The organism is Brevibacterium sanguinis (assembly GCF_039528855.1).
Classification (GTDB): Bacteria; Actinomycetota; Actinomycetes; order Actinomycetales; family Brevibacteriaceae; genus Brevibacterium; species Brevibacterium sanguinis.
The window spans coordinates 186,739-238,342 of sequence record NZ_BAAAMB010000002.1; the positions used below are offsets into that span (position 1 = coordinate 186,739).

Genomic DNA, 51,604 nt, shown 5'->3' on the forward strand with positions numbered 1-51,604 from the left:
CGCCCGCTGCCGAGTCAACGGCCGAGTCCGAGTCAACGGCCGAGTCCGAGTCAGCGGACGACGCTGACGAGCCGACGGCGTCCCCGACGGCTGAGCGGCCCGGGGACTCCGCGCAGGCGCGCAGCACTGAGCGGTCGAGCAGCCCCGAGCGGAGCTGACCCGCGCGCACTCGTGCGCTCTCCGATGCTCCCATTTCGAGTGGTGTCCGCCCGCACTCACCCGCTCGCGCTCAGTCGTGGACGGCCAGCCATGCGATCACCTCATCCTCCTCGGGCAGGTCGGAGAAGCTGACGACGTCGTCGCTGCCGACGAAGTAGAACGTCCCGGTCACCTCGGTGACCTCGGGGTGGACCCGCTGGACGGCGAACCGATAGAGCGCCAGCTGCCACTTCATCACCTCGAGCGTCTCCGCGTTCGGCCTCTTCGACGTCTTCCAGTCGACGACCTCGGCATGGTCACCGGTGATGAACACGGCGTCGATCTTCCCGGGCACCCGGAACCGGCCGAGGACGAGCTCGAAGGACATCTCGATCTCCGCCGCCTGCCGACGCGCGAAGTCCGAGGCGAGGAACGTCTCCTGGAGGCGCGTGAGCTGCGCCGTGTCGGCCGGCCGCACGGTCTCGAGCTCATCGATGTCGATGCTCGCCTGTCCGAAGTGCCGCTCGACCCAGGCATGGAAGCTCGTGCCGATCTCCGCCGCCCGGCTCGGGGGTTCGGGCACGGGACGCAGCGTCTGCGTGCGGAACTCCTCCGGGTCCCGCCGCCATGACACGAGGTCCGTCGTCGACAGGCGGTCGGGCAGTCGTCCCTCCGCCGCCGGCTCCTGGGCGCGGAGGATGGCCTGGGCGCGTCTGGCCAGGACGGCCACCGGGGAGTCCCCGCGCGCGACGGTCTCGAGGTCGATGTCACCGGCGGCCTCCACCCAGCGCCCGGCGCGTTCGGCGATGGCGACCCGCTCGGTGCGCGGCACCGGCCACACCGTCGTCTCGATCCGATCCGCCGCGGACTCCTCCGCGGGGTCGGGGATCTCCGGGTTGAGCCCTGCGGCCTCGGCGGCCTCACGAAGGAACGGGGAGAGCTCGTCGGGGGTGGACCGGGATCCCATGAGCTCGGCGCCGAGCCAGAGATGATGCTTGGCGCGGGTGAACGCGACGTAGGCGAGCCGCCGCTCCTCCTGCTCATGCGCCTCGGCCACGGCCGGCTTGATGAACTCGCTGACCCATTCGTCGAGTTCCTTCTTCGTCTCGAACTCGGCGCTGCGCAGGTCGTAGTCGACGAGGTGCAGGCGGTCCCCGCGCAGCGGATAGGGCAGGGCGGTGCGTCCCATCCACCCCTCCTTGTCCCGGGGTTCGGTCGGAAAGTCCTTGACGACGAGCGAGGGCACGGCGACGGCGTCGAACTCGAGTCCCTTCGAGGCGTGGACGGTCATGACGTTGATCGCTCCCGGGGCCACGGTCGGCTCGGCGGCGCTGAGCGCGTCCTTGACCTCCATGAGCGAGAGCCATTCGAGGAAGCCGGGCACACTCGGCCGCTCGGCGGTCGCCGAGTACTGGGCGGCGGCGGAGAGGAACCCGTCGATCGCCTGGCGGTGGACCCGGCGCAGGGCGTCGCCGAGCGCCCAGATGTCGGAGTCGATGCCCGTCTCCGTCAGCGCGGTGCGCACCACCGAGGTGAGTGTGCCGGTGCCCGCCCGCACCGCGCGCAGGGCCCGGGCGAAGCGGACGAGACGCTCGCGGGCGGTGTCGCTGAGCCCGGTGGCCCGCGCGGCAGGAAGGTCGATGAGCTCGTCGAGGCCCTCGACGATCGTCGGCACGTCGATGGCTTCGGCCAGCAGCTCTCCCCCGCCGGCAGCCTGCGACTTCGCTGCGGTCTCCCGGCCCTTCGCCTGGCGTCGGGTGAAGGCCGAGAGCGCGGCGATGTCGGTCGCGCCGAGGCCGAGCAGCCGCCCGCTGAGCAGCCGCATGAGCTCGTCCCCGGCCAGCGGATCGACCGCGGCGCTGAGCACGGCGCGGAGGTCGGCGACGTACGGGTCGCTGAGCAGGCCGGAGGACCCATGGACGTGGACGGCGAAGCCCGCGGTCTCGAGCGCGGCGGTGACGGGGGCGAAGTGCGCGCGCTTGCGGCACAGCACCGCAGTCGAGGCGCCCTCCGGCAGTCCGGCCGCCCATTCGGTGAGCGAGCGCAGCCCCACGGTGAGGAACGACTCGTCGTGTGCGCCGGAGGAGACGTCGACGACGACGTCGCCGACCCCGGCGTCGGGGCGGGTCGTCAGGGGCGTCTCCCGGCTGCCGGTGAGCCCGTCGGCGACCCGGTTGGCGACGTCGAGGATCGTCCGGTCGTTGCGCCAGCTCGTGCTCAGGGTCAGCGGCTCGACGTCGGTGAAGTCCGCGTCGAAGCGGATCATGTTGTCAGCGCTGGCGCCGCGCCACCCGTAGATCGCCTGCCGGGGATCGCCGACGGCGGTGACCGCTGTCCTCGAGAACAGGGTGGAGAGCAGCGTGAGCTGCGCGACGGAGGTGTCCTGGAACTCGTCGAGGAGGACGATCCTCCACCTCGCCTGCTCCGCCGCCAGGGCTTGGGGCACCTCGTCGACGATGCGCTGGGCGAACCGCACCTGATCGGAGAAGTCCATGGCGAGATGACGGCGCTTCGCGCTCATGTACTCCCCGGCCAGGGCCGCCGTGCGGATCTTCTCCTCGAGCTTCCGACGCCGACCGCTCGGGTCGACGGGTTTGCCCTTGCTCGACACGAGCGCCCGCAGGCACGCCTCAAGGTAGTCGGTCACCTCGGCGACATCACGGCCATGGTCGTTCATCGCCCCGGCGAACGCGATGATGTCGGCGATCATCGTGTCCCGCGCATAGCTGCCGGGCACCGCCTCGGCGGACGCGGCATCGATGACCTCGGCGGCGATCGCGTGGGCACCCGCCTCGTCGAGGAGCACGGTCTCGGGTTCGATGCCGATGCTCGCGCCGTGCTCGCCGACGATCGCGGCCGCATACGAGTTGTACGTCGACACCGTCGGATAGTCGAGGCCGGGCAGAGCGAGGTCGCTGCCCTCGCCGAGGTTGTGCCGCAGACGCGAGAGCAGCACCCGGATGCGGCTGCCGAGCTCCCCCACGGCCTTGCGGGTGAAGGTGAGGCCGAGGATCTCCTCGGGGGCGACGTGCCCGTTGGCGACGAGCCAGACGACGCGCTGGGAGATGACGGTGGTCTTGCCCGATCCGGCGCCGGCGGTGACCTTCATCGTCTGGGCGGGGTCGGCTTCGATGATGCGCTGCTGTTCGGGACTCGGACCGAACGCGCGCGTCGGATCGGCGGCGGTGAGCCGAGCGAGGTCGTCGGCGCTGAATCTCATCAGGACTCCTCCAGCATGTGGGGGCCGATCGCCGGGCACGACGATCGCACGGGACAGCTCAGGCACTTCGGCGGGTCGACGCGGGCCGGGAAGTCCGCGGAGCGCATCCTCGTCGAGACCTCACCGATGAGCTCCCGCGCCCAGTCCGGGTCCTCGTCGGCGCTCACCGCACCCTGCAGCCGCTTCGTCGACTTCGTCCGACGCAGGAAGACGAGTTCGGCGCCGACGGCTTCGACGTCGACGACCCGGCCGTCGGGCAGGGTGAGCGTCCCGGAGTCGACGGCCTCCTGGTAGACGCCGAGCTGGGCGTGCCGGGGCATGTCGGCGCCGGCGGGAACATTCCGTCCTGTCTTGAAGTCGACGATGCGCACCCCGTCGGCGGTCGCTTCGACCCGGTCGAGCCGGCCGGTGATCGTCCATTCCTGCCCGAGGTCGTCGACGCCGGAGGCATGAACCTGGGCTTCGACGCCGAGCACCGACCCGGGGGCGTCCTCGATGTACTCGCCGAGGCGGTCGACCATGGCCATCGCGGCCGTGTGCTCCCGTTCGCGCTCCCAGTCGGTGGCGAACTCGAGGGTTGCGAACTCGCGTTCAACGTACTCCCTGATCGTCGAGGTCGGGCCGGTCGGATGGTGTTCGGCGGCGGCGTGGAGGATCGTGCCGATGCTCTGCGCGGTCGTCCCTCCCCGGTCACCGCCGTGGCGGGTGAGGAACCAGCGCAGCGAGCAGTCGGAGAATGTCTCGACCTGCGACGGGGAGATGGTGACGTCGTCGTCGGGCGTGAACAGCGGTGCCGTCGAGGTGACGTCCTCGGCCTCCCGCCACTGTCCGGGTGCGCGCGACCCGGGAACCGCGGCGGTCAGCGCCGCCGACAGTGCCGCCCAGTCCGCGGCGGCTGCCGGCGTCGGATCGTCTCCCTCACCGGCGGAGTCGCGGGCGGCGTCGAGGAGTTGGGAGCGGGCCAGCGCGGCGATCTCGGCGAGGTCGAGGGGCGGCAGCTCATCCTCGTCGGTGAGCGTGTATCCGTCGGTCGAGGCGGTGCCGCGTGACGTGGCTGCGGCGATGACGTCGAAGAACGCCGAGGGCGCGGACTCGGAGTCCGAGAGTGCGGTGACGATGATCTTTTCCCGGCCCCGCGTCAGGGCGGTGTAGAAGAGCTCGGCTTCCTCGCGGAGGTTCGTGCGCTTGGCGTGCGCATGGTAGCCGGGGTCCGCGGTGACGGGGTCGTCGCCGGCGAGGAGCGCGGTGAGGTCGCCGAGTCCGAGGATGCCGCCGCGCAGCTTCGGGTTGGGCCACACCCCCTCGTTGACGTCGGTGATGATGACGCAGGGCACACGGAGGTGGGCAAGCGAGGCCGGGGTGCCGACCTGGACGTGGTCGGCGAACCCGGAGGTGCGGGCGAGCGAGTCCTGGGCGATGTCCTGCTCGGCGACGATGCCGGCGAACGAGCGGGCGGTGAACCCGCCGCGGTCGGTGATCTTCTCCGCCAGGGTGAAGAGGCGCAGCACGGAGTCGAGGTGGGCTCCGGCAGTTCCGTCGGGGTCCCGCAGCGCCTCGGTCTGCCAGCGTTCGGCGACGCCGGCGGCCTCCCAGATGGCCCAGAGCGCGGTGTGCGGGTCCGCATCGGCGTGGTCGGCGGCGGCACTGAGCATCCGGGACAGCGTCGACAGTCCCGGGATCGGTGAGTCCGCTGGGGCGTCGCGGAGCGCGAGGGCGAGCGATGCCGTGCTGTCGGCGGCCGGGTAGGCGCTGCGGACGAGGCGGCGGAAGCGGCGCAGCTGCACGGCGTCGAGGCGGATGTAGACGCTGCCGGCCAGGGACAGTGCGACCCGGGTGAGGGTGTCGTCGTCGCCCAGGCCGGGCGCTTGGGTGAGCAGGTCGAGCAGGGGCGCGGTCGCCGGGTCGACGTTGAGGGGCTGGACGATCGTCGCCGTCGGCGTGCCCGCCGCGCGGAGTTCGCCGGCGGTCACCCGTGCCGTCGACGCGTTGCGGCAGATGACGGCGACATCGGAGTGGGAGTGCCCGGCGGCGACGTACTCGGCGATGCGTCGGGCGAGGTAGCGGTGGGCCGACGCGGCACCGGCGAAGACATGGGTCTCGACGGCCTCGTCCGTCGTGAGCTCCGACCCGGCGGGCGCAGCCGCGTCGTCCCCCACCGCGTCCTCCCCCGCGGCAGACATGAGCGGACGCGGCATGTGCCCGAGTCCCCACCGGGTGGTGATCCGTGCGCCGAATCCGTCGGAGACGGCCGCGAGCTCGGGATCGGTGTCGACGACGCGGTCGAGAACGAGAGTTTCGAACCGGGCATCGGAGGCCGCCCGGTCGAGCACGGAGGCGTCAGCCCCGTGGAAGCGGCCCGTCACCGTCTCCGGGGCGCCGAAGAGCGCAAGCGCAGTCCCGCGTTCGCGCAGCTGCTCGAGGACGCCCCAGCTGGCGGCGGGGAAGTCCTGGACCCCGTCGGCGAGGACGACGGAGGGAACCCGATCGGGAGAGAACGACCACGGCCGCCCGGCGGTCACCTCGGCGGGTTCACGGAGGATCTCGAAGGCCGCGCGGGCGAGCACCGTCGCCGCATCGATGCCCCCGTATCCGGGCATGCTCATGATCCCGAGGTACTCCTCGAGCACCGCTGCGACGGCCTCCCACCGCGGGTCGGGGTGGGTCGCGAGGACCCGTTCCAGGGCGCTGCGTCCGGCGTCGAAGACGTACTCCCCGTGTTCGTCGGCAGGCGGCAGCCGGACCCCGAAGTCGAACTCCATCACCCTGTTGAGGACGTCGCGGATCTCGGTGCGGAACGCCGAGGTGGCGCGCACCTCGGCGGTGATGTCGGTCGGCCAGTGCGGGGTGTGTCCGTGACCGGCCTCGTGGCCGGCGAGGAGATCGGCGAGGAAGACGTCCTGGTCCGCGCCTGAGACGAACTCGAGCTCCTCCCCGGTGCGGGTGGCGTGGGCGGCGCGGGCGATGCCGTAGGCGAACGACGAGATGCTCCGGGCCGGAGCGGCCCGGAGGATCGCCTCGGCGGGGACGGGAAGGGTGTTGCGCAGGACGTCGGCATGGTCGCGGTTGGGGGTGAGGACGAGGATCGACGAGGGATCGACGGACTCGACGAGGCGGCCGTAGACCGCCTCGAGCAGCGTCGTCTTCCCCGTCCCCGGCCGTCCGATGACGGCGGCGGATTCGCGGTTGAGCAGCGCCGCGGACAGCGTCGCCGAGTGATCGGGTGCCTGGTCATCCATACCCGTATTCCATCATGTGCCGCTGACACGGTGTTCGCTCCCGGGTCGCGGGGCGGATTCGCGTAGGATTGGGGGATGCCGAGTCCGCAGCAGAGAATGCCCCGTGAACAGCGCCGTGACCAGTTGGTCGGGGTGGCGCGCGCCGTGTTCGCCAATCGGGGATACCGCACGACGTCGATGGACACGATCGCCGAGGAGGCCGGCGTGTCGAAGCCGGTCCTCTACCAGCACTTCGCGTCGAAGCAGGACCTCTACCTCGCCCTCATCGACCACTCGGCCGCGCACCTGGCCGGACAGGTCGCGCAGGCGCTCAACTCGACCGATGACCCCCGCGAGCGCATCCGCGCGACCTACCGGGCGTACTTCGACTTCGCGATCTCCCATCGCGAGGAGTTCGTCATCCTCTTCAACTCCGATGTCTACGAGCCCGAGGCGCAGCAGCGTGTGCGCACGATGCGCGAGGGCACCGTCGCCCGCATCGTCAGTGCGCTCCAGAGCTTCACCGATCTCGACGACGCGGACGCCGATCTGCTGTGCCGCACGCTCATCGGCACCGCCGAGGTCGTCATCAAGCAGATCGAGGCGACGCACGAACTCGACATCGATGCGACCGTCGACCTGCTCACCCAGATGAGCTGGGGCGGACTCTCCTCCTTCGCGACCCACACCCGCTGAGGACCGCCCCCGCCGCTCGGCCGGGGCGGAGGGCGGACCCGACGATAGCCCCGATCGAGCGTCCGTCGGCTCCACCCGCGGTCGTTCGCGTTCGCTGAGAGCCGAGCGCCGAGCCCTGCGAGGCGGGAAGAAACCGGGGCGAGGGCAACGTTAAGCTGAGGACGACTACCACCGCGTTAAGGAGAACAATGGAAATCAAGATCGGCGTCCGCCAGTCCCCGCGTGAGATCGTCCTCGACACGGACGAGTCCGCCCAGGACCTCGCCACGCGCATCGAGGAAGCGGTCAAGGCCGAGGCTCTGCTCACCTTCACCGACACGAAGGGCCGCCAGGTCTTCGTGCCGTCGACGGCGCTGGGCTACATCGAACTCGGCAGCGAGACCTCCCGACGCGTCGGCTTCGGCGTCGCCTGAGGCAGTCGGACAGCGCAGAGGCCCGGTCATCGTGACCGGGCCTCTGCCGTGTCTCCACCTATGCCAATGCGACACCTATACCTATGCGACGAGGCCGAGGGCCGACATGCGGCGAGAGTGGTTCGCGGTGACCGCGGGGATCGCCTCGACGATGACGGCCTCGTCGATACCGAGGACCGGGTCGGTGAGCAGGTGCCGGGCGCGACCGAGGGTTTCGGCGACGAGTTTGCGTCCCCACAGGGCGAGCCGGGAGGCCAGCTGCGTGTCCTCGCCGACGTCGGCGGTCAGCCGATTGCGGACGAAGTCGGCGGCCCGTGTATCATCGAGAACAGCAATTGCCAGGCTGTGCTCGGGTTCTGCGAGCTTATCGGCCGCCATGCGATAGAAGTCGTTCATGATCCCGTCGAAGACGAAGCCCTTCATGAGGCTCTCGTACCAGTCACGGGGACGAGTCCTCTCCGCCAGCACGGAGAACGTCGGCTCGAAGATCCTGCAGAGTTCGATCACATCCTGGCCCGACTCACTGATGCGCTGCGAAAGCTCTTCGAAGTGCGAGAATGAGTGCGATGCCAGCCGTGACAGCGTCACCGTGTCGTCGAGCTCCACAGCCGTGGACGCATTGGTCGCCATTCTCTCGAAGGCGGTGAGCTCACCGTACGCGACCAGCGCAAGCGTTGCAGCATCAGTACTGGCCAAGGGGTAAGAATCGGGCATAGCTCAAGAGTACCGGTTCGCATCCAGCACGGGCGCGAAGGCGCCAAAAGGAGTTTGAGACATGGCGGACACAGACGCCGATTTCGCTGATCTGGGGGTGTCGGGACCGATCGTCGCCTCCCTGGCAGCGGCCGGGATCACCCACCCGTTCCCGATCCAGGCGATGACGCTTCCCGTCGCGCTCTCGGGCGCCGACATCATCGGGCAGGCGAAGACCGGAACGGGCAAGACGCTCGGCTTCGGCATTCCCCTCCTCCAGCGCGTGGTCGGCAAGGACGAGGACGGCGCGGCCGACACCGGTCAGCGCCTGCCGCAGGCGCTCGTCGTCGTCCCCACCCGCGAGCTCGCCAAGCAGGTCGCCCAGGACCTCGTCACCGCGTCGAGCCAACGTGACATCGACATCATCACGATCTACGGCGGCAAGGACTTCGATCCGCAGATCAATGCCCTCAAGGCCGGCGTCGACGTCGTCGTCGGCACCCCCGGACGCCTCCTCGACCTCTACGGCCGCAAGGTGCTCAAGCTGAACAAGGTCCGCACCGTCGTCCTCGACGAGGCCGACGAGATGCTCGACCTCGGCTTCCTCCCCGACGTCGAGCGCATCATCAACGCCGTTCCCGCGAACCGGCAGACGATGCTCTTCTCCGCGACGATGCCCGGCGCCGTCATCACCCTGGCCCGACGCTACATGAATCGCCCCACCCACATCCGCGCCCATGACAACGAGGACCTCTCGCTGACGGGCAAGAACACGACGCAGTTCGTCTACCGCGCGCATTCGATGGACAAGAGCGAGATGGTCGCCCGTCTCCTCCAGGCCGAGGGCCGCGGGCGGACGATCATCTTCACCCGCACGAAGCGCACCGCCGACAAGCTCGCCGCCGAACTCTCCGACCGCGGCTTCGCCGTCCGGGCGCTGCACGGCGACCTCGGGCAGGCGCAGCGGGAGAAGGCGCTGAAGTCGTTCCGCGACGGCACCGTCGACGTCCTCGTCGCCACCGACGTCGCCGCCCGCGGCATCGACATCGACGATGTCACCCACGTCGTCAACTTCCAGTCCCCCGAGGACGAGAAGACCTACGTCCACCGCATCGGCCGCACCGGTCGCGCAGGCAACTCCGGCACCGCCGTGACGCTCGTCGACTGGGATGACATGCCCCGCTGGCGGCTCATCAACAAGGCCCTCGGCCTCGAGCACGACGAGCCCGCGGAGACGTACTCGACCTCTCCCCACTTCTTCTCCGACCTCGGCATCGCGAAGGGCACGAAGGGGCGTCTGCCCCACAAGCACGGCGAATCCTCCGACAACGTCGGTGAGGACAAGCGCCCGGCCCGCCGTCGGCGCAGCGGGGAGAAGAGCGAATCCCCGTCCGATTCCCGTCGCGGCGACTCCTCGGACTCCCGCGGCGGCGATTCCGCGGCCGACACCGATGCGAAGAAGCCCCGCCGCAACCGGCAGCGTCGTCGCACCCGCGGCGGCAAGCCCGTCGGTCGCACGAGCCGTGCCGAGGCCTCGGACACCGGCACCGAGTGAGACCGGCACCACCGGCGCCCCGCCCGCAGTCACCTGCGGCGGGGCGTTCGTCGTCTGCCGAAGAACCTCGCACCCGCGACCCCCGCTCGATCACGCGGCAGTGCGGACAGCGGGCCGTGCACGCGCCCATCGCTTGATCGAGGGCGCTGACTCCGCGCTCACCCCTGGATGAACTCGACTCCCCCGGGCCTGCCGGCGGCGCGGTCGAGGAGTTTGGCGAGCATGTGCTCGGACGTCGAATGCTCGCCGAGGCGGTTGGGCTTGCCCGTGCCGTGGTAGTCGCTCGACCCGGTGACGATGAGGTCGTGGTCGTGAGCGAGGCGCCTCATGATCTCGCGTTCGTTCGGCGGGTTGTCCCGGTGGTCGACCTCGAGTCCGTCGAGTCCCGCGGCGATGAAGTCGGCCATCGCGGAATCGGAGACGACGAGACCCCGCATCGCCGCCCGGGGATGGGCGAAGACGGACACGCCCCCCGCCTCGGCGATGAGGCGGATCGCGGTGATCGGGTCGATCGTCGGCAGGGTGACGTGGTACTTGCCGTGGCTCGAGAGGATCGAGGCGAACGCCTCCGAGCGGGTCTCGACGAGCCCGGCGGCCACGAGCGCATCGGCGATGTGGGGGCGCCCGATCGTCGCGTCCTCGCCGGCGACGGCGAGCACGGCGTCCATGTCGATGGGATAGTCCTCGGCGAGCCGGTCGATGATGAGGTGGGTCCGGTCGAGGCGGGCCCGCCGGGTCTCCTCGACGACGCTGGCCAGGCCCGTGTCGTAGGGGTCGTGGAGATAGGAGAGGAGATGGACGCTGATCCCCTCATGACGGCACGAGATCTCCATCCCGCGGACGAGGCCCAGGCCGTAGACCCGGGCCGCCTCCTCGGCGGGAGCCCATCCTGCGGTCGTGTCATGATCGGTGATGCCGACGACGTCGATGCCCTCCATCGAGGCTTCGGAAACGAGTTCGGACGGGCTCTGTGTCCCGTCCGAGAACGCCGTGTGTGCATGGAGATCGATGACCATGCCCTCAAGTCTATCCACTCGCCGGAGCCGTCCTGACCGCGTGCCTAGAATGGAGGCATGACAGACAGCACGGAGACCGACCAGCCGATCAACGACCGCGTCAACAACCGCTCGCACCGTCCCAGCTCCCGCGCATTCCGCGACTTCGTCGCGCAGGGCTGGGATCGCACCCCGCTCAACGCCGAGGCCCTCGCGGCCGCCGGGTTCACCCCTGAGCGGCGGGCGAAGATCTCCGCGGCCTTCCCCGGGGAGCGCCTCGTCGTGCCCGCCGGCGGACTCAAGGTCCGGTCGAACGACACCGACTACCGGTTCCGCGCCCATTCGGCGTTCATCCACCTCACCGGCCTCGAAGCCGATTCCGAACCCGACGCCGTCCTCGTCTTCGAACCCGAGGGCGACGAGCACACCGTCACCCTCTACTTCCGTCCCCGCGCCGGCGCCGACACGGAGGAGTTCTTCTCCGACGCCCGCTACGGCGAGTACTGGGTGGGCCCGCGCGCCGACCTCGAGGCGATGGCGACGATGACCGGCATCGCGACCGCGAACTCGGCGACCGTCGACGATGCGATCACGAAGGACCTCGGCGCGATCTCCGTGCGCCTCGTGCGCGCAGCCGACACCCGCATTGACTCCGTCATCGACCTCGCCCGCACGCAGGTCCAGGCCGACCTCGAGACCTCCGAGGCCGGGGATGCCGAACTCGCCCAGGCGCTGTCCGAGCTGCGCCTGGTCAAGGACGACCACGAGATCGAGGCGATGCGCGAGGCCGTCGCGATCACCCGCGCCGGCTTCGACAACGTCGTCGCCTCCCTGCCCCAGGCCGTCGCCCACCGCCGCGGCGAGCGCGTCATCGAAACCGCCTTCGAGACCGCCGCCCGCTCCGACGGCAACGGCATCGGCTACGACACGATCGCGGCCTCGGGCAACCATGCGTGCACCCTCCACTGGATTCGCAACGACGGACCCGTCGTCGACGGCGATCTCGTCCTCGTCGACGCCGGAGCCGAAGCCGATTCCCTCTACACCGCTGACATCACCCGCACCCTGCCGGTGTCGGGCACGTTCACCGAGGTGCAGGCCAAGATCTACGACGCCGTCCTCGACGCCTCCGATGCCGCGTTCGCCGTGGCCGCCGAGCACACGCAGCGCACCGTGCGCTTCCGCGAACTCCACGAGGCGGCGATGGAGGTCATCGCCGCGAGGCTCGAGGAGTTCGGTCTCCTCCCGGTCTCCGCGGCCGAATCGCTCTCCCCCGAGGGTCAGCAGCACCGCCGGTGGATGGTCCACGGCACGAGCCACCACCTCGGCCTCGACGTCCACGACTGTGCGCAGGCGCGGGCGGAGATGTACCTCGACGGCGTGCTCGAGCCCGGCATGGTCTTCACGATCGAACCCGGTCTCTACTTCAAGGCCGACGACCTCCTCGTGCCCGAGGAGTTCCGCGGCATCGGCGTGCGCGTCGAGGACGATGTCCTCGTCACCGCCGACGGAGTGGAGAACCTCTCCGCCGGGTTCCCCCGCACCCGCGAGGAGATCGAAGCCTGGGTCCAGGGTCGATGATCCCGACCCCGACCCGCGGGCGGGGCATCCTCGAGATCCCCGGGATCGGACTCGGGCATGCCGGTGACTTCACCCGGCAGCGCCTCACCGGTGTCACCGCACTTGTGCCGCCGCCGGGATCGACGGTCGGCGTCGATGTGCGCGGCGGAGGCCCGGCGACGCACGAGACCGACGTCATCGCTCCGGGCACCCATGCCTACGGGGCCGATGCGATCGTCCTCACCGGCGGATCGGCGATCGGTCTGCGCACCGTCGCCGGGGTGTCGGAGGCCCTCGCCGAGGCGGGTCGCGGTTTTCCCGCACCTCACCCGCCGGGCACGGTCATCCCGCTCGTCCCCGCGGCCGCGCTCTACGACCTCGGTCGCGGCAGCGGTCCCGTCGCCCCGCCGACACCCGCTGAGGGGGCGGCGGCGGTGCGGGCGGCGCTCGCGGCGGCCGGCACTGGCCGCGCTGTCGGCGAGGACTCGAGAGACGGCCCGGACCCGACAGGCGGCGCGGGCGCGAGTGGCGGCGCGGACCGCGCCCCCAGCGTGAGAGGCAGCGTCGGCGGGGCCAGCGGTGCGCGGATCGGGTTTCAGACGATGCGCGGCGGCCTCGGGTCGTTCGCGCTGCGCCTGCCCAGCGGACACACCGTCGCAGCCCTCGTCGCACTCAACGCGCTCGGGACCATCGGCACCCCGGACGGCACCCTCTGGGCCTCTCCCCTCCTCCGCGCATTCGGGTGGGACCTTCCTCCCGTGCCCGGGCTGCCGATGCCGGAGACCGCGGCAGATCCCGAGAGCGAGGATGTCGGGGACTCCGGGGCAGCCACCTCGGCGACGAATACGACCCTGGCCGTCGTCGCGACCGATGCCGCCCTCGACTCGGCGCAGGCAACGCGGATGGCCGCGAGCGGCCACGCCGGCATCTCCCGAGCGATCCTGCCCTCCCACACCCACTTCGACGGGGATACGGTGTTCGCCATCAGCACGGGCACGGTGCCGTTGGCCGCCGAGGCGACACCCGACCTCGTCTCGATCCACGCGGCCGCGGCCGATGCGATCACCCTCGCCATGGTCGACGCCGCCGTCAGCGCCGTCCCCGTCGACCCGTCGTGGGACCAGCCGCCGACCCTGACCGACCTCGCGCCCGAGTTCACGGCCGCCTTCGCCGCCATTCCCTGAGCAACGGCCGTGCGAACGCCGCAACAGCGCCCGGGCAGACGCCCCATCGACCGGGCCCGCCCCGCCACCTTCCATAGGCTGCTCAGGTCGGCAGCGAGGTGGATCGCGCTCGAAATCTCGCGCGCATTCGAGCCGGATCCACCTCGGCGGCACGGCCGGACGGTGCATCAGGCACACCTGCACTCGCTGACACGGTCCGACGACGCTGCCGGCGAATCCTGCAGTCCGGCGACAAGACGACTTGGCGACCGGGACGTGATGTGGACGACGCCGCCCAGGGCGTGACCACGAAGTAGGCTTGAGGATATGAGTGGCTCCTCGAAACGCGTCTTCGTCGCCCGCCTCATCTCCGCCCCGGTCTTCGACCCCCTCGGCGATCAGGTGGGCCGCGTGCGCGACGTCGTCATCGTCTACCGCACGACGATGCGCCAGTACCCGCGCGTCATCGGGCTCGTCGTCGAGGTGCCCGGACGCCGCCGGGTGTTCGTGCCGATGGGGAGGGTGACCTCGATCGACGCCGGTCAGGTCATCACCACGGGACTCGTCAACATGCGCCGGTTCGAGCAGCGCCGCTCGGAGACCCTCGTCGTCAACGACCTCCTCGACCGCCGCCTGCGCCTGCGCGAGGACGACTCCCCCGTCCAGATCGAGGACGTCGGCATCGAGCAGCAGGTCAACCGCGACTGGGAGGTCACCCGCCTCTTCGTCCGTCGCGTCCAGGAGCGCAGCAGCGCCTTCTCCGCCTTCCGCCGGCGCGGGGAGACGATGCAGATCTCGTGGACGGACGCCGACCATCCCGCGGACTCCGCCCACGATCAGGAAGCCACGCAGCTCATCGCCGCGTACCAGGACACGAAGCCGGCCGACCTCGCCGACGTCCTCTTCGAGATGACGCCCGAGCGCCGTCTCCAGGTCGCCCGCGCCCTCGACGACGAACGCCTCGCCGACGTCATCGAGGAGCTGCCGGACGAGACCCAGGTCGAACTCCTCTCCGCCCTCGACACGGAGAGAGCCGTCGTCGTCCTCGAGGAGATGGAGCCCGACGACGCCGCCGACCTCCTCGGCGAGCTCACCGACGAACAGGCCGAGCGGTTCCTCACGCTCATGGAGCCCGACGACGCCGAGGACGTGCGCACCCTGCTCTCCTACGACGAGCACACCGCCGGTGGTCTGATGACGACCGAACCGGTCATCCTCACCCCGGAGACGACCGTCGCCGAGGCGCTCGCCCACGTCCGCCGCGAGGACCTCCCGCCGGCGCTCGCCGCGGCGATCTTCGTGTGCCGCCAGCCCATCGAGACCCCGACCGGCAAGTACCTCGGCCTCGTCCACATCCAGGAGATGCTGCGCCATCCGCCGCACGAGGCGGTCGGCATCATGCTCGACACCGAGGTCGACCCGATGCCGCCGGACACCCCGCTGGCCGAGGTGACGAAGTTCCTCGCGGCGTACAATCTGGTGTCGGTGCCGATCACCGATGAGAACGACCGACTCATCGGCGTCGTCACCGTCGATGACGTCCTCGACGAGCTGCTGCCCGAGGACTGGCGCACGACCGGCCGCGACGACCACAGAAGGGGGTAACCATGCCGACCGACGATTTCGACGTCCCCCGCTCCTCGAAGCGCAAGCTGCCCCGGTTCGCGATCTCCCCGGAGACCTTCGGCCGCGGCGCCGAGGCGTTCGCCCGCTTCATGGGCACCCCGGCGTTCCTCGTCGGGATGACGGTGTTCTGTGCCGTGTGGCTGCTGTGGAACACGCTGCTGCCCGAGGCGGTGCAGTTCGATCCGCGTTCGCTCAACTTCACCCTGCTCACCCTCATCCTCTCCCTGCAGGCCTCGTACGCGGCCCCGCTCATCCTGCTCGCCGAGAACCGCAGCGCCGACCGCGACCGCGTCGAGTTCGAGCACGACCGGCAGCGGGCCGAGCGCAACCTCGCCGACACCGAATACCTCGCCCGTGAGGTCGCGGCCCTGCGCATCGCGATGCGCGAGGTCGCCACCCGCGACTTCATCCGCTCCGAGCTCAAAGATCTGCTCAAGGAGCTCGAAGAGGACGCCGCCAAGGACAGCGGCGGAGCAGACGACCACAGCCCGCGCGACACGAAGGGAGGCCGCTGATGAGCAGCGCCCTGACCATCGACGCCGTGAGGGAGGCCCTCACCACCGTCATCGACCCGGAGATCCGGCGCAACATCGTCGACCTCGACATGGTCTCCGACATCGCCGTCGACGGCGGCACCGTCACCGTCACCGTTCTCCTCACGATCTCCGGCTGCCCGCTCAAGGACACGATCACCCGCGACACCGAGGCGGCCGTGGGCCGGCTCGAGGGCGTCACCGAGGTGGTCGTCGAGCTCGGGACGATGACTCCCGAACAGCGCACCGCGATGCGGGAGAAGCTCCAGGGCCCCGGCGGCACCCGGGAGGTGCCGTTCGCGAAGCCGGAGTCCCTGACGAAGGTCTATGCCGTCGCCTCCGGCAAGGGCGGGGTCGGCAAGTCCTCGGTGACGGCCAACCTCGCCGCGGCGCTGGCCGCGAAGGGCCTGCGCGTGGGTCTCGTCGACGCCGACATCTACGGCTTCTCGATCCCGACGATGCTCGGCCTGTCCGGGCAGCCCACCCGGGTCGACGACATGATCATCCCCCAGGTCGCCCACGACGTGAAGGTGATGAGCATCGGGATGTTCGTCCCCGGCAACCAGGCCGTCGTGTGGCGGGGACCGATGCTCCACCGCGCCCTCCAGCAGTTCCTCACGGATGTCTTCTGGGGCGACCTCGACATCCTGCTCCTCGACCTGCCCCCGGGCACCGGCGACATAGCGATCTCCGTGGCGCAGCTGCTGCCGAACTCCGAACTCCTCGTCATCACCACCCCGCAGCAGGCCTCGGCGCAGGTCGCCGAGCGGGCCGGCGCGATCGCCACGCAGACGAACCAGCCGATCGCCGGGGTCATCGAGAACATGTCGTGGATGGAGCTGCCCGACGGCACCCGGATGGACGTCTTCGGCACCGGCGGCGGGCAGACCGTGGCCGAGAATCTCGCCGCGACGACGAACACCGAGGTGGAGCTGCTCACCCAGATCCCCCTCGACACGCTCGTGCGGGAGGGCTCCGATGCGGGCACGCCCGTCGTGCTCAGCCGCCCCGACTCCCCTGCCGCGCAGGCGTTCGACTCGCTGGCCGAGCGCCTCGCGCAGCGCTCGCGCGGCCTCTCGGGACGCTCGCTCGGCCTCAGCCCTGTGTGACGACACGCCGACGATCACGTCACATCGTTGTCACTGCTCGTCATCGGTGATCACAATCGTGCAACTCCGGTGTGATCTCTGCCCTGAGATCTGTCTCACGACGCTCCCGCAGCGTCCCCGTCAGTGCTGGTGAGACCCATCAGAGCAGGTGAGAGGCTTCACTGCCGCTGTCGTGAGCGTGTCAGGGCGGTCCTTTAGACTGGACGGCGAGCATCCCCCACAGTCGCTTTTAGGACCTCTCTTTGACATTCCCTTCGCGTCGCCGTGCCCTGCGTCCCCTCGCCGCCCTCACCGCCGTCTCCGCTGCCCTCACCCTGCTGTCGGGCTGCGTCGTCGCCGACGGCACCCGTGACGGCTCGTCCGCGTCTCAGGCGCAGCGGTCGACCGCCGAGGACAATCTGCAGACGCTCACGTCGGCCCTGCGCAGCTACGCTGTCGTCGATGCGAAGACGACGCCGAGCTCCGATGCGCACCTCTTCGGTCTGCCCGGTGCGAAGTCCCTGGCCGCCGCCACGGAGAAGGTCGTCCTCGGCGGCTTCGAATCCGCCGGCGCGTTCGGCGACCGCAAGGCCTTCAGCCCCGTCGTCACCGACCCCTCCGAGCGGTGGGAGGCCTCGAGGTTCACCGCACCCGCAGCGAACCCGACCGCCTCGACATCGACGCAGCCGACCGCCTCGGCGAATACCCCCGGCACCACCGGCGGGGAAGTCGACTACAGCAACCGCGTCCTCGCCGCCGGCGGTGACTACCTCGTCAGCGCCGTGACGGAGAACCGCGCACCGAAGAGCCCGCAGCTCGGCGTCCCGGGCACCTCGACGCCCGCCCCGAGCTCGACGCCCGCCTCGGCGCCGGCCGCAGCGACGACGGTGTTCGTCACGGACCTCGCCGAGGACACGACCGTCGAGGCCGCCGACCTCTTCACGGCGAAGACGGACCCGGGCGCGATCGGCGCCGATGAGAACGGTGCGCTCACCGTCGGCGGCGAGCCGGTGGACACCGACGATCTCACCGCTCTCGGCCGGACGGTGACGACAGCGCTGCACACCCCCGTCAACCTGCCGCAGGGGGCCGATGAGCGCGATCCCGACTACTCGTGCGCCCTGCTGCCGTGCGTGGCCCTGACCTACGACGACGGTCCGGGAGAGACGTCGATCGAGGACAAGCTGCTCGCCGATGCGAAGGACGCGAAGATCCGTCTCACGTACTTCCTCCTCGGCAAGAACGTCGAGCACAATCCCGGGGTCGTCGGTCGCATGGCTGAGGCCGGACACGAGCTCGGCAACCACTCGTGGAGCCACCCGCAGCTGTCGAAGGAGAGCCCTGAGGCGGTGAAGAAGCAGATCGGCGACACCGACAAGGCGATCGAGAAGGCCGGCGGCGGCAAGGTCACCGTCATGCGCCCGCCCTACGGTGCGATGTCGAAGGCCTCGGCGAAGGCCATCGACCATCCGGCGATCATGTGGGACGTCGACACCGAGGACTGGCGGCACAAGAGCGCGTCGATGATCGTCGACGCCGTCCGCGCCGCGGCGAAGCCCGGCTCGGTCGTGCTCATGCACTCGATCCATCCGACGACGATCGATGCGGCACCGGAGGTGTTCAAGACCATCGCGGACGAGGGGCTCTACGCCGTGACCGTGTCCGATCTCTTCTCGGAGAAGACGATGGAGAGCGGAGCCGAGTACTTCTGCCGCGGGTACTCCACGGCGCTGTGCTCGAACCCCGAGCATCCCGCGGTCCACCGCAACTGAGGCGCGCTGCGCGCAGGAGCATTGCAGCCGGTCAGGCGCTGAGGCGGTCAGCCGTGCAGGATCAGCTGCTCGCGGGCGCGCTGAGCACACAGAGCAATGGCCCCGTCACGTCGGTGACGGGGCCATTGGTCTGTGCTCAACAGCGGTCGGCGTGCAGCGGACGGTCGGCGGGCAGCAGCCGGCCTGCGAGCAACGGCTCGGGGTGGCGCTGAGGCGGCAGTGCAGTGGAGACGAGGGGCTCAGTCAGGTGGCTTCGGAGTCGAAGGGGGCCGCCTCGGCGCGATTGCGGCGCACATGCTGCGCCTGGAACCGCTCGATCGGCGAAGCCGCTGCGGCAGCTCCCCCGGCGGCACCGGCAGCGCCACCTGCAGCTCTCCCCGCAGCACCGGTTCCTGCAGCGCCATTCGGGTCCTCCGTGTCGTCCTGGGCGGCGGGAGCGGCGAGCTCCTCGCGGCGCTTGGCCTCACGGATCGCCGAATCCTCTTCGACGAGGGCCTCGCGGACGATGCGACGCGGATCGTACTGGCGCGGGTCGAGCTTCTGCCAGTCGACGTCCTTGAAGTCGTCGCCGAAGTCGCGTTTGACGTTGTCCTTCGCACCCTCGGCCATGCGGCGGAGCTGGCGCACGAGGTCGCGCAGCTTCTGGGCGTATTCGGGGAGGCGTTTGGGGCCGATCACTACGAGAGCGACGATCACGAGGATGACCATCTCGGTGCCGTTGACGCCAAACATGATCTCCATTCTAACGCCGCTGAGAAGTATGCTCGTTCTCAGGTCGTGTCCCCGTTCGCAAGGAGAGAAGCCGTGGACGAGGTCGTCGTCGAACGCGTGCTGCGCATCGTCGAACTCGTGCCGTCCGGCCGCGTCGTCAGCTACGGCACCGTCGGCGTCGTCGCCTCCTGCTCGCCCCGCTACGTGGGCCGTGTGATGAAGGAGTACGGGGCGAACGTCACCTGGTGGCGCGTCGTCAACGCCGCCGGTTCCCTGCCGGCACCGCTGCTCGGACGCGCCCGGGACCACTGGCGGGCCGAAGCCACCGCTCACACCCTGGAGAAGGCGCTCACCTCGGCGTTTCTCAGCCCAGAGGATCTCGACGCGTTGTGGGCGCGCCACGGAAGAGACCCAGAGGAGCGGTTAGACTGACGGTTGAGCAGCAGCGGAAAGCGAGGGGTCGATTGTCACGTGAGCATGCCGGTGATGTGACGTTCGCCGAGCAGTACAACGGACCTGACGCGCTGCTCGACGCCGCCCGGACCCTCTCCCACGAGTACGGGATCAGCCCGGTGTCGCAGACGACCTCGGCCACCCTCACCCTGCTCGCGCGCCTCCTCGGCCCCGTCGCCGCAGTCGAGGTCGGCACAGGAACCGGAACGTCGACGCTCGCACTTCTGCGCGGCATGCCGAACGCCGGGATACTCACCTCGATCGATACGAACTCCACCGCGCAGGGTGCCGCCCGCGACCTCATCGACCTTGCCGGCATCCGTCCCGGGCGGCTGCGACTGATGAGCGGACGCGCCGAGGATGTCCTCCTCCGCCTCGCCCCGAGCGCCTATGACCTCGTCTTCCTCGACGTCGACCCCGTCGGGCTCGAGCGGATGATCGAACCGGCGCTGCGTCTCCTCGACGCTCAGGGGCTCCTCGTCATCAACCAGACGCTGCTCGCCGGCAGCGTCGCCGACCCCGTCGACCGGTCCGCGCGCACGCAGGCGGCACGGGGTCTGCTCAACCGGCTGGCCGCTCAGGAGCGCCTCGAACGCGTCCTGCTGCCGATCGGCGAGGGCCTGCTGGCCGTGCAGAAGACGTGGCGCTGACCCATTCCCGCACTCGCAGGCCAGGCTCCCCGATGGGCAGATAAGCGGCAGAGACAGAGAAGCAGCAGAGACGAATCGTCTCTGCTGCTTCTCATGCGGGCTGTGCTGCCGGTCAGATGCCCAGGGTCTCCGCGAGGGTGTCGTGCAGAGCCGTCGCTTCGTCAGCGCTGAGCTCGATCACGAGTCGGCCACCGCCCTCCACCGGAAGCCGCATGACCATGCCGCGGCCTTCCTTGGTGACTTCCAGAGGTCCGTCGCCGGTGCGGGGTTTCTGAGCTGCCATGTGGGCGCAACCTTTCGTTGTTTGAACAGAGTGAACAGATCACACGATCAGCCCACTGTGATAGTCCGATTATTCCATGAACCGCACTCGCACGGGGACACTTGCCGAAATTGTCGCAGATCACGGCGGCAGGTCGGACGGCGGAGTGAAGTGCCAGAGGTAGCCCACCCAGACGATCTGGAGCATGATGAACGCCGCGATGACGACGACGCGGTACCCGCGCGAGCGCACCGCCGCCAGGGTCAGCGCGATCGGGAAGAGCGGCAGCAGCAGGCGCAGAGTCGAGGTCTGCGGGGTGAAGAAGATGAGCAGGTAGAGCCCGTAGGCGGTGCAGAAGAGCTGCAGCGTCCGGCCCATCCGCGCACCCGCGGGCGAGAAGATGAGGGCGAGCATTCCGGCGATGACGCCGAAGAGGAGGAGCGGTCCGAACGGACCGACGAGGCCATTGGCCGCCCCCAGCCATTGGACGAAGTACGACGATGTCCCGGTGTGCCAGGCCGCCTCGGTGTCGGTGTAGGCCGTTATCGACCCCGTCGTCAGCCACGCATGGATGGGGTGGAGAAGAGCCGCGACGCACGAGAGCACGCCGAGCGTCCACGAGCGCACGACCTCCCCGAGCGGGTACGGATCGGTCCGGCGGCGGAGGAAGCGGTCGATGAGCACGAAGAGCATGAAGAACGAGAACGCCACGCCGATGGGCCGGGAGAGGTCCATGAGGATGACGACGGGGATCGCCGTGAGGTAGCGGCGTTCGACGACGAAGAGGAGGGCCAGGGCCTGGAGCAGGAGGGTGAGCGATTCGGCGTAGCCGGTGGAGAACACCGCCGCGGGCGGGAAGACCATGACGAATGCGAGTGCGGTGAGCGCCTGGCCGGGCGGGACGAACTTGCGGAAGAGCGTGAGGATGACGATCGAGGCCAGGCCCGCGGCGATCGTCGACACGAGCGGGGAGATGACCTCGTAGCTCAGTCCGGTCAGACGCGCGATCTCCCCGGTGATCGCCGGGTGGAGCGGATAGAAGGCCCACTGATTCTGGATGATGTCACCGGTCTCGGTGACCGGCAGGGTGGCGGGATACCCCTCGCTTGCGACGCGCGCGTACCATGCGGAGTCCCAGAAGTTGAGGAAGTCGCCGAGCGTCGTCGTCACCGGGCTCGACGACCAGCCGGCGACCTCCTGCCGGCGCAGCACCGCGGCGAAGATCGAGATGCTCACGATCCGGGAGGCGACGTAGACGGTCAGCGCCTGCAGCCACAGCGGGAGCTGGAGGAAGAGGACGCCGGCCCGGTGGAGGCGGGAGGAGTTGAAGAGTTCGGGGACGAGGGTGATGCCGGGGAGGTCTGCGGGTCTGCTCATCGCTTAACGGTGCGCGGCTTCCAGTTCGCTGATGCGCTCGCGCAGTCGGCCGATCGCCGCATCGACCTCGTCCATCCGGTACCCCCGCAGGGCCGGCCGGAACCTCAGCTCATCGACGTCCTCGACAGTGAAGTCGCCGGACAGCGGGGCGGCCACAGCATCGGTCTCCTCGGCGGCCTCGGAGCTGAAGAGCTCGAAGGATGCGGCAAGGACGATGACGAGAACGAAGATCGCCGCCGCGACCCCGATGACAATCCACAATGGCATGGGACCATCATTTCACATCGACCCTGAGCATCGCCGGAGGTCGGCGTGTGCGAACCCTCTCAGCGGAGGCCTGTCTCAGCGGAGGCCGCGGACCGTGTGCCGCGGCTGCGCCTCACCGGTGATCGCGAGCGTCACGGCGATCGCGTCGGCGGTCGCCGCCACGTCGTGGGCGCGGATGATCGCCGCGCCCCGTTCGACCGCCAGTGCCGTCGCCGCGATCGTCCCGTGCAGTCGGTCGGCGGGTCCGGCCGCGCCGATCGTCTCCCCGATGAAGTCCTTCCGGGAGATCGCCAGCAGCACCGGGTAGCCGGTGTCGCGGAAGCGGGTGAGCTCCCGCAGCAGGCGCAGCGAGTGATAGGTGTTCTTCCCGAAGTCCGGGGTCGGGTCGATGACGATGCGCTCCGGAGCGACCCCGGCCCGCTGGGCCGCCTCGGCGAGGGCGACGACCCCGGCGACGGCGTCGGTGACGACCTCGCCGGCATGGAGGCCGTAGCGGCTGCGATGGGCGTCGGTGCGCGGGGTCAGGCCACCGGTGTGGGAGCACACGAGGCCGACGTCGAAGGCGGCCGCCACCTCGGCGACACGGGGATCAGCACCGGCCCAGGTGTCGTTGAGGAGGCCCGCGCCGGCCGCGCAGACGGCCTCGGCCACCTCGGCGCGCCACGTGTCGACGCTGATGAGGAGGCCGGGATGGCGCTCCCGGACGGCGGTGACGGCCGGGGCGACGCGGTCGATCTCCTCGGCCACGGAGATCTCCCTCCCCCGACCGGCGCGGACTCCGCCGATGTCGACGATCCGCGCCCCCGCCTCGGCGGCGGCATCGACGGCGGCCAGCGCACCGCCTAAGGTCGCCGCGGATTCGTAGAACGAATCCGTCGTCCGGTTGACCACGGCCATGATGACGGGAGCACCGGGCCGGGCGTCGTCGAGGACGCTGCGGGCACGGACCGGTAGGGCGGAGCCGCTGGGTCGGGCCTGCGCGCGGTCCCTCACTGTTCGGGGCCCGCGCCGCCCACGGGGGCGTCGGGGATGGAGCCGCCGGGGCCGATGTGGGCGACGACCTCGTCGATGTCGTCGGTGAGGATGAAGAGGTCGAGGTCGGTGTCCGAGATCGTGCCCGAGGCCAGCAGCGTGCTCCTGATCCACTCGACGAGGCCCGACCAGTACGCGGTGCCGAAGAGGACGACGGGGAACGAGGTGACCTTGCCGGTCTGGACGAGGGTGAAGGCCTCGAAGAGCTCATCGAGGGTGCCGAAGCCGCCGGGCATGACGACGAAGCCGCGCGAGTACTTGAGGAACATCGTCTTGCGGACGAAGAAGTACCGGAAGTTCACGCCGAGTTCGACGTAGTCGTTGAGGCCGGATTCGAAGGGCAGCTCGATGCCGAGGCCGATCGAGACTCCCCCGGCCTCCATCGCACCGAGGTTGCCGGCCTCCATGATGCCCGGTCCCCCGCCGGTGATGATCGCATTGCCGTTCTCCGCGAGCCGGCGCGCGATCTCCCGGGCGTCGTTGTAGGCCTGCGTCTGCGGGCCGAGCCGGGCGGAGCCGAAGATCGAGACGGCGGGGCCGACTTCGGCGAGCGAGCCGAAGCCCTCGACGAACTCGGCCTGGATGCGCATCACCCGCCACGGATCCTCATGGACCCAGTTCGACGGTCCGCGCGATTCGAGGAGACGCTGATCAGTCGTCGTCGTCGGCACCTGGGAGCCGCGCAGGCGCAGCGGGCCCTTGCTGTAGAACTGCGGGTCCTCGCCGGGCTCAGGCTGGGGTGGGGCGTCATTCTGCGGCGAGGCGTCCATCTGCGAGGCATCGGCCTGGGACGCAGTGCCGTCGGCCTGTGGTGCGGCGTCGGCCTGCGGTGGTGCGCCGTCCTGCGCCGGTGCGCTCTCCTGCGGTCCAGAACCCTGCGGTCCGGCGTCGGATCGTGCCTGTGCCGGTGTGCCTGAGTGTGTCGACATCGGTCTCACCCCTCCTCGAGGTAGCTCACGAGCGCCCGGGTCGCGTCCTCCACTTCCCGGACCCTGACATGCTCGTCTGACTTGTGAGCATACAGAGGGTTGCCCGGGCCGAAATTCACCGCCGGCACTCCGAGCGCGCTGAAGCGCGAGACATCGGTCCATCCGAGCTTCGCGGCGGGTTCGGCGCCGAGGGCTGTGAGGAAGTCCTGCGCGATCGGCCGGTCGAGTCCGGGCCGGGCGCCTTCCGCGGCATCGGTGACGACGACGTCGAAGCCGGTGAAGAGCTCACGGAGGAAGCCCTCGGCCTCGGCCGCCGACTTCGACGGCGCGAACCGGTAGTTGACGGAGACCCGGCATTCGTCGGGGACGACATTGCCGGCGACTCCCCCGCTGATCGCCACGGCCGACAGGGATTCGCGGTAGTCGAGTCCGTCGACGGTGACTGTCTCGGACACGTGGTCGGCGAGGCGGGTGAGCACCTCGGCGGCGGCGTGGATGGCGTTGACGCCCATGAAGGCCCGCGCCGAATGCGCCCGCACACCGTGGGTCGTGACGTCGACGCGGATCGTGCCGTTGCAGCCGCCCTCGACGCTCGCGTTCGAGGGTTCGCCGAGGATCGCGAAGTCCCCGTCCAACCAGTCCGGGTGGTTCCGGGCGACACGGCCGAGGCCGTTGAGCGCGGCGTCGACCTCCTCGTGGTCGTAGAAGACCCAGCTGACGTCGCGCGTCGGGTTGCGCAGGGCTGCCGCGGTGACGAGCTGCATCGCCACGCCCGCCTTCATATCGCAGGCCCCACGGCCCCAGACGATGTCCTCTGCGGGGACGGCCGCCTCGGCGGGAGACGCCCCCGGTGCGCCCTGGCCGGGGTGCGGCTCGGCACTCTCTCCCGCGGGGCCGGCGGCGGTGCCGACGAAGCGCAGGGGCGGGAGATTGCCTTCGACGGGGACGGTGTCGAGGTGACCGGCGACGACGATGCGCTCGCTGCGCCCGAGCCGGGTGCGGGCGACGATCGTGTCGCCGTCGCGGAGGATCTCCAGGTCAGGGCCGTCCCCGGCGCTGATCGTCTGCAGCACGGCCTCGACGGCATCGGTGATCGCCGCCTCGTTGCCGGAGACGGATTCGATCGCGCACAGCCGGCCCGTGAGCTCGCCCGGATCGTCGATGGCGGCGAGCAGATACTCGCCGAGGTCACCGTCGGGAACGAAGGCGGATGTGGTCTCAGCAGGTGGATGAGCGGTCATACGGCTTAGCCTAGTACCGCGGTCACCGACTAGGCTTGCGGTCATGACACAACGCATCGTTTCCGCGCGTGGACTCGCCACGCAGCATGAGAACACCGTCCTCTCCGTCTGGTACCCGACCCTGAGCGTCGCCGACGATTTCACCGACGCCGAGGCGGCCGCCACCGCCCTCGCGTCCGAGGACGGACTCGACGCGCTGACCGGAGAGGATCCGGCCCGGGGAACGACGACGACCGTGGTGACGACGACGATCGACCTCGACGAAGCGCCCGCCTCGGCGGCCGATGTCTACCTCCGCCTCCACGCGCTCTCCCACCGCATCGTCGTGCCCAACGACGTCAACCTCGACGGCATCTTCGGTCACATCGCCAACGTCGTGTGGACCTCGGCGGGCGCCTGCTCGCCCGAGGGCTTCGAGGCCACCCGCGCGAAGCTGCTCGCCAACGGCCCCGTCGCGGTCTTCGGCCTCGACAAGTTCCCGCGGATGACGGACTTCGTCATCCCCTCCGGAGTGCGCATCGGCGACGCCGACCGGGTCCGCCTCGGCGCGCATCTGGCCCCGGGCACGACGGTCATGCATGAGGGCTTCGTCAACTTCAACGCCGGCACCCTGGGCTCGGCGATGGTCGAGGGACGCATCTCGCAGGGCGTCGTCGTCGGCGACGGGTCGGACGTCGGCGGCGGGGCCTCGATCATGGGCACGCTCTCCGGGGGCGGCACGCACCGCATCTCGATCGGCACGGGCAGCCTGCTCGGCGCGAACTCCGGTGTCGGCATCTCGATCGGCGACGACTGCATCGTCGAGGCCGGCCTCTATCTCACCGCCGGCACGCGCTTGAGTGTGCTCGGCGACGACGAGCGGGTCGTCAAGGCCTCGGAGCTCAGCGGAGCGAACAACATCCTCTTCCGCCGCAATTCCGTCACCGGTGCCGTCGAGGCGATCGCGCGTTCGGCCAAGGGCATCGAGCTCAACCCCGACCTCCACTGAGGTCCGGGGCGGTCGCTGAAAGACGGCGCCTCGATTCGCACCCACGCCGATCGGGTCGTGGGCAGCCCTCCGGAACCGAGCAATCGCCTCGGTGCCGGAGGGCTGTTTCGCTGCGCTGCCCGGCCGGGCCGGGCCGGCGGAAGGACGAACGACCGCGGATGAGGGCGGCCGCTTTGGCAGCCCCGCCCCCGGAGGTTCACACACAACCCGTGCGGGCGTAGGAGACGCGACTCCGCGGTGTGCGTGCGAAGCCACGCGGTGTGTATCGCGCGAAGCGTTGTGTATCGCACTCCGGGTTGTTCAACGGGTCGCGGGGCGCGAATTCGGCAGCCGCTCCGGCAACCCCGCCCCCCGGAGCCTCACACACAACCCGTGCACGCGTAGGACAAGCGACTCCGCGGTGTGCGTGCGAAGCCACGCGGTGTGTATCGCGCGACGCGTTGTGTATCGCACTCCGGGTTGTTCAACGGCTTGCGGGGCGCGAATTCGGCAGCCGCTCCGGCAGCCCCGCCCCCGGAGCCTCACACACACCCCGTGCACGCGTAGGTCAAGCGACTCCGCGGTGTGTGTGCGAAGCCACGCGGTGTGTATCGCGATGCAGGTTGTGTGCGGCACTCAGGGTTGTGGTCGGAGCTGCGGTGAGTTCCAGCGTGCCGGGTGGTGAGCGGCGCCGCGGGTTGCGATCGGCACCGCGATCACCCCACACGACAGCAGCCCTCCGGGCACTCAGCCACGGACGGTGGCGGAGCAACCGGAGGGCTGCTGGAGTGGAGAGAGAAACTCAGCGCTCGCTGATGTCCTCGTAGTCGCGGGAGACCGCGCCGGTGTAGACCTGACGGGGACGGCCGATGCGCGTCTCGGGATCGTTGATCATCTCGCGCCACTGGGCGATCCAGCCCGGGAGACGACCGACGGAGAAGAGCACCGTGAACATGTTCGTCGGGAAGCCGAGCGCCTTGTAGATCAGACCGGTGTAGAAGTCGACGTTCGGGTAGAGCTTGCGCTCGACGAAGTAGTCGTCGGCCAGCGCGATCTCCTCGAGCTGCATCGCGAGCTCGAGCAGCGGGTCGCCGCCGTTGCGGGCGAGCACCTCGTCGGCGGTCTTCTTGATGATCTTCGCGCGCGGGTCGTAGTTCTTGTACACCCGGTGGCCGAAGCCCATGAGGCGCACGCCCTCTTCCTTGTTCTTCACGCGCTCCATGAACTTCTTCGGACCGTCGTCGGAGGCCGCGATCGACTGGAGCATCTCGAGCACCGCCGAGTTCGCACCGCCGTGCAGGGGGCCGGCCAGGGCGTTGATGCCCGCGGAGATCGACTGGAAGATGTTCGCCTGAGCGGAGCCGACGAGGCGGACGGTCGACGTCGAGCAGTTCTGCTCGTGATCGGCGTGGAGGATGAAGAGCTGATCCATCGCCTTGACCGCCAGCGGGTCCGGCTCGTAGGGCTCGGACGGCACACCGAAGTTCACCCGGAGGAAGTTCTCCACGAGGCTGAGCGAATTGTCCGGGTGGATGACGGGCAGGCCCATGTTCTTCCGGTGCGCGAGCGCCGCGATCGTCGGCATCTTCGCGAGCAGCCGGTAGGACGAGGTGTCGACCTGCTCCTCGTCAAAAACATCGAGGTCATCTTGGTAGAAAGTCGACAAAGCCGCTACAGCGGCTGAAACCATGGGCATCGGGTGCGCATCGTAGGGGAACGCACGGAAGAACCGACGCAGATCCTCGTGGACGATCGTGTGCTTGCGCAGACGCGAATCGAAGGCATCGTACTGCTCCTGAGTGGGCAGTTCGCCGTGGATGAGGAGGTAGCAGACTTCGACGAAGTTCGACTTCTCCGCGAGCTGCTCGATCGGATAGCCCCGGTACTGCAGAACGCCGGCGTTGCCGTCGATGTAGGTGATCGCCGAGGAGGTCGATGCGGTGTTGCCGAATCCCGGGTCATAGGTGACGGCTCCGGTCTCCTTGAGCAGAGAGCCGATGCGATATCCGTTGTTGCCCTCAGTGGCCGGCACTTCTGGCAGTGCCAGGTCCGTATCGGCAATCCTGAGATTCGCTTCGGTCGGCATATGTTCTCCTCACCGTCGACCCACCCCAAGAACTTCTTGGGGCGTCTTGCACAGTTCCCTCAAAGACTACCCACTCCCTGAGGATTCGAAAAATCACTGCACCCAGTGCATACTGACCGGTAACATGTCCTACCTGGTCAGACATGTTGCGGCTGGGTGAAATCAGAGCGGCCTGAGCGACCTCATTCCGCGGCGGCGAGCAGCCTCTGCGCGGCCTCGTCGATGCGCTCGTCCGTCGCCGTCAGCGCAATCCGCACATGCGAGGCGGCGGCATCGCCGTAGAACGCGCCGGGCCCGGCGACGATCCCGAGATCGGCGAGTGCGCCGATCGATTCCCAGCAGTCGACCCCGGCCGTCGCCCACAGATAGAGGCCGGCCTCGGAGTCGTCGATGCGGAATCCGAAGCTCTCGAGCGCCGGACGCAGCCGATCGCGCCGGGCCCGGTAGCGCTCCTTCTGCTCGACGACGTGGTCGACATCGCGCAGTCCGGCGACCATCGCCGCCTGGATCGGCGCGGGCACGATCATGCCCGCGTGCTTCCGCGTCTTCGTCAGATCGCCGATGAGCTCGGCGTCGCCGGCGACGAACGCGGCACGGTAGCCGGCGAGATTCGACTGCTTCGACATCGAGTAGACGCTGAGCACCCCGGAGTGGTCACCCTCGGTCACTGACAGCACGCTCGGCGCGGGATCGTCGGAGACCCAGTTGAGGAGGCCGTAGCACTCGTCGGAGGCGACGACGACTCCGGCTGCGCGGGCACGGCGGACCACCTCGGCGAGGGTGTCCCGATCGAGGACGGCGCCGGTGGGATTGCCGGGGGTGTTGAGCCAGAGCAGGCCGATGGCCTCCAGCGAGGCACCGGCGAGGATCTCAGCGGCGTCGAGGCGGACGCAGTCGACCCCGGCGATCGTCGCCCCCATCTCGTAGGTGGGGTACGCCGCATGCGGGCACGCGACGCTCAGACTCAGCTGCCGCAGGCCGAGCAGGGTCGGCAGCCACGCGACGAACTCCTTCGACCCGATGGTCGGGAGCACCTCGGTGGCGGGGTCGACGGTAACGCCGTGCCAGGTGTCGTACCAGCCGGCGATCGCGGCGCGCAGCTCATCGGTGCCCGTCGTCGTCGGGTAGCCGTGGGCATCACCGGCCGCGGCCAGCGCGTCCTCGATGACCTGCGGCGTCGGGTCGACAGGGGTGCCGATCGAGAGGTCGCAGACCCCGCCGGGATGCTCGGCGGCCCGAGCCCGGTACGCGGTGAGCTTGTCCCACGGATAGTCGGGCAGATCGAGCCCGAAGCGGCGGTCCACCTCAGCCGTTCTGCGGCGGCAGGACGGAGATGATCGCGTGGTCCTTGCCGGTGTTGCCGAGCTTCGCGGCACCGCCGGGCGAACCGATGTCGTCGAAGAACTCGACGTTGGCCTTGTAGTACTCCGACCATTCCTCGGGGACGTCGTCCTCGTAGTAGATCGCTTCGACGGGGCACACGGGCTCACACGCGCCGCAGTCGACGCACTCGTCGGGGTGGATGTAGAGGGAGCGCTCCCCCTCGTAGATGCAGTCGACCGGACATTCGTCGATGCAGGCCTTGTCCTTCACGTCAACGCAGGGCTGGGCGATGATGTACGTCACGGATTCGCGCTCCTCGGGAAACTGAAGTCGTTCTCTCCAGTCCACCATACGCCCTGAGCACGTGCCCAGTCTCCCAGGGAGGTCCCCGCACCCCCGTGGTCTCGGTCACGCCTGCGCCCGGCCCGCCGCCGTCTGCTCTAGGGTGGACTGAGGAATCACAGGATGAGGGAAGGGACTCCGTGGACGATCTGCAGCCCGGGAAGAGAGTCGTCGTGCGCTACTCGCTCGACCCCGGAGACAGCCATGCGACCTCCGACGCGCTCGGCGTCGTCACCGCTGCCGATGAGACCCGCGTCGAGATCGACACGAAGCGCGGTCCCGTGCGCATCCTCCGCGACCAGATCCTCCTCGTCCACGAGGTCCCCCCGGCCCCGACCCGCTCCGGCCGCATACACGAGATCGTCTCCGCCGTCGACCTGCGCCGGATCTCGGCGGCGGCCTGGCTGCCCGCCGACGTCTCGTGGCTCAACGCGGAGAACCTCCGCAACGAATCCCGCAGCGACGACGGCGATGACGTCGGCCTCCTCCAGAAGGGCTGGCTGCTGCGCAGCTCGGAGTCGGTGACCCGGCGGGCCAACAGCGCCCTGCCCGTCTCGGAGACGGGGCTGAGCTGGGAGGACGGCCTCGACGCCGTCGAAGCATGGTATGCCGCCAGGAACCGTCCGCCGGTCGTCCAGATCTACTCGTCCGATGACTCCGCCGGCCTCGACCCCGTGTGCGCGGGCCTCGGCCCGCTGCTCTCGGACCGCGGGTACACCGCCTCGGAGACCGTGCATCTGCTCACCGGATCCACCGCCGAGGCGGCCGGTGGTGCCGCCGGACCCGCCGAGGCGGCTGCTCCCGGCCTCGTCATCGACGTCACGGAGACCCCGAGTCCGCTGCACTATGCGGCATGGACGAGTGAGCGCGATCCCGGCTCCGCCGAGGCCCTCCGGGCTCTCATCGAAGCCGACGACCCGTGCCAGTTCGTCACCGCATGGGCTCAGCACCCCGACGGTTCGCAGACGATGGTCGCGACCTGCCGGGTCGTCGAGCGCAGCAAGTGGGGCGTCATCACCAACCTCGTCACGCGCCCCGACCTGCGTCGCCGCGGCGCCGGGCGCGCGGTCGTCCGGGCGGCCGCCGCGCTGCTCTCCCAGCGCGGAGTGCGGTCGTACCTCGTCGATGTCGAAGCGGGCAACACGGCCTCGCTCGAGCTCTTCGGCTCCCTCGGGGCGAGCATCCGCCACCGGTACTGGTTCGCCAGCCGCGGCTGAGCGGGCCCGACACAAACGTACCCGGCCCGGAAGGCCCAAATCGCGCCGACCTCAGTCGACCTGGCGCGGCTGAGCCGGCCCGGCACAAGCGGATCCGGCTTCAGCCGACCCGCAGAGTCACCCGCCTACTTGCACTCGACCTTGTTGACGGGGCGGTAGGTCGTGACGAAGGAGTCCTTCGTCGTCTTGCCCGTGGCAATCTCCTTCATCGTGCGGGTGATCTTGATCGACCAGCCCTCACGCGGAGACTGCGGCTTGCACGAGGATCCCGACTCCGTCACCGTCGCCGGAGAGGTGAAGGCGTAGCGGCCGGAGGAATCGGAGGAGACATCGAGGGTCTTGACGCCGAAGACCTTCGCATTCACCTTGCCGTCGGCCAGGTACATGTCGAGGACGACGGGCGTCTTCGACGTGTTCGTGAACTTGAGATCGATCGACGAGAAGTCGAGCGTCGTCTCCCGCCCCTCGGGGTAGCGCGAGATGTAGCGCGAATGCGCCTGGTGCTCGTCGAGGGAGAAGCCGGCGAAGAACGCGGCGTTGAACAGCGTCGTCGACACCTGTGAGACTCCCCCGCCGAAGTCCTCCTTCATCTGCCCTTCCGAGATCACTCCGGCGGGCTTGTAGCCGTTGGCCGCAGTGCGCTGACCGAGGGTGTCGTTGAGGGAGAACTGCTCACCGGGCTGGAGCACGGTGCCCGAGACCTCCTTCGAGGCCACGCGGAGGTTGTTGTCGCGGTTCGGGTCGGAGTCGTAGGGGGTGCTGAACTCGGAGACGACCTGGGAGACGTCGGCCTTCTCCGCGTCCTCGGTCGTGAACTCGGGGTCGACGGAGGCCAGGGTCACCTCGGCGGCCGCACTGTCCCCGTTGATCGCGTCGGTGACGGCCTTCGAGAGGTCGTCGGCCTTGATGCCGATGCCGGTCTCGGATGCGACGACCTTCGGTTTGCCGTCGACGATCTCATACGTCGCGTCCTTGGCGGGGCGGCCGATCTCCGTGTTCTCGTCGAGCGCCTGCTTCTGCAGCTCCTTCGCGTCGAACTCCGGCACGAGGGCGGAGTCCTTCGGGGTGAAGCTCAGGGTGTCCGCGATCGTCTCGGGGGCGATCGTGAGGTCCCCGCCCTTGACGTCGGAGTCCGCGTCCTTGCCGGGCACGGCCTTGACCGTGACGTCGCCGGCGACGGCGTCGGTGGCGAATCCCTGGGCGACCTCCTCGGCCTCCGCGGTCGTGATGTCGGGGTCCTCGTTCGTCGCCTCGACCGCCAGCGGCCCGTCCTGCTGCAGCCACTCCGAGGTGATCGCCGTGCGGATCGCGTCAGGTTCGACGGTCTGTCCGACGACGCCGTCCTTGACCGTCGGCGTCGTCTTGTCGTAGGTGACCTCGGCGTTGGCGGGGTCGACCTTGAGGGCCTGGGCGGCGTCTTCCGCGGCGGGGGTGAACGCCTGCTCGTCGACGGTGACGACGGGTGAGACCTCGTCGTCGCCGAAGAGCCGGTCCCAGAGGATCGTGGGGTTGAGCGTGAATCCGGTGACCCGGGCGACCGTCCCGTCGACATCGACGCCGATGCCGGCGTCCCCGGGTTTGAGCGTCGCCGTCGACTCGCCGGCGGTGAGCTCGATGTCCTGCGTCATCGGGTCGGCGAGGGCGTCCTCGAGGGTCGTGCTCGCATCGCTTGCGCTCTTGCCGCCGATGTCGACCCCGGCCACGGTGGTGCCGGGGGCGACGATGCGGCCGCTGAAGAGCCCGAGGAGGAGGTAGACCACGGCGAGGCCGAGCACGACGAACAGGGCGATGAGCCAGGGGCGGCGGCTGCGTCGCTTATCGGTTTCGGCACCGGATTCGGGGGTGCCGCCGGAGAGGGTGGGAGTGGACATCAGTCTTCCAACTTCAGCGTGTGCGTCCCGCGCGGCGCTTCTCCCGTCCCATCACAGGGGTGAAGGCGAAGACCGCGGCGACGATCATGGGGCCGAGCAGCCAGACAACTGACCGCAGGGTGCCTGTGACGATGGTGTCGGCACCCGGCAGCCACTGCGGCTGACCGAGGATATACGAGAGGAGAGCGATGACGATCGCAGCGACGAGCATGGGCCCGGTGCTGCGATACATCGTTTTGAGGTGCCAGAGTCCGGCGACCGCCATGAGCAGCGCCAGGGCCAGTCCCCAGGGAAGGATGACCGGTTGCTCGCCGAGGCGGACGACCGAGACATTGAGGTGCTGGAGTCCGCCGAGGAAGCCGATGAGCAGCCCGAGCAGCCCCGCGTGGATGAACGCGAGGACACCGGGCTTCTTCGGTTCCCGACGGCGCCGGCGACCGGCGAGGGCGTTCTCGTCCTCGATGGCTTCGAGGTCGAGCCCGGCAAGCACATGCAGAGCGGGTCCCGCCTGCACGGTCTCGGCGGGGATCGGCGTGCCCGCACCGATCGAGTAGTACTCGTGGTCGGGCAGCTTCGTGCCCACTCCGTTGGACAGCGCATAGAAGTCTCCGCCGACGCTGACCTGCGTGCGGTGGGCCGACAGCGCCGCCTGCTGCGCCGGCCGGGAGCCCGTGACGTCCTGGGCCACGGCGATCGGCCCGCTCGGGGCCTTCGTCGGGATCGTCTGCGCGGGCGCGAACCCGGACTCGGCGAATCCGGGCTGAGCGGGGTCGAAGGCGGCACGGGCCACCTCGGCGGGCACCTCGACGAAGAGGAGGCGACCCGTCGTCCACGTCGCCGCCTCGACGGCAGCCACGGTCGCGTCGTGGACGCGGACGTGGTCCGGGTGGCCGTAGCCGCCGTTGGCCGCATACGTGATGACGGCATGCGGGCGGACCTCGTCGATGACGGCCGCGATGTAGCCGGCGACGTCATCGACCGCTGCCGCGCAGAGCGCCCCCGCGGGCATCGTCGGGGCGGGAACGGCGTGGCCGTCGCTCCCCCAGGCCATCCCCGAATCCTCGAAGCGACGCTCGGGCAGGGTCGCCGCACCGCCTCGGCGAGTGCCGAGGAACCGGTGATCGGTGACGCCGAGCGCGCGCATGGCCGCCGCGATCTCCGTCTCCCGCACCTCGGCGAGGCCGGCTCGATCGCCTTCGAGTCCGCGGAGTTCGGGCGGGATGACCTCCCCGCCCTCTCCCCGGGTTGCGGTCAGCACTGTCACCTGGTCGCCCTCGGCGACCAGTTCGGCGATCGTGCCCCCTGTCGCGATCGTCTCATCATCGGGATGAGCGTGCACGAAGAGGATGCGCGGGGTGACACTCATGCGTTCTGGCGGCGCAGCTTCGCGTAGTTCTTCGCGCGTTCCTTCTGGTCGAGTTCGACCTTGCGGATGCGCACGGCGCTCGGAGTGACCTCGACGCATTCGTCCTCGCGGGCGAATTCGAGGCTCTCCTCGAGGGTGAGCTTGCGCGGCGGGACGAGGTTCTCGAAGGAGTCCGCGGAGGCCGAGCGCATGTTCGTCAGCTTCTTCTCCTTCGTGATATTGACGTCCATGTCATCGGCGCGCGAGTTCTCACCGACGATCTGGCCCTCGTAGACCTCGGAGGTCGGCTGCACGAAGAACGAGCCGCGCTCCTGGAGGTTGATCATCGCGTACGGGGTGACGGCGCCGGCGCGGTCGGCCACGAGCGAGCCGTTCGTGCGGAACTCGATGTGCCCGGCCCACGGACCGTATCCGGCGGAGATCGAGTTCGCGATGCCGGTGCCGCGGGTCTCGGTGAGGAACCGCGTGCGGAAGCCGATGAGGCCGCGGGCGGGGACGGTGAACTCCATGCGCACCCAGCCGGTGCCGTGGTTCGTCATCGTCGACATGACGCCCTTGCGGCTGGCCATGAGCTGGGTGACGGCGCCGAGGTAGTCCTCCGGAACGTCGATCGTGAGGTCCTCGAAGGGTTCGTGGACCTTGCCGTCGACGGTCTTCGTCACGACCTGGGGCTTGCCGACGGTGAGCTCGAAGCCCTCACGGCGCATCTGCTCGACGAGGATGGCCAGCGCGAGTTCGCCGCGGCCCTGGACCTCCCACGCGTCGGGACGCTCGGTGGGCAGCACCTTGAGGCTGACGTTGCCGACGAGCTCGGCGTCGAGGCGGTCCTTGACCATGCGGGCGGTGACCTTCGTGCCCTTCTCGCGACCGGCCAGCGGCGAGGTGTTGATGCCGATGGTCATCGAGATCGCGGGATCGTCGATGACGATCGCCGGCATCGGCTTCGGGTTGTCGATGTCGGTGAGCGTGTCGCCGATCATGATGTCGGGGATGCCGGCGACGGCGACGATGTCACCGGCGGAGGCCTCGGTGGCGGGAACCCGGTCGAGACCCTGGGTCTCGAGGAGTTCGGTGATCTTCACCGAGCTGATCGCGTCGCCGCGGGCCCAGGCGACCTGCTGGCCCTTCTTCAGCGTGCCGCCGAAGATGCGCAGCAGGGCGAGACGGCCGAGGAACGGCGAGGCGTCGAGGTTCGTCACGTGCGCCTGGAGGATGCCGTCGGCGTTGATCTCCGGGGCCGGGATCGTCTCGATGATCGTCTTGAACAGCGGCTCGAGGTCCGGGTTGTCCGGGGCCTCGCCGTCGGCGGGCTGGTCGAGCGAGGCGGCGCCGACCTTCGCGGCGGCGAAGACGACGGGCACGTCGAGGACGGAGTCGACGTCGAGGTCGGGGACCTCGTCGGCGAGGTCGGAGGCGAGTCCGAGGAGGAGATCCTGGGAGTCCTCGACGACGCCGTCGATGCGGGCATCGGCGCGGTCGGTCTTGTTGATGACGAGGATGACCGGCAGCTTCGCGGCCAGGGCCTTGCGGAGGACGAAGCGCGTCTGCGGCAGCGGTCCCTCGGAGGCGTCGACGAGGAGGACGACGCCGTCGACCATCGACAGGCCGCGTTCGACCTCACCGCCGAAGTCGGCGTGGCCCGGGGTGTCGATGACGTTGATGACGATCGGCTCGTCGCCGGCCGAGGGGCCGTTGTAGAGCACCGAGGTGTTCTTCGCGAGGATCGTGATCCCCTTCTCCCGCTCGAGGTCGCCGGAGTCCATCACGCGTTCGGCGAAGTCACCGTGCTCGTTGAACACACCGGTCTGCCGGAGCATGGCGTCGACCAGAGTGGTCTTGCCGTGGTCGACGTGGGCGACGATTGCCACGTTGCGGCGGTTTTCCCGGCGCATGGGAGCTTCAGTCATCAATAGCCTTTTGAAGGTAGGGAGAATGGTCCGGTACGGACCCGACACTCAATTATACGCACCACCGCCCTTCCCCATTCACAGGCGGATGACATCAACTCGGCAGGGCGCGTGCCAGCGACTAAAAGATCGCCTGGGACTATCGCCGGAGAAGCCAGCGAGGCGGATCCGCCTCGACATCGCGTTCGACATCGCGTCGGATCCGCCTCACCGGCACCGAGGTGGTCGCCCTTATGCGTCCATCGTCGCTTCGAGCACGGCGTCCCTGGCCTCCCGGCGCTTGCGCTGCTCCTTGGGATCCGGAACCGGAACCGCGGAGAGCAGCCGCTGCGTGTACGGGTGGACGGGGTTGGCGACGACCTGCGAGCTCTGCCCGATCTCGACGAGGTAGCCGTGGCGCATCACCGCGATGCGCGAGGCGATGCGTTCGACGACGGCGAGGTCGTGGCTGATGAACAGGCACGCGAACCCGTAGAGCGCCTGCAGGCTCTCGAAGAGGTCGAGGACCTTCGCCTGCACGGAGACGTCGAGGGCCGAGGTCGGCTCATCGGCGATGAGCAGCTTGGGCCGCAGGCTCAGCGCCCTGGCGATGCCGATGCGCTGGCGCTGACCGCCCGAGAGCTCGTGCGGGTAGCGGTTGCGCATCGACGTCGGCAGCTCCACGGCGTGGAGGAGCTCTTCGACCTTCTTGTTGAGCGCCGGGCCCTTCATCCCCTCGTGGAGGTAGAGCGGCTCGCCGATCGACTCGCCGACGGGCAGACGCGGGTTGAGCGAGGAGCCGGGATCCTGGAACACGATCCCGACCTCTTTGCGCAGCGGCCGCAGCTGCTTGTTCGACAGCCCCTTGATGCTCTTTCCACCCACGAGCATGTCGCCCTCGACCGTGGGCAGGAGTCCGAGCGCGGCACGGCCGATCGTCGTCTTGCCCGACCCGGACTCGCCGACGAGGCCGACGACCTCTCCGGGAGCGATCGAGAGATTGATGTGGTGGGCGGCCCGGAAGGCCTTCTTCCGACCGAGCGCCGGGTACTCGATGGCGACGTCGCGCAGCTGGAGGGCAGAGGGCTTCGAGAAGTCCGCCTGCGACCCCGGATGGTAGTACGTCTCCGTCGAGTCCATCTCGATCAGAGGGTGGTCGGCCTCACCGGTCGAGGCGGACGTGGCCTCCGCGTCATCATCGGCCAGCGATCCCGCGCCGAGGTCGTCGCCTCCGGACTCGTCCGCCTCGGCCTCCTCGAGGTCGTGGAGCGCGACCTCGACGTCCCCCAGATCCGTGCCGAAGGCCTCGCCCTCGATCTCGGTGCCGAGGTGGGGCACCGCCTCGAGGAGCTGCTTCGTGTACGGATGCTGCGGGTTGTAGAAGATCTCATCGGCGGTGCCCGACTCGACGACCTTGCCCGCCCGCATGACGATGATGCGGTCGGCCATGTCCGCCACCACGCCCATGTCGTGCGTGATGAGGATGATGCCGGCGTCGAGCTTCGACTTGAGTTCACGCATGAGCTTGAGGATCTCGGCCTGCACCGTGACGTCGAGCGCCGTCGTCGGCTCATCGGCGATGAGCAGCTTCGGCTGGCACGCCAGCGCCTGCGCGATCATGATGCGCTGCCGCTGACCGCCCGAGAGCTGGTGCGGGAACGAGTGGAACCGCTCCTCGGGATCGGGGATCTCGACGAGGCGCATGAGCTCGAGAGCGCGCTCCTTCGCCTCGGTCGGCCCCATGTTCATGTGCACGCGCAGCGTCTCGACGATCTGGAAGCCTGCCGTGTAGACCGGGTTGAGCGCGGTCATCGGCTCCTGGAAGATCACCGAGATGTCGTTGCCGCGGATGTGCTGCATGCGCTCCTGCGGCAGTCCGATGAGCTCCGTGTCGCCGAGCTTCGCCGACCCCGTGGCTCGTCCGTTGGACGGCAGCAGACCGAGCAGGGACATGCTCGACTGCGATTTGCCCGAACCGGACTCACCGACGATCGCGAGCACTTCGCCCGCGTTGACCGTGTAGGTCAGTCCTTCGGCCGCCATCCACCATTCGTCGCTGACCCAGAAGTTCACTCCCAGGTCCGTGACGTCGAGGATCGGTGACTTCGCCGAGGCGGTCGCCTCCGCTGTGGTCTGTGCGGTCATCACTTGTCCCCCTTCTTCGCCATGCGCTCGGCCTTCTTCATCTTCCGCCAGCTCGGGATCGTCTTCATCCGCGGGTCGAACGCATCGCGCAGACCGTCGCCGATGAAGTTCACGCAGAGCGCGATGATGATGATGAAGAAGCCGGGCCACCAGAACAGCCACGGACGCGTCGCGAACGAGGTCTGGTACTCGCTGATGAGCTGACCGAGGGAGATGTCGGGCGGTGCGATGCCGAAGCCGAGGAAGCTCAGCGAGGCCTCGAGGACGATCGCCTGGCTCATCAGCAGCGTCGTGTTGACGATGATGACACCCATCGCATTGGGGATCATGTGCTTGAACATGATCCGGAAGTCGCTGGCGCCGGCGACCTTCGCCGAGTCGACGAACTCGCGTTCGCGCAGCGAGAGGAAGTCACCGCGGACGAGTCGGGCGAGACCGGTCCAGAGGATCGCACCGAGGACCAGGCCGAGCAGTGCTCCGCCGGTGCCCGAGACGAGCTTGCCGAGGATCGCGCCGACGACGATCGTCGGCAGGATGATGAAGCCGTCGGTGATGCGCATGAGCACCGAATCGACCCAGCCGCGGTAGTAGCCGGCCAGTGCCCCGACGATCGTGCCGATGATCAGCGACACCACACCGATGATGAGCATGACCATGATCGAGATCTGGGTGCCCTTCATCACGCGGGCGAAGTTGTCGCGGCCGATCTCGTCCTGGCCGAACGGGTGCTCACCGGGAGAGAAGATGTTCGACAGACTCCACGTCGGGGCACCGCCGGGATTGACGATCGGCCCCGATGCCGTGTGATTGAAGATCCACCACCCGGGTATCGGGCCGAAGCCCTGGGCTGTGAAGGCGAAGATGGCGACGAAGATGAACACAGCCAATCCGGCCATCGCACCCTTGTGGCGAACGAACTTGCGCAGAACGATCTTGCCCTGGCTCAGACCTTCGGTCTCTTTGGATTCAATCGCGTTGTCGCCGACCTCCGCGAGGTCGTCGATCGCGTCCTTGTTCTTGTTGTCGATGCTCATGCGTTCACTCGAATTCTCGGGTCGAGGACTGCGTAGAGGAAGTCCGCGACGAGGTTGGCGACGATCGCGAGGATGCCCGTGATGAGGATGTAGGCCATGATCGGATCGAGCTCGGACTGCCTCATCGAGTCGATGAAGAGCTTGCCCATGCCGTTCCAGCCGAAGATCGACTCCGTGATCACGGCACCGCCGATCATCGTGATGATGTCGACCGGGATGATCGAGGCCAACGGCAGCAGCGCATTGCGCAGCGCATGGCGCATGATCACCGTGCGCTCATTGAGGCCTTTGGCCCGCGCCGTGCGGATGTAGTCCTGCCCCATGACCTCGAGCATCGACCCGCGGGTGTAGCGCGTGTACGACGCGAACGAGATGAGGATGAGGGCGATCGACGGCAGCAGGAGGTGTGTGAACGTGTCGAGATTCGTGATCCAGAAATCGCCGTCGACGTTCGGGGCCGAGGCACCGATCGTCGCGATCGGGCGGTTGTTGATCGCGGGACTGTTCGAGTATTCGGTCCACCCCTGGAGCACGCGGTCGGCGAAGATCGTCACCGCGATGATGAGGGTGGTGAAGAACGTCGTCCGCACGGTGTCCCACGGATCCGGTCCGCGGAACGCGAGGCCGACGGCGATCGCCACGCCGATGGCGACGACCAGGAGGCCGAACATCCACAGCCAGTTCATCTCCTGGTAGTAGAAGAGGTATTGGAGCGGCATGTAGAGGAGCGCTCCGATGACGGCGATCGTCAGTGAGGCGTAGAGCACGCGCTTGTTCTTCAGACCCGTCGAGAGGAAGGTCATGACGATCGCGGCACCGACGCCGATGAGAATGACACCGACGACGCCGATCGTCGGCTGCTGGAGCCACCCGCTCGCGAGGATGTAGTAGATCGTGCCGAAGGTGACAAGTGTCGCCGCCACGAAGGTGATGATGCGCCTCTTCTTTCCGCCGCCGAGGGCGCCCATCCAGAAGAGTCCCATGGCCGCGGAGCCGATGATGATCGGCCACCAGCTGGTCAGCGTCGGGTCGTTGATGAAGTTGTTGATCTCGATGGCTCCGTACTGCTTGAGCAGCACCGCGACCCAGAAGACGGGCAGCGAGTAGAGGAGGAACGAGACGAAGGTGATGAAGTAGTCGAAGCCAGAGTACTGGCGGATCGCGGAGACCATGCCGACGGCGATGCCGAGGATGATGGCGACGATCGTCGACGCGGTGATGAGCTTGATCGTGTTGACGATCGCACCCTGCAACAGCGTGGTGACTTCCTGGCCGCTCTTCCACGCGATGCCGAGGTCACACTGACCGATGAGGCATCCTCCCGCGCCGGCGAGCCACTTGAAGTAGCGGACGACGGCCGGGGTGTCGAGATCGAGAAGACGGCGCCTTGCCTCGAAGAGAGCTTCGATGTTCGGGGACGTGCTCGAGCGCAGGTCCCAGAAGAAGTCGAGGGCCACGTTGAGCAGCAGGTAGAGGACGAACGTGACGACGAGCAGAACGAGCACCGTCGACAGCAGGCGCCTGAGAATGAATTTGATCATGGTGTGTCCGATTCAGTCTGTGCGAGAACGCCACTGTGGGGATCACTGATGTGACCCCCACAGTGACTGGAGTGGTGAAGGACCATTCGCAACAGGTGCGAATCAGTTGGCCGCCTTCTCCCAATCCCAGTAGTTCCAGAAGACAGTCGGCGCGACCGTCGTGTTGCTGACCCCGGACACCGAGTCACGATAGATCGTCAGACCCGGGAACTGGAAGATCGGCAGACCGAATGCGGAATCGACGAGTTGCTTCTCCAGCTCGGTCGAGAGCTTCGCACCGTCTTCGGGCGGCGCGACCAGCAGTTCGTCGAGAACCTTGTCGGTCTCCGGGTTCGAGTACCCGCCATAGTTGTTCTGCGACTTGGTGCGGTAGTTCGAATCCGAGTTCGTGATGCCCGTCGTCGTCGACTGCCAGCCGAAGAGAGCGAGGTCGTACGATCCGTCGCCGAGGCGAGCCGACCAGTTGACGTCACCGACATCCTCGATCGTGAAGCCGGCCTGTTCAGCGGACTCCTTGATGAGCTGGAACTCCTGCTGACGACGCGAGTTCGTGTTGTCATACATGATGCGGACCGGCTTGATCTCGCCGCCGACTTCTTCGAGCAGCTGCTTCGCGCCCTCGATGTCGACCTGGTCGTACTCTTCGATTCCGCTTCCGGACACGATCTCTTCGTACATCGGCGAACCGGGCACCTGATTGAAGGAGTCACGGACGACAGCATCGGGGTTGAGCGGCTTGATGATCTTGTCGACGATCTCCTGACGGGGGATCGTCTTGAGGATCGCCTGGCGAACCTTCTTCGCCTTCTCCTCGTCGCCGCCGTATGACTCGGGGTCGAAGGGACCAGCGTTGTTGAAGGTGAGGTCGACGTGCTCATAAGTAGCGTCATCACCGGTGTCGACGTTGACTCCATCGATCGCCTGGGCCGCTTCCAGCACGTCCGCGCTCGACTGGGGCTGGGTCAGATCGACTTCACCGTTCTCAACGGCCTGAACCATGGCCATCGGGTCACCGTTGTAGCGGATGGTGACCGTGTTGACCTTCGGCTTCTTCGGACCGGAGTAGTTCGGATCGAGCTCCATCGTGAGGTACTGACCCTCGACGAAGTCTGTCATCTTGTACGGACCGTTGTGAACCAGGAGGTCTTCGTCGTCAGGCATCGACGCGAAGTTGAAGTCACTGTTCCACGAGTTCGAAATCTTCGACAGCGCCGACTTGTCATCATTCTTGATGGCATCGAGGATCGCCTGCTTGGCTTCAGCAGGATCCTCGATTCCCAGAGCTTTCTTTGCCACGATGTGCGCAGGCAGGCCCACTCCGTCAGACCCGAAGCCCATATCGACTGCCCAGTCTGCGTAGGGCTTGGTGTACGTGAAGGTCGCTTCCTTGCCGTCTTCGGAGATCTCGGGGAATTCCTCGATGAGCTGGGATCCGACCACAGAGGAGTCGAAGTAGACGGTGCCGTCGGCATTCTCCTTCACGGTGCCGTCGTCGTTGTTGTTCTCATCGACCGTGTTGAAGTGGGTCGAACGAGCAGCCCACGTCAGGGCGAGGTCAGCCGCATCGACAGGCGTGCCATCCGACCACGTCGCGTTGTCGTTGAACGTGTACTTGACCTTGAGCGGATCATCGGAGACCTTCTCGATGGTGCCCAGATCACCGGTCTGGGTCTCAAGCTTGTCGTCGTAGTAACCGAAGTTGTCGTTCATCATGTACAGCAGGTTCGCGTTGGCGGTCGCATTGCCGTACGAAGTCATGTTGTTCATCGTGGTGAACGCCTGGTTCCACCCGACGTTGAGAACTTGGTTCTCCGAGGCCTGGTCGTCGTTACCGCCACCGGGAGGGGTGCAGGCAGAAAGCACCATTGCCGCTGCGGCAACTGAGGCTCCGGCTGCGAGGAAGCGCTTGTTCACGTTCTCTCCTTGTTGTTCTCTGGGCTCGCGCCCATCGTGCCCGCATCCCGGTTTCGGGATGCGTTCCGACCACTCGTCCCACCATCGGGAGTGTGACCGCGTTCATGTTTTCACATGGATTGCCTCAAAGTTAATTCACTGTGCTCTGTGACCGAGTCCACATTCTGAGCAGATTGAGTAATCGTTACCGTTTCGAGACACAGCTCACATACATCGAATTGAAAGTCTCAATGGATAGGATGTTCAGATGGCTGACAGTGAGATGACACCCCATGAGACCCGAATTGTGAGAACCACGGGATCGACGGTGCTCTTCGGTCTCATCGCGATCATCGCCGTCATCGGCGTCGGCTCGATCGTCGTCGGTGACCTCACCCTGCGCGGCCTGGCGATCGCGGGGATTCCCGTGCTGCTCTTCATCGGCGCGTGGATGCTCTACCGCTTCCCCCGGGTCGAGCTGCGGCCCCGGGACATCGTGCTCGTCAATCCGCTCAAGACGGTGACGGTGCCGTGGAACCTCGTCGACGGCTTCGACACGCACTTCGGCCTCGGCGTCGAGACGCGTGAGAAGACATTCTCCTCATGGCCGCTCGCCGGTCGCGGGAAGAAGATGGAGAAGGATGCCGCCGGCGCGCGGCGCCTCGTCGACAACCCCAACCCTGCCGTCGACGGCGTGCTCGATCACTTCCGCGGGCTCGGCGACGAGCAGCTGTCCAACCCACGGGGAGAGCGCACGATCACCGAGCGCTGGAACATCGAGGTCATCATCGTCCTCGCCGTCGCGATCGGGTGGGCGATCATCGGCTTCACCGCCGTCCCGAGCTGGTGATGTTGATCGACCCTCGGTCACCGCTGTCGGAGTCAGTCACCACCCGCGTTCGCGCCACTGACCCAGCTGGCCGCGCTCGGCACCGAGCGTCGTCGGGGCACCGTGGCCGGGCAGCACCTGCGTGTCATCGGGCAGCTGCTCGAAGACCCTCTCCTCGAGATCGTCCATGAGTGAGGTGAAGTCCTCGGGACTCCACGTCTTGCCCGGACCACCGGGGAAGAGCGAGTCCCCGGAGAAGAGGATCGTCTGTCCGCCGTCGCGGAGCAGCAGCGCGATCGATCCCGGTGTGTGCCCGCGCAGCGCGATCGCCTGGAGGACGAATCCCCCGAAGTCCCCGACATCGAGATGATCGACGGTGTGGGCGATCTCGACGCCTTCGGCCTCGGTGATCGCCTCGGCGTCGGCGGCGCCGGCGATCGTCATGGCATCCGGGTGCCGCTTCGCCGCTTCCGGCAGCGCCCTGATGTGGTCCCAGTGCCGGTGCGTCGTGATGATCGCCTGCAGGCTCGGCTCGGCACTCGTGTCCTCCGCTCCCGCTGCCAGCAGGCTCTCGATCGCCTCGATGTCGTCGGCGGCGTCGATGAGGACCTGCGCCCCGGTCTCCTTGGCGGTGATGAGATAGACGTTGTTCTCCATCTCGGAGACAGAGATCCATCGGATGACGACGTGTTCGGTCTCGATCGTGTTCACCATTTTCCCCTCACGTACTGTGCTGGATACGGTCCCGGCTCGACGCCGAGCTCATGGGCCGCCCGCTGCGGCCATGCCGGTTCGCGGAGCGCCACCCTGGCGAGCAGGATCGCGTCAGCCTGCCCCGAGGCGAGGATCGTCTCGGCCTGCCCGGGTTCGGTGATGAGGCCGACGGTCGCCGTCGTCGCCCCGGCGTCGCGGATCGCCGCCGACAGCGGCACCTGGTAGCCGGGCCCGACGGGCACCTTGACGGGGAAGTTCCCGCCCGAGGACACGTCGATGACGTCGACCCCGCGGGCGTCGAGCTCACGGGAGACCTCGACCGCCTCGGCGATGTCGAAGCCGTTCTCCACCCACTCGCTCGCCGAGAGCCGCACGAACACGGGAACGTCCTCCCCCACGGCCTCGCGCACGGCGTCATAGGTCTCGTAGAGGATCCGGGCCCGGCCGGCGAGATCGCCGCCGTAGCCGTCGGTGCGCTGGTTCGACAGGGGCGAGAGGAACGAGTGGAGCAGGTAGCCGTGGGCGGCGTGGAGTTCGACGAGGTCGAAGCCGACGGCGATCGCCCGGCGCGCGGCCGCCGCGAAGGCGGCGACCACCTCGGCGATGTCGGCCTCCGTCATCTCCGTCGGCTCGGTGTATCCGGGGTAGGCGATCGGGCTCGCGCCCAGCGGCTGCCAACCGCCTTCGGCAGCGGGCACCGTGCCGCGCGGGTTGCCGTCGAAGGGGCGGTACGTGCTCGCCTTCCGGCCCGCATGCGCAAGCTGCATGCCGATCACGGTGCCCTGTGAGTGGACGAAGTCGACGACGGGCTTCCACGCCTCGGCGTGCGCGTCGCTCCAGATGCCGGCGTCCTGCGGGGAGATCCTGCCCTCGGAGACGACGGCGGAGGCCTCGGTGAGGATGAGCCCGAATCCCCCGGTCGCCCGCGCGCCGAGGTGGACGAGGTGCCACGTGCCGGGCATGCCGTCCTCCTTCTCGCACGAGTACTGGCACATCGGGGCCAGCCAGATCCGGTTGTCGATGGTCAGTCCGCGCAGAGTCATCGGGGTGAAGAGTTCAGCCATGGGCACCAGTCTGCCTCAATGGTGCTTGTCCTCACAGCATGATGTTGAACACCGGGACGGCGAGAAGGTAGACGGTGGCGGTGATGAGGACGATGCCGATGAGGTTGAGCCAGATGCCGCCCTTGACCATCTGCCCGATCGTCACGTAGCCCGAGCCGTAGGCGACGGCGTTGGGCGGGGTCGCGACCGGGAGCATGAACGCGCACGTCGCGGCCAGCGCCACCGGGATCGTGAGGATGAGCGGGTCGAGCTGGAGCCCGAGGGCGACACCGCCGACGACGGGGATGAAGGTCGCCGCGGTCGCGGTGTTCGAGGTCAGCTCGGTGAGGAAGAGGATGAGGGCTGCGAGGATCGCGACGATGAGGATGAGCGGCAGCGCCCCGAGCCCGGCCGAGACCTCGCCGATCCATTCGGTGAGTCCCGAGGACGAGAACTGGGAGGAGAGTGCGAGGCCGCCGCCGAAGAGGAGGAGGACGCCCCACGGCAGCTTCTCCGCGGTCTCCCAGTCGAGGAGGCGGACGCCGCGGTGGGCGCCGCCGGGGATGAGGAAGAGGAGTAGGCCGATGACCATCGCGATGCCCTCATCGCTGATCGGCGGGTCCTCGAAGATCAGCGGGATCGAGATCCAGCTGACCGCGGCGAGGATGAACATCCCGAGGACGAGCTTCTCCCCCGTCGACATCGGCCCGAGCTTGGCCATCTCCTCACGGATGAGTTCGCGGCCGCCGGGGATCTCGTCGATCTCGGGCTTGAAGAGGACCTTGACGAGGAGGAACCACGCGATCGCCATCATGACGACGGCCAGGGGCACGCCGACGAGCATCCACTGGCCGAAGCCGATCGAGATGTCGTGGTTGTCCTTGAGGTAGGCGACGAGGAAGGTGTTGGGCGGGGTGCCGATGATCGTGCCGAGCGAGCCGATCGACGCGGCGTAGGCGATGCCGAGCATGAGCGCGGTGCCGAAGTTCGATTTCACGGCGTGGCCGATGCCGACCTCGCCGGTGCCGCCGTCGCCGCTGGAACCGTCCGGGGTGCCTGCGTTCCCGGTGTTGTGCTCGGTGCTGCTGCCGTCCGCCGAGGCGGTGGCAGCGTCAGCGGATCCACGGTCGCCGGGGACCGCCTCGGTGTTCGTCGTCCCTGTCACCATCGCCGAGCCGACGACCTTCGCGACGATCATGAGCACGGAGATGCCGATCGGCAGCATCATCACCGCGGTCGCCGTGTTCGAGACCCACATCGACATGAAGCCGGTGGCGATCATGAAGCCGGCGATCATCGGTCCCGGCTTGTTGCCCATGAGGCTGAGCGTGAAGAGGGCGATGCGCCGGTGGAGGTTCCAGCGCTGCATCGCCAGGGCGATGAGGAACCCGCCGAGGAAGAGGAAGATGATCGGATTGCCGTAGGAGGCGCCGACATCGGCCATTTCCACCTCGGCGCCGAAGACGGGGAATGCGACAAGCGGCACGAGCGAGGTCGCGGGGATCGGCAGGGCCTCGGTCATCCACCACACGGCCATGAGGACGGCGACGGCGGCGGTGAGCTTCGCGTTGTGCTCGACGGTGTCGGGCATGATCGCGTAGACGAGGGTGCAGAGGATGAGGCCGAGGAAGAATCCCGTCCACCGCACTCTCACCGTCCGCAGCGGGAAGCCGGGGGCGCGCTCCCCCGGTGACTGCTCGGCGATCTCTGTCGACTGCGGCGACGGGGTGTCGTTCACGGTGAGCTCCTCTACGAGCTGGCGGACGGGGCCTGTGTCTCCACCCTAACGACAATCACGACAGTTGTCTTCGACCGTGAGGTCACGGCCGGGGCACGGTGTCGGCGTCCCCCTCAGAGACCGGCGATGAACGAGTGGATGCGGTCGGCGACGAACTCGGGATGCTCGGCCATGAGGAGGTGGGCCGAATCGGGGATGACGGCGAGCTCCGACCCTTCGACGGCGTCGCGCATCCTCCCCATCTCCTCGGGGGTGCAGCCGGGATCCTGGCTGCCGGCCATGAAGAGGGTGGGCGTCGTGATCCCGCCGAGCTTGCCCTCGAGGTCGTAGAGCGCAAGCGCGCGGCAGCACGCGATGTAGGCCGCATCGTCGACGGTCGCGAGGTCGGTGAGGATCGCCGGCCCGGTCGCGATGTCCTCCTCGAGGAAGCCGGCGGCGAACCAGCGGTCAGCGGTGTCGGGCAGCAGGGACGCGGTGCCGTCGTTCTCCACCTCGGTGATGCGTTCGGCCCACGAGACGTCGGTGCCGAACTTCGGCGCCGTGGCGCACGCGATGAGCCCGGTGAGCTTGTGCGCGTGTTCGAGCGCGAGCGTGAGCCCGATGCCGCCGGAGATCGAGGCGCCGCAGTAGGTGAACGACTCGACGCCCTTGTCCTCGAGCGAGGTGACGAGACCCGCGGCGAGATCGGAGATCGTGAAGTCGCGGCTCAGCTCCTCCTTCGACACCGGGTACGTGTGACCCGGCAGATCGGAGAGGTAGATCTGGTGGTCGTCGACGAGGCGGGAGGCCACAGCCGCCCACAGCGGAGTCCGGGTGCCCAGCGCATCGCCGAAGACGAGCGCGGGAGATCCGGGATTGTCATTGAAGGCGTGGAGGGCGATGCGCATGAGGGCTCCTCATCGTCGGAATCGGGATCGGCAGATGTCTGGCACTGCGGCCGCCGCATCGGACAGCGGCGGGAGGGTCTCTACGCCAACAGCCTACCGCCGGAGTAGGCGAGGTAACAGCGCGGACACAGCGATTCGTAGGTCACGGCGTTGCCGTCGATGGCGACCTGATCGCCGTCGAAGATGAACTCCCCGTCGACGAGGCGGCCGTTGAACATCGCCTTGCGACCGCAGCGGCAGATCGTCTTGAGCTCTTCGAGGGTGTGGGCGATCTCGAGGAGGCGGGCCGATCCCGGGAACGCGCGGGTGCGGAAGTCGGTGCGGATGCCGTAGCACATCACCGGCACGCCCTGCTCGGTGGCGATGCGCATGAGGGAGTCGATCTGCTCGGGTTCGAGGAACTGCGCCTCGTCGATGAGCAGGCACGCGACGGGCGCCTTGGGGGTGTCGATCGATTCGAGGAGCGCATCGTGGTCGACGTAGTCGGCGTGCTCGGCATAGATCCGCTCGACGTCGGCACCGGCGGGGACGAGGAAGTCGACGGTGCGGGTGACGCCGAGGCGGGAGACGATCTCATCGGCGCCCTTCGTGTCGATGTCGGGCTTCGCGAGCAGCACGCGCTGGCCGCGCTCCTCGTAGTTGAAGGCCGCCTGGAGCAGGGCCGTCGACTTGCCGGAGTTCATCGCACCGTACCGGAAGTAGAGCTTCGCCACCCGTGTCCTCTTTCGCCGTCCGTCTCGCGTCCTTCGCCGGGACGCCACTCTACCGTCGAGCCGACGTCAACGCGGAGCTGAGGGCCAACGGCGGCAAAAGGTAGGATGGTGAGGTCAAACCCCACGACAATTCGGAGCAGTCCATCATTATGGCCAAAATCATTTACACGCGCACCGATGAAGCGCCGCTTCTGGCGACCTACTCACTCAAGCCGATCATCGAAGCCTTCGCCACCTCGGCGGGCGTCGATGTCGAGACGAGGGACATCTCTCTCGCCGCCCGTGTGCTCGCGCAGTTCTCCGACCGCCTCCCGGCCGACCAGCAGGTCGCCGATGCGCTCACCGAACTCGGCGACCTCGCCAAGACTCCGGACGCGAACATCATCAAGCTCCCGAACATCTCCGCCTCCGTTCCGCAGCTCAAGGCCACGATCGCCGAGCTGCAGTCGCAGGGCTATGACCTCCCCGACTACCCGGAGGAGCCCGAGACCGACGCGGACAAGGACGTCAAGGCCCGCTACGACAAGGTCAAGGGGTCAGCGGTCAACCCGGTCCTCCGCGAAGGCAACTCCGACCGGCGCGCGCCGGAGGCCGTGAAGAACTACGCGAAGAAGCACCCCCATTCGATGGGCGAATGGTCGAAGGATTCGCAGACGAACGTCGCGACGATGGACGCCGATGACTTCCGCGCCAATGAGCAGTCCGTCGTCATCCCCGCCGATGACACCCTGCGGATCGTCCTGCGCACCGCCTCCGGCGAAGAGAAGGTCCTCAAGGAGTCCCTCCCAGTCCTGACCGGTGAGGTCGTCGATGCGACGAAGATGAACGTCGCGGCCCTCGACGAGTTCCTCCGCACCCAGATCCAGCGCGCGAAGGACGAGGGCATCCTCTTCTCCGTCCACCTCAAGGCGACGATGATGAAGGTCTCCGACCCCATCCTCTTCGGCCATGTCATCGAGGCGTTCTTCCCCGAGGTCTTCGCGACCTACGGTGAGGCCCTCGCCGAGGCGGGGCTGACCCCGGACAACGGACTCGCCGCGATCCTCGACGGGCTCGACGAGCTGCCCGCCGAGGTCGCCGAGGGTGTCCGCGCCGGCATCGAGAAGGGCCTGGCCGAGGGCCCGGCCCTGGCGATGGTCAACTCGCACAAGGGCGTGACGAACCTCCACGTCCCCTCCGACGTCATCGTCGATGCCTCGATGCCCGCGATGATCCGCGTCGGCGGCAAGATGTGGGACAAGGACGATCAGACGCAGGACACGCTGGCCGTCATCCCCGACTCCTCGTACGCCGGGATCTATCAGACCGTCATCGACGACTGCCGGATCAACGGCGCGTACGACCCGACGACGATGGGCACCGTGCCCAACGTCGGGCTGATGGCGCAGAAGGCCGAGGAGTACGGCAGCCACGACAAGACCTTCGAGATCGCCGAAGCCGGCGTCGTCGAGGTTCGCAATTCTGCCGGTGAGGTGCTCATGAGCACCGAGGTGGCCCCCGGTGACATCTGGCGCGCGTGCCAGACGAAGGACATCCCCGTCCGCGACTGGGTCAAGCTCGCCGTCACCCGCGCCCGCCTGTCGAACACCCCTGCAGTGTTCTGGCTCGACGAGGCCCGGGCCCATGACCGCAATCTCAGGGCGAAGGTCGAGGAGTACCTCGGCGACCACGACACCGAGGGCCTCGACATCCGGATCATGAACCCGGTCGATGCCACCCAGTTCTCGATCGACCGCATCCGCCGGGGCGAGGACACGATCTCCGTGACCGGCAACGTGCTCCGCGACTACAACACGGACCTCTTCCCGATCCTCGAACTCGGCACCTCGGCGAAGATGCTCTCCGTCGTCCCGCTCATCGCCGGCGGCGGACTCTTCGAGACCGGAGCCGGCGGCTCCGCCCCGAAACACGTGCAGCAGCTCGTCGAGGAGAACCACCTGCGCTGGGACTCCCTCGGTGAGTTCCTCGCCCTCGCCGAGTCGTTCCGCCACGAGTTCAACGTCCACGGCAATGCCCGTGCCGGTGTCCTCGCCGACACCCTCGACGCCGCGACCGGCAAGTTCCTCGAGGAGAACAAGTCGCCCTCGCGCAAGGTCGGAGAGATCGACAACCGCGGCAGCCACTTCTACCTCGCGCTCTACTGGGCGCAGGAGCTGGCCCGCCAGACCGAGGACGCCGAGCTCGCCGCCGCGATCGCCCCGGTCGCCGAGGAGCTCGAGAAGAACGCCGAGGCGATCTCCGCCGAACTCCTCGCCGTGCAGGGCGCGCCGGTCGACCTCGGCGGATACTACAACCCGGATGATGCGAAGGCCGATGCCGCGATGCGTCCGTCCCCGACCCTCAACCGCATCGTCGAGACGCTGCGCGAGAAGGTCTGAGCCGAGTGCGCTGAGCTGTCAGCCTGCGCTTGTGAGCTCACC

41 protein-coding genes are annotated in these 51,604 nt (G+C 68.3%); 15 read left to right on the plus strand and 26 right to left on the minus strand.

Annotated features, from left to right (window positions below):
- Positions 1 to 229: 229 nt before the first annotated feature.
- A complete protein-coding gene (locus ABD154_RS02235; RefSeq protein ID WP_344249795.1) occupies positions 230 to 3,358 on the minus strand; it encodes an ATP-dependent helicase in 3,129 nt (1,042 codons plus the stop codon).
- A complete protein-coding gene (locus ABD154_RS02240; RefSeq protein WP_344249797.1) occupies positions 3,358 to 6,594 on the minus strand; it encodes a PD-(D/E)XK nuclease family protein in 3,237 nt (1,078 codons plus the stop codon). The genes ABD154_RS02235 and ABD154_RS02240 overlap by 1 nt, the downstream gene beginning before the upstream one ends.
- A 75-nt stretch (positions 6,595 to 6,669) precedes the next feature.
- Between ABD154_RS02240 and ABD154_RS02245 the strand changes: the two genes are divergently transcribed.
- Both ABD154_RS02245 and ABD154_RS02250 read left to right on the plus strand, forming a co-directional pair.
- The gene (locus ABD154_RS02245; RefSeq protein ID WP_232623565.1) at positions 6,670 to 7,269 is read left to right on the plus strand and encodes a TetR/AcrR family transcriptional regulator; all 600 of its coding nucleotides are present in this window, start codon (positions 6,670 to 6,672) and stop codon (positions 7,267 to 7,269) included.
- Between the two features lie 188 nt (positions 7,270 to 7,457).
- A complete protein-coding gene (locus tag ABD154_RS02250; RefSeq protein ID WP_198498562.1) occupies positions 7,458 to 7,682 on the plus strand; it encodes a DUF3107 domain-containing protein in 225 nt (74 codons plus the stop codon).
- Positions 7,683 to 7,763: 81 nt separating this feature from the next.
- Here the strand turns inward: ABD154_RS02250 and ABD154_RS02255 are convergent, their stop codons facing one another.
- On the minus strand, positions 7,764 to 8,396 hold the full coding sequence (locus tag ABD154_RS02255; RefSeq protein WP_140955187.1) for a ferritin-like fold-containing protein: 633 nt from the start codon (positions 8,394 to 8,396) through the stop codon (positions 7,764 to 7,766).
- 61 nt (positions 8,397 to 8,457) lie between these two features.
- Here ABD154_RS02255 and ABD154_RS02260 point away from each other — a divergent pair, with 61 nt between their 5' ends.
- The gene (locus ABD154_RS02260) at positions 8,458 to 9,930 is read left to right on the plus strand and encodes a DEAD/DEAH box helicase (RefSeq protein ID WP_344249802.1); all 1,473 of its coding nucleotides are present in this window, start codon (positions 8,458 to 8,460) and stop codon (positions 9,928 to 9,930) included.
- 158 nt (positions 9,931 to 10,088) lie between these two features.
- Here the strand turns inward: ABD154_RS02260 and ABD154_RS02265 are convergent, their stop codons facing one another.
- Complete coding sequence (locus ABD154_RS02265; RefSeq protein WP_344249804.1) at positions 10,089 to 10,946, minus strand: PHP domain-containing protein; 858 nt, start codon at positions 10,944 to 10,946, stop codon at positions 10,089 to 10,091.
- 57 nt (positions 10,947 to 11,003) lie between these two features.
- On the opposite strand from ABD154_RS02265, the gene ABD154_RS02270 reads away from it, so the two are divergent.
- The 6 genes from ABD154_RS02270 (at position 11,004) to ABD154_RS02295 (ending at position 18,667) form a co-directional block, all read left to right on the plus strand.
- Positions 11,004 to 12,506, plus strand: a complete 1,503-nt coding sequence (locus ABD154_RS02270) for an aminopeptidase P family protein (RefSeq protein WP_344249806.1) — start codon at positions 11,004 to 11,006, stop codon at positions 12,504 to 12,506.
- Positions 12,503 to 13,669: a P1 family peptidase gene (locus ABD154_RS02275; RefSeq protein ID WP_344249808.1), complete on the plus strand. Its 1,167-nt coding sequence runs from the start codon at positions 12,503 to 12,505 to the stop codon at positions 13,667 to 13,669. The genes ABD154_RS02270 and ABD154_RS02275 overlap by 4 nt, the downstream gene beginning before the upstream one ends.
- Before the next feature lie 306 nt (positions 13,670 to 13,975).
- Entirely contained in the window at positions 13,976 to 15,253 is a 1,278-nt protein-coding gene (locus ABD154_RS02280; RefSeq protein ID WP_198498557.1) for a magnesium transporter MgtE N-terminal domain-containing protein, read from the plus strand.
- 2 nt (positions 15,254 to 15,255) lie between these two features.
- Positions 15,256 to 15,789 (plus strand): DUF1003 domain-containing protein, encoded by a 534-nt coding sequence (locus ABD154_RS02285; RefSeq protein ID WP_198498556.1) that lies wholly within the window; start codon positions 15,256 to 15,258, stop codon positions 15,787 to 15,789.
- On the plus strand, positions 15,789 to 16,916 hold the full coding sequence (locus tag ABD154_RS02290; protein WP_344249812.1) for an Mrp/NBP35 family ATP-binding protein: 1,128 nt from the start codon (positions 15,789 to 15,791) through the stop codon (positions 16,914 to 16,916). The genes ABD154_RS02285 and ABD154_RS02290 overlap by 1 nt, the downstream gene beginning before the upstream one ends.
- Positions 16,917 to 17,158: 242 nt before the next feature.
- Positions 17,159 to 18,667 carry a polysaccharide deacetylase family protein gene (locus ABD154_RS02295; protein WP_344249814.1) on the plus strand — a complete coding sequence of 503 codons (1,509 nt, stop codon included), beginning with the start codon at positions 17,159 to 17,161 and terminating at the stop codon, positions 18,665 to 18,667.
- Positions 18,668 to 18,910: 243 nt separating this feature from the next.
- On the opposite strand, the gene ABD154_RS02300 is transcribed toward ABD154_RS02295, so the two are convergent.
- Complete coding sequence (locus ABD154_RS02300; RefSeq protein ID WP_344249816.1) at positions 18,911 to 19,399, minus strand: twin-arginine translocase TatA/TatE family subunit; 489 nt, start codon at positions 19,397 to 19,399, stop codon at positions 18,911 to 18,913.
- 72 nt (positions 19,400 to 19,471) lie between these two features.
- Here ABD154_RS02300 and ABD154_RS02305 point away from each other — a divergent pair, with 72 nt between their 5' ends.
- Positions 19,472 to 19,810 carry an MGMT family protein gene (locus ABD154_RS02305; protein ID WP_344249818.1) on the plus strand — a complete coding sequence of 113 codons (339 nt, stop codon included), beginning with the start codon at positions 19,472 to 19,474 and terminating at the stop codon, positions 19,808 to 19,810.
- A 32-nt stretch (positions 19,811 to 19,842) separates the two neighbouring features.
- Positions 19,843 to 20,481 carry an O-methyltransferase gene (locus ABD154_RS02310; RefSeq protein ID WP_211977799.1) on the plus strand — a complete coding sequence of 213 codons (639 nt, stop codon included), beginning with the start codon at positions 19,843 to 19,845 and terminating at the stop codon, positions 20,479 to 20,481.
- Positions 20,482 to 20,593: 112 nt separating this feature from the next.
- Here the strand turns inward: ABD154_RS02310 and ABD154_RS02315 are convergent, their stop codons facing one another.
- From ABD154_RS02315 to dapE, 6 genes are all read right to left on the minus strand, one after another.
- The gene (locus tag ABD154_RS02315) at positions 20,594 to 20,764 is read right to left on the minus strand and encodes a DUF3117 domain-containing protein (RefSeq protein WP_009375197.1); all 171 of its coding nucleotides are present in this window, start codon (positions 20,762 to 20,764) and stop codon (positions 20,594 to 20,596) included.
- Between the two features lie 120 nt (positions 20,765 to 20,884).
- Positions 20,885 to 22,120 carry a hypothetical protein gene (locus ABD154_RS02320; protein ID WP_344249830.1) on the minus strand — a complete coding sequence of 412 codons (1,236 nt, stop codon included), beginning with the start codon at positions 22,118 to 22,120 and terminating at the stop codon, positions 20,885 to 20,887.
- A gap of 3 nt (positions 22,121 to 22,123) precedes the next feature.
- Complete coding sequence (locus ABD154_RS02325) at positions 22,124 to 22,387, minus strand: DivIVA domain-containing protein (RefSeq protein ID WP_198498549.1); 264 nt, start codon at positions 22,385 to 22,387, stop codon at positions 22,124 to 22,126.
- Between the two features lie 75 nt (positions 22,388 to 22,462).
- The gene (gene folP, locus ABD154_RS02330) at positions 22,463 to 23,380 is read right to left on the minus strand and encodes a dihydropteroate synthase (RefSeq protein ID WP_232623564.1); all 918 of its coding nucleotides are present in this window, start codon (positions 23,378 to 23,380) and stop codon (positions 22,463 to 22,465) included.
- Positions 23,377 to 24,189, minus strand: a complete 813-nt coding sequence (locus ABD154_RS02335) for an LOG family protein (protein WP_198500945.1) — start codon at positions 24,187 to 24,189, stop codon at positions 23,377 to 23,379. Before ABD154_RS02335 ends, folP begins: the two co-directional genes overlap by 4 nt.
- 164 nt (positions 24,190 to 24,353) lie before the next feature.
- A complete protein-coding gene (gene dapE, locus ABD154_RS02340; protein WP_198498548.1) occupies positions 24,354 to 25,589 on the minus strand; it encodes a succinyl-diaminopimelate desuccinylase in 1,236 nt (411 codons plus the stop codon).
- A 43-nt stretch (positions 25,590 to 25,632) separates the two neighbouring features.
- Here dapE and dapD point away from each other — a divergent pair, with 43 nt between their 5' ends.
- Positions 25,633 to 26,577: a 2,3,4,5-tetrahydropyridine-2,6-dicarboxylate N-succinyltransferase gene (dapD, locus tag ABD154_RS02345; RefSeq protein WP_198498547.1), complete on the plus strand. Its 945-nt coding sequence runs from the start codon at positions 25,633 to 25,635 to the stop codon at positions 26,575 to 26,577.
- Positions 26,578 to 27,358: 781 nt separating this feature from the next.
- On the opposite strand, the gene ABD154_RS02350 is transcribed toward dapD, so the two are convergent.
- The 3 genes from ABD154_RS02350 to fdxA all read right to left on the minus strand — a co-directional run bounded on the left by ABD154_RS02350 (position 27,359) and on the right by fdxA (position 30,268).
- Complete coding sequence (locus ABD154_RS02350) at positions 27,359 to 28,642, minus strand: citrate synthase (RefSeq protein ID WP_137825579.1); 1,284 nt, start codon at positions 28,640 to 28,642, stop codon at positions 27,359 to 27,361.
- 182 nt (positions 28,643 to 28,824) lie between these two features.
- Positions 28,825 to 29,946, minus strand: coding sequence for a succinyldiaminopimelate transaminase (gene dapC, locus ABD154_RS02355; protein ID WP_198498546.1), 1,122 nt, complete (start codon positions 29,944 to 29,946; stop codon positions 28,825 to 28,827).
- Position 29,947: 1 nt separating this feature from the next.
- On the minus strand, positions 29,948 to 30,268 hold the full coding sequence (fdxA, locus tag ABD154_RS02360) for a ferredoxin (RefSeq protein ID WP_009375174.1): 321 nt from the start codon (positions 30,266 to 30,268) through the stop codon (positions 29,948 to 29,950).
- A gap of 179 nt (positions 30,269 to 30,447) precedes the next feature.
- Here fdxA and ABD154_RS02365 point away from each other — a divergent pair, with 179 nt between their 5' ends.
- Positions 30,448 to 31,524: a GNAT family N-acetyltransferase gene (locus ABD154_RS02365; protein WP_198498545.1), complete on the plus strand. Its 1,077-nt coding sequence runs from the start codon at positions 30,448 to 30,450 to the stop codon at positions 31,522 to 31,524.
- A gap of 125 nt (positions 31,525 to 31,649) precedes the next feature.
- Here the strand turns inward: ABD154_RS02365 and ABD154_RS02370 are convergent, their stop codons facing one another.
- From ABD154_RS02370 to ABD154_RS02400, 7 genes are all read right to left on the minus strand, one after another.
- Positions 31,650 to 33,395, minus strand: coding sequence for a VanW family protein (locus ABD154_RS02370; RefSeq protein ID WP_198498544.1), 1,746 nt, complete (start codon positions 33,393 to 33,395; stop codon positions 31,650 to 31,652).
- 13 nt (positions 33,396 to 33,408) lie between these two features.
- The gene (locus tag ABD154_RS02375; protein WP_198498543.1) at positions 33,409 to 34,761 is read right to left on the minus strand and encodes a PIG-L family deacetylase; all 1,353 of its coding nucleotides are present in this window, start codon (positions 34,759 to 34,761) and stop codon (positions 33,409 to 33,411) included.
- Entirely contained in the window at positions 34,758 to 36,668 is a 1,911-nt protein-coding gene (typA, locus tag ABD154_RS02380) for a translational GTPase TypA (protein ID WP_198498542.1), read from the minus strand. Before typA ends, ABD154_RS02375 begins: the two co-directional genes overlap by 4 nt.
- Before the next feature lie 231 nt (positions 36,669 to 36,899).
- Positions 36,900 to 38,792 carry an ABC transporter ATP-binding protein gene (locus ABD154_RS02385; protein WP_198498541.1) on the minus strand — a complete coding sequence of 631 codons (1,893 nt, stop codon included), beginning with the start codon at positions 38,790 to 38,792 and terminating at the stop codon, positions 36,900 to 36,902.
- Positions 38,792 to 39,826, minus strand: coding sequence for an ABC transporter permease (locus ABD154_RS02390; protein ID WP_198498540.1), 1,035 nt, complete (start codon positions 39,824 to 39,826; stop codon positions 38,792 to 38,794). Before ABD154_RS02390 ends, ABD154_RS02385 begins: the two co-directional genes overlap by 1 nt.
- Positions 39,823 to 41,367: an ABC transporter permease gene (locus ABD154_RS02395; RefSeq protein ID WP_198498539.1), complete on the minus strand. Its 1,545-nt coding sequence runs from the start codon at positions 41,365 to 41,367 to the stop codon at positions 39,823 to 39,825. The genes ABD154_RS02390 and ABD154_RS02395 overlap by 4 nt, the downstream gene beginning before the upstream one ends.
- Before the next feature lie 102 nt (positions 41,368 to 41,469).
- Positions 41,470 to 43,281 (minus strand): ABC transporter family substrate-binding protein, encoded by a 1,812-nt coding sequence (locus ABD154_RS02400; protein ID WP_198498538.1) that lies wholly within the window; start codon positions 43,279 to 43,281, stop codon positions 41,470 to 41,472.
- 247 nt (positions 43,282 to 43,528) lie between these two features.
- On the opposite strand from ABD154_RS02400, the gene ABD154_RS02405 reads away from it, so the two are divergent.
- Positions 43,529 to 44,110 carry a hypothetical protein gene (locus ABD154_RS02405; protein WP_198498537.1) on the plus strand — a complete coding sequence of 194 codons (582 nt, stop codon included), beginning with the start codon at positions 43,529 to 43,531 and terminating at the stop codon, positions 44,108 to 44,110.
- A gap of 36 nt (positions 44,111 to 44,146) precedes the next feature.
- Here the strand turns inward: ABD154_RS02405 and ABD154_RS02410 are convergent, their stop codons facing one another.
- The 5 genes from ABD154_RS02410 to ABD154_RS02430 all read right to left on the minus strand — a co-directional run bounded on the left by ABD154_RS02410 (position 44,147) and on the right by ABD154_RS02430 (position 49,184).
- A complete protein-coding gene (locus tag ABD154_RS02410; protein ID WP_344249840.1) occupies positions 44,147 to 44,803 on the minus strand; it encodes an MBL fold metallo-hydrolase in 657 nt (218 codons plus the stop codon).
- On the minus strand, positions 44,797 to 45,867 hold the full coding sequence (locus tag ABD154_RS02415; RefSeq protein WP_198498535.1) for an NADH:flavin oxidoreductase/NADH oxidase: 1,071 nt from the start codon (positions 45,865 to 45,867) through the stop codon (positions 44,797 to 44,799). Before ABD154_RS02415 ends, ABD154_RS02410 begins: the two co-directional genes overlap by 7 nt.
- 31 nt (positions 45,868 to 45,898) lie before the next feature.
- Positions 45,899 to 47,584: an SLC13 family permease gene (locus tag ABD154_RS02420; RefSeq protein WP_198498534.1), complete on the minus strand. Its 1,686-nt coding sequence runs from the start codon at positions 47,582 to 47,584 to the stop codon at positions 45,899 to 45,901.
- A gap of 113 nt (positions 47,585 to 47,697) precedes the next feature.
- Complete coding sequence (locus tag ABD154_RS02425) at positions 47,698 to 48,471, minus strand: alpha/beta fold hydrolase (RefSeq protein ID WP_344249843.1); 774 nt, start codon at positions 48,469 to 48,471, stop codon at positions 47,698 to 47,700.
- Between the two features lie 80 nt (positions 48,472 to 48,551).
- Entirely contained in the window at positions 48,552 to 49,184 is a 633-nt protein-coding gene (locus ABD154_RS02430) for a thymidine kinase (protein WP_198498532.1), read from the minus strand.
- A 149-nt stretch (positions 49,185 to 49,333) separates the two neighbouring features.
- Here ABD154_RS02430 and ABD154_RS02435 point away from each other — a divergent pair, with 149 nt between their 5' ends.
- Complete coding sequence (locus ABD154_RS02435; protein ID WP_198498531.1) at positions 49,334 to 51,562, plus strand: NADP-dependent isocitrate dehydrogenase; 2,229 nt, start codon at positions 49,334 to 49,336, stop codon at positions 51,560 to 51,562.
- Positions 51,563 to 51,604 lie beyond the last annotated feature (42 nt).

Coding starts and splice junctions, on each gene's coding strand:
- ABD154_RS02235 (WP_344249795.1), bottom strand. CDS start 3,358: ATGAGATTCAGCGCCGACGACCTCGCTCGGCTCACCGCCGCCGATCCG.
- ABD154_RS02240 (WP_344249797.1), bottom strand. CDS start 6,594: ATGGATGACCAGGCACCCGATCACTCGGCGACGCTGTCCGCGGCGCTG.
- ABD154_RS02245 (WP_232623565.1), top strand. CDS start 6,670: ATGCCGAGTCCGCAGCAGAGAATGCCCCGTGAACAGCGCCGTGACCAG.
- ABD154_RS02250 (WP_198498562.1), top strand. CDS start 7,458: ATGGAAATCAAGATCGGCGTCCGCCAGTCCCCGCGTGAGATCGTCCTC.
- ABD154_RS02255 (WP_140955187.1), bottom strand. CDS start 8,396: ATGCCCGATTCTTACCCCTTGGCCAGTACTGATGCTGCAACGCTTGCG.
- ABD154_RS02260 (WP_344249802.1), top strand. CDS start 8,458: ATGGCGGACACAGACGCCGATTTCGCTGATCTGGGGGTGTCGGGACCG.
- ABD154_RS02265 (WP_344249804.1), bottom strand. CDS start 10,946: ATGGTCATCGATCTCCATGCACACACGGCGTTCTCGGACGGGACACAG.
- ABD154_RS02270 (WP_344249806.1), top strand. CDS start 11,004: ATGACAGACAGCACGGAGACCGACCAGCCGATCAACGACCGCGTCAAC.
- ABD154_RS02275 (WP_344249808.1), top strand. CDS start 12,503: ATGATCCCGACCCCGACCCGCGGGCGGGGCATCCTCGAGATCCCCGGG.
- ABD154_RS02280 (WP_198498557.1), top strand. CDS start 13,976: ATGAGTGGCTCCTCGAAACGCGTCTTCGTCGCCCGCCTCATCTCCGCC.
- ABD154_RS02285 (WP_198498556.1), top strand. CDS start 15,256: ATGCCGACCGACGATTTCGACGTCCCCCGCTCCTCGAAGCGCAAGCTG.
- ABD154_RS02290 (WP_344249812.1), top strand. CDS start 15,789: ATGAGCAGCGCCCTGACCATCGACGCCGTGAGGGAGGCCCTCACCACC.
- ABD154_RS02300 (WP_344249816.1), bottom strand. CDS start 19,399: ATGTTTGGCGTCAACGGCACCGAGATGGTCATCCTCGTGATCGTCGCT.
- ABD154_RS02315 (WP_009375197.1), bottom strand. CDS start 20,764: ATGGCAGCTCAGAAACCCCGCACCGGCGACGGACCTCTGGAAGTCACC.
- ABD154_RS02320 (WP_344249830.1), bottom strand. CDS start 22,120: ATGAGCAGACCCGCAGACCTCCCCGGCATCACCCTCGTCCCCGAACTC.
- ABD154_RS02325 (WP_198498549.1), bottom strand. CDS start 22,387: ATGCCATTGTGGATTGTCATCGGGGTCGCGGCGGCGATCTTCGTTCTC.
- ABD154_RS02335 (WP_198500945.1), bottom strand. CDS start 24,189: ATGGACGCCTCGCCGCAGAATGACGCCCCACCCCAGCCTGAGCCCGGC.
- dapE (WP_198498548.1), bottom strand. CDS start 25,589: ATGACCGCTCATCCACCTGCTGAGACCACATCCGCCTTCGTTCCCGAC.
- dapD (WP_198498547.1), top strand. CDS start 25,633: ATGACACAACGCATCGTTTCCGCGCGTGGACTCGCCACGCAGCATGAG.
- ABD154_RS02350 (WP_137825579.1), bottom strand. CDS start 28,642: ATGCCGACCGAAGCGAATCTCAGGATTGCCGATACGGACCTGGCACTG.
- ABD154_RS02370 (WP_198498544.1), bottom strand. CDS start 33,395: ATGTCCACTCCCACCCTCTCCGGCGGCACCCCCGAATCCGGTGCCGAA.
- ABD154_RS02375 (WP_198498543.1), bottom strand. CDS start 34,761: ATGAGTGTCACCCCGCGCATCCTCTTCGTGCACGCTCATCCCGATGAT.
- typA (WP_198498542.1), bottom strand. CDS start 36,668: ATGACTGAAGCTCCCATGCGCCGGGAAAACCGCCGCAACGTGGCAATC.
- ABD154_RS02385 (WP_198498541.1), bottom strand. CDS start 38,792: ATGACCGCACAGACCACAGCGGAGGCGACCGCCTCGGCGAAGTCACCG.
- ABD154_RS02390 (WP_198498540.1), bottom strand. CDS start 39,826: ATGAGCATCGACAACAAGAACAAGGACGCGATCGACGACCTCGCGGAG.
- ABD154_RS02395 (WP_198498539.1), bottom strand. CDS start 41,367: ATGATCAAATTCATTCTCAGGCGCCTGCTGTCGACGGTGCTCGTTCTG.
- ABD154_RS02405 (WP_198498537.1), top strand. CDS start 43,529: ATGGCTGACAGTGAGATGACACCCCATGAGACCCGAATTGTGAGAACC.
- ABD154_RS02410 (WP_344249840.1), bottom strand. CDS start 44,803: ATGGTGAACACGATCGAGACCGAACACGTCGTCATCCGATGGATCTCT.
- ABD154_RS02415 (WP_198498535.1), bottom strand. CDS start 45,867: ATGGCTGAACTCTTCACCCCGATGACTCTGCGCGGACTGACCATCGAC.
- ABD154_RS02425 (WP_344249843.1), bottom strand. CDS start 48,471: ATGCGCATCGCCCTCCACGCCTTCAATGACAATCCCGGATCTCCCGCG.
- ABD154_RS02435 (WP_198498531.1), top strand. CDS start 49,334: ATGGCCAAAATCATTTACACGCGCACCGATGAAGCGCCGCTTCTGGCG.